Raw genomic sequence first — 55478 nt, 5'->3', positions numbered from 1 at the left:
AGAAAATCCTCTCGGCGAACATTCTCGGCGGCAGCTGTGCCCGGGTCTGTCCGACGGAAATCCTCTGCCAGCACGCCTGCGTGCGCAACAACGCCGAGGAATGCGCGCCGGTGTTGATCGGCCTACTGCAACGCTATGCCATCGACAACGCGCACTTTCGCGAGCATCCGTTCCAGCGCGCCGCCGCCACCGGCAAGCGCATTGCCGTGGTCGGCGCCGGCCCCGCCGGGTTGTCCTGCGCGCACCGCAGTGCCATGCACGGCCATGAAGTGGTGATCTTCGAAGCCCGGGAAAAAGCCGGTGGACTCAATGAATACGGGATCGCCAAGTACAAGCTGGTGGATGACTTCGCCCAGCACGAACTGGATTTCCTCCTGCAAATCGGCGGCATCGAAATCCGCCACGGGCACAAGCTCGGCGACAACCTGAGCCTCAGCGACCTGCACCAACAGTTCGACGCAGTGTTCCTCGGGCTCGGCCTGGCCGCCAGCAAACAACTGGGCCTGCCCCACGAGGACGCGCCGGGCCTGCTGGCCGCCACCGACTACATCCGCGAACTGCGCCAGAGCGATGACCTCAGCCAACTGCCCCTGGCCGAGCATTGCATCGTCCTCGGCGCAGGCAACACAGCCATCGACATGGCCGTGCAAATGGCTCGCCTGGGGGCCCGTGACGTCAACCTGGTGTACCGCCGGGGTCTGGAGGAGATGGGCGCGACCGACCACGAGCAAGACATCGCCAAGGCCAATCAGGTGCGGCTGATGACCTGGGCCCAACCCGAGGAAGTCTTGCTCGACGCCAAAGGCCAGGTGCGCGGCATGCGCTTCGCCCGCACCCGCCTGGATGAGGGGCGGTTGGTCAACACCGGCGAGACCTTCGAACTGGCCGCCGATGCGATCTTCAAGGCCATCGGCCAAAGCTTCGACGAGCACGCCCTGAGCGATCCGCTGGCCTGCCAACTGCAGCGCCAGGGCGGGCGAATCCAGGTGGACGAGCAGATGCGCACCAGCATTCCCGGGGTCTATGCCGGCGGCGATTGCACCAGCCTCGACCAGGACCTGACCGTGCAAGCGGTGCAGCACGGCAAGCTCGCCGCGCAAGCCATGCATGCCCAACTCATGCTCAACGTGGAGGCTGCGTAATGGCCGATCTCTCGATTGTCTTCGCCGGCATCAAGGCCCCCAACCCGTTCTGGTTGGCCTCCGCACCGCCCACAGATAAGGCCTACAACGTGGTCCGGGCCTTCGAGGCCGGCTGGGGCGGCGTGGTCTGGAAAACCCTGGGCGAGGACCCGGCGGCGGTCAACGTCTCGTCCCGCTATTCCGCGCACTTTGGCGCCAACCGTGAAGTCATGGGCATCAACAACATCGAGCTGATCACCGACCGCTCGCTGGAGATCAACCTGCGGGAAATCACCCAGGTCAAGAAAGACTGGCCAGATCGCGCCCTGATCGTCTCGCTGATGGTGCCCTGCGTCGAAGAGTCGTGGAAACACATCCTGCCGCTGGTGGAAGCCACCGGCGCCGACGGCATCGAGCTGAACTTCGGCTGCCCCCACGGCATGCCGGAGCGCGGCATGGGCGCGGCAGTGGGCCAGGTGCCGGAATACGTCGAGCAAGTCACCCGCTGGTGCAAGACCTATTGCTCGTTGCCGGTGATCGTCAAGCTCACGCCGAACATCACCGACATCCGTGTCGCCGCTCGTGCGGCCCATCGTGGCGGGGCCGATGCGGTGTCTCTGATCAATACCATCAACTCAATCACCAGCGTCGACCTCGACCGCATGGTCGCCCTGCCCATGGTTGGCACCCAGAGTACCCACGGCGGTTACTGCGGCTCGGCAGTCAAGCCGATTGCCTTGAACATGGTCGCCGAAATCGCCCGCGACCCGCAGACCCAGGGCCTGCCGATCTGTGGTATCGGTGGCATCGGCAGTTGGCGCGACGCCGCCGAATTCCTGGCCCTGGGCAGCGGCGCAGTGCAAGTGTGCACCGCAGCGATGCTGCATGGTTTTCGGATCGTCGAGGACATGAAGGACGGCCTGTCGCGCTGGATGGACAGCCAAGGTTACGCCAGCGTGCAGGACTTCGCCGGGCGCGCGGTGGGCAACACCACCGACTGGAAGTACCTGGACATCAACTACCAAGTGATCGCCCGGATCGACCAGCAAGCCTGCATCGGTTGCGGACGCTGCCACATCGCCTGCGAAGACACCTCGCACCAGGCCGTGGCCAGCCTCAAGCAGGCCGACGGCAGCCACAAGTACCAGGTGATCGACGACGAATGCGTGGGCTGCAACCTGTGCCAGATCACCTGCCCGGTGCAGGACTGCATCGAGATGGTGGCGGTCGATAACGGCAAACCCTTCCTCGACTGGAACCACGATCCGAGGAACCCGTATCACGTTGCCGGGTGAGATCAGCGGGGGGTTATCGCCCCCGCGACCTAGCAGATCTGCTAGCTAGACAACACTGAAGAAGTATCACAGGCTCAGACAAGCCCAACCAGCCACAGAGCCCCCTGCCCATGGCGCCTTCATCATTGAAGATACTGTCCCGGTATCAATACGACCCACTGGACCGTCTCATGGGCGTGGGACTCCTGGAACGCGCGAGCACACAGCGCTTCTATCAGGAGAACTATCTGGTGACCGAGCTGGACGGCCAGGGGCAACGATCGATCATTCGCCATGCAGCCCAGCCGTTGGCACAGCGACAAAGCATGGCCGGTGTCAGCGAAACAACGCTATTGGTAACCGATCGAGCACATTCCCTGCTGCAAACCTTGACCGACAACAACCCGCAGCAACTGGCCTACACGGCCTACGGACACCATCCGGCCGAAAGCGCTTTAAGCCATTTACTAGCGTTCAACGGTGAGTGTCCGGACTCAATAACCGGGCACTATTTGTTGGGACAGGGTAAACGTGCTTATAACCCTGTATTGATGCGATTTAACAGCCCGGACGACTTGAGTCCTTTTGGTGAAGGGGGGATTAATTCGTATGCTTATTGCGGAAATGACCCAATCAACTTTCACGATTCCACCGGTAATATGCCTCTGCATGTATTGCCGAACATTAGTCAGCGCGGGACGGTAATCGTCAAAAACCCAAATTACAGGGTACAAAAAACCGCAGGTTCCATAGCTCGGCCTAGCCTTGCAACGAATAATCCAATACTAGATAAAATACTGGATATACCGATCAGGAACAGCATCTCTCGGCTACAGAGTGAGGAGTTTACACACGAACTTCCTGTCACAAAAACCAATACACATAAAGAAAAAGCGCAATACTCCAAAGGTGGCATTTGGCGCAGGAAGCTTACCCGTAGCGCACAAAAATATGACAACTACAAACAAGCAAACACGCCGGGCTTTCAAACACGGGCCACTAAACACCAACAAAAAAGATGGGAAAAACTGACCCGTAAAATATCAGAACTTACTAGTCAAAGCGGGCCAACCCGCACACTCTGGAAATCTAACGCCGAACTTCGACTTACCGAGAAGCAAATAAAACAGCACAGCGTCGATACTTTTGAACAACAGGCTAGCGCCCAACAAATCAGGCAATAACTTATCCGTGCGCTACGGTTACTACGCATCACAACCTCAGCGCACAGCTCAAGGCTCCAACCCAATCCCCCGCAAGATCACACTCGTCACCGTCTGCACTGCCCGCTCGAACTGCATGTCCGACAGCGGATGGTGCTCGTTGAGAATGTTCACTTGGTGGTCGAAGTCGGCGTAGTGCTGGGTCGAGGCCCAGATCATGTACAGCAGGCTGGAAGGCTCGACCGGGAGGATGCGTTGGTCGTCGACCCACTGGCGGATTTTGGCTTCTTTCATCTTGGCCCAGTCGTACAGGCTGGCGTCCAGTGCCTGGCCCAGGGTCGGTGCGCCGTGGATGATTTCATTGGCCCAGACTTTCGAGCCATAGGGCCGGCTGCGCGAATGGTTCATCTTGGCGCGAATGTAGCTGCTCAGGACCACCCGCGGATCGTCGAACATCTCGAAGCACAGCGCGTCCTGCTTCCACACTTCCAGCAAGTCGAAGAGCACCGCGCTGTAGAGTTCGGTCTTGGTGCTGAAGTAGTAATGCAGGTTGGAGCGTGGCAGTTGCACTTCCCTGGCGATGTCCGCCATCGCGGTGCTGCCAAAGCCTTTTTCGGCGAAGACTTTTTCCGCGGCCAGGAGGATTTTCTCGACGTTGCTGCGACGGATCTCGATCTTGTGATTGCCCATGGGGGCTCCCTGTCAGCGGCATTGTCCAAGACTAGCATTGGCGACACACGAAACGAAACGTGTACGCCGAGGGCCGCCAATGATTACCGCTCAACCCAGCAACTGGCTCAACACCGCGCGCAACTTGCCGGGTTTCACCGGTTTGTTCAGCAGCGGCGCATCGAGTTTCTGCAAGGATTGCCGGCATTGGTCAGTGCGGTCGGCGGTGATGATCACTGCCGGGATCACCTGCTGGAAATGCTCGCGCAAATGCCGCACCACCTCACAGCCCACTACCCCGTGGTCCAGGTGATAGTCCGCCAGAATCAGCTCCGGAGCCTGGCCCATCAAGTTACTCAGCGCCGAGCTTTCATCGGTGGCCGTGACCACTTCGCAGCCCCACTGCCCGAGCAACGCGCTCATGCTCTGCAGGATGCTCACTTCGTTGTCCAGCACCAGCAACCGTCGTCCCGGCAGCGGATTGCCGGTGCCCGCCTGGGGCACCGCGAGGCTGATGGGCAGAGGGATGTCGTCGGAAATCGGCACATCGATGCTGAACATCGAACCGCGTCCTGGCAAGGAATGCACCTGGACCCGGTAATCGAGGATCTTGGCGATCCGTTCGACGATCGCCAGCCCAAGGCCGACGCCCTTGCGGTCGGCCGCGCGGCCGACATCCAGTTGATTGAATTCGAGGAAGATCGATTCCAGGCGATCTGCCGCAATCCCACGCCCGGTATCCCAGACCTCCAGGCGCAACAGTGCGCCCCGCCGGCGAGCGGCCAGCAGGATGCTGCCCTGCTCGGTGTAGCGGCAGGCGTTGCTGAGGAAGTTGCGCAGGATGCGGGTCATCAGTCGCAGGTCGGTACGGATCCCGAAGTCACCCATGCGCACCCGCAAATTCAGCCCGGCGGCTTCAGCCACCGACTGGAACTCCGAGACCAGCGGGCCGAGCAATTCGTCGAGCCGATACAGGGCGACGTCGGGTTTTACCGCTGCCTGATCCAGGCGCGAGATATCCAGCAAGTCAGTGAGCAAATCCTCGGCCCCTTCCAGGGCCTGGTGAGTGCGCTCCACCAACACCTGCTCGACCTCGGGCAGATGCCGCTCGCGCAGGGTCGAAACCAGCAGCCGCGCGGCGTTTAGCGGTTGCAGCAGGTCGTGACTGGCCGCGGCCAGGTACTTGTCCTTGCTGTGGTTGGCGGCCTGGGCGGCGTCCCGGGCATCACGCAGGGCTTGCTCGATCTGCTCGCGCTCGGCGATCTGCTGTTGCAGGTTGCGGTTGGCCTCGAGCAATTCGTCGGTGCGTGCGGTGACCCGTTGCTCCAGTTGGTCATTGAGCTGTTGCAGGCGCTCCTGGGCCAGCTTGCGTTCGGTGATGTCGGCGACAAACCCTTCCACCAAGCCCTCCTGATCGGGCTTGAGCAACAGGTTCATCAGCACGTCCAGTGCGCTGCCGTCCTTGCGCCGCAGTTGGGTTTCGTAGCCCAGCAGGCTGCGCTCGCGCTGCAGGATCTCGCGGATCTGCTCCAGCTCGCGGGCGCCGCCGACAAACAGCGTGTCGGCCAGGTCCGTCAGGGAGAACAGGACATCCTGCGGGTCTGTGTAGCCGAGCATCCGCGCCAACGCCGGGTTGGCCGCACGCATGCCTTCCAGCAAGCTGGCCTGGAACACACCGTGCACGGCGTTTTCAAACAGCCACTTGTAGCGATTGCGCTCGGCTTCCAGCTCTTGCAGGCGCGCCGCCAGTTCCGGGTAATGACTCTTGCGGGCCGAGTGGTTGCCTAGCCCCAGCAGCCCGGCCAGCGCCTGTTGCTGCTGCTCAGAGGGCTTCGCCATAGACGACCTCGACATCCCGCTGACTGGACTCGCGCGGATTGGTGAGGATGCACGGGTCATCCATCGCGTGTTGCGAGAGAAACGGGATGTCCGCCGTACTGACCCCATGCAGGCCCAGGGTTTCGTGGAAACCGATGGCGTGCTTGAGCGCGATCAGGTGCTCCACCAGGCGCCCGCAGATCTGCCGGTGATTGAGGCCACGGCAGTCGATGCCAAAGGTCTCGGCGATCACCTTGAAGCGCTCCGGCGCCGAGCTGTAGTTGAACGCCACCACGTGCTCCACCAGCACCGCGTTGCACAGCCCGTGCGGCAGGTCGAGAAAGCCGCCGAGGCTGTGGGACATGGCATGCACCGCGCCGAGGATCGCATTGGAGAACGCCAGCCCGGCCTGCATGCTGCCGAGCATGATTTTTTCCCGCAGGGCGATATCCGCCGGGTTGGCGATCATCTGCACCAGGTTGCCGTTGATCAGCCGCATCGCTTCCAGGGCGTGGGGGTCGGTCAGCGGCCCGTGCCCGGTGGACACGAAGGCTTCGATGGCATGCACCAACGCGTCGATGCCGGTACAGGCCGACAGGAACGGGTCCATGCTCAGGGTGGTTTCCGGGTCGATCAGCGACACGTCAGGCACCACCGCCTTGCTGACGATGGAAAACTTCATGCGCTCCTGCTGGTTGGAAATGATCACGAACTGCGACACGTCCGCCGAGGTGCCGGCAGTGGTCGGGATCAGGATCAGCGGCGGGCTGGGGACACGAATGGTGTCCACGCCTTCGAACTCGAGAATGCTGCGGCCGTGGGCGACCACAATGCCAATGCCTTTGCCGCAGTCCATCGGGCTGCCGCCACCGACCGCGACAATCACGTCGCAGTGATTTTCCCGGTACAGCTCGGCGCCGAGCATGACTTCTTCGACCCGCGGATTGGGCGACACGTCGCTGTAGAGGAAATAATCGATGCCCTGGGCCTGCAGGCTGGCCTCGACATCGGCCACCCAGCCGGCGGCAATCACCCCCGGGTCGCTGACCACCAGTACCTTGCGGGCACCAAAGGTCTTCGCATAGTTGCCGACGTTGTGCCGGCAACCGGCACCGAAGATGATTTCAGGGGAAACGAACTTACGCAGTTGGCTGAGACTCTGGCTCATTGGAAAGCCTGTTTTTTATTGTTTTGAAAGGTAACAGCCACACTAACCGATCCGGTGGTGAATGCAATCAGACCATTGGGTACCCCCAAGCCTGAACCAGACTTGGCTATCTATCCGCGATAAATCAACCGTGAAGCCTTTTCGTTGCGCAGCGTCAGCGCCTCCATGCCCGGCCCGGGTGCCTCGGCTTCTTTCCGGGCCTTGAGGATCACCCCGTGGTGCGCCGACTTGCTGCACACCGGATCAGCGTTGGCGGCGTCGCCGGTGAGCATGAACGCCTGGCAACGACAGCCGCCCAGGTCCTTGTGCTTTTCATCGCAAGAGCGGCACGGCTCCTTCATCCAGGCATCACCGCGAAAGCGGTTGAAGCCGAACGAGTCATTCCAGATGTGCTCGATGCTGTGCTCGCGCACATTGGGGAACGCCACGGGCAACTGCCGGGCGCTGTGACACGGCAGCGCGGTGCCGTCGGGGGTGATGTCGAGAAACAGGTTGGCCCAGCCGTTCATGCAGGTCTTGGGACGCTCCTCGTAGTAGTCCGGGGTGACGAAAATCAGTTTGCACGGATGGCCTTGCGCCTCAAGCCGCTTGCGGTACTCCTGGGTGATCGCTTCGGCGCGCTGCAACTGGTCGCGGGTCGGCAGCAGGCCCACCCGGTTGAGTTCGGCCCAGCCGTAGAACTGACAGGTGGCCAGCTCGACAAAGTCGGCCTCCAGCTCCAGGCACAGCTCGATGATCTGCTCGATGCGGTCGATGTTGTGCCGGTGCGTGACAAAATTCAGCACCATCGGGTAACCCTGGGCCTTGACTGCCCGGGCCATCGCCAACTTTTGCGCGAAGGCTTTGCGCGAGCCGGCGAGCATGTTGTTCACCGCTTCGTCGGCCGCCTGGAAGCTGATCTGGATATGGTCCAGCCCGGCCACTTTGAAATCCCGCACTTTGTGTTCGGTCAGGCCAATGCCCGAGGTGATCAGGTTGGTGTAGTAACCCATGTCCCGAGCGGCCTTGATCAACTCGGCGAGGTCCTGGCGCACCAGCGGTTCGCCACCGGAAAAGCCCAGTTGCGCGGCGCCCATGTCGCGGGCCTCGCGGAATACCCGAATCCACTCGGCGGTACTCAGTTCCTCGCCGTGCCGGGCAAAATCCAGCGGGTTGGAGCAATAGGGGCATTGCAACGGGCAGCGATAGGTCAGCTCCGCCAGCAACCACAGCGGTGGACCGGGTGGCGTTTCACTCAATCCAGAATTGCGCATGGGCCACCTCCAGGAACGCCAGGACATCCTCGTCGATCCCCGGCACCCCGGGGAAACTGGCGCTCAGTTGAGTAATGATCGCCGCCACACTGCGTTGGCCGTCCACCAGGCTGAGGATCTGCCCGGCGCTGGTATTGAGCTTGATCATGCCCTCGGGGTACAGCAGCACGTGACAGTCCTGGCGCGGTTCCCATTGCAGGCGAAAACCACGGCGCAGCACGGGTGCCTGTTCGTGTTTGATCAGGTTCACAAGGCGATCCCCCGGTGCCAGACATTGGCGCTGGTCACCGTGTGGTACGGCGGGCGCTCCAGTTCGTAGGCCAGGCTCATGGCATCGAGCATGCTCCACAGCACATCGAGCTTGAATTGCAGGATGTCGAGCATGCGTTGCTGGCCGGCGGCGGTGACGTAATGCGCCAAGGTAATCTGCAGCCCATGCTCGACGTCGCGACGGGCCTGCCCCAGGCGCGTGCGGAAATACTGGTAGCCGGCCGGGTCGATCCAGGGGTAATGCTGGGGCCAGGCGTCCAGGCGCGACTGGTGGATCTGCGGGGCGAACAGCTCGGTCAGCGAACTGCTCGCTGCCTCCTGCCAGCAGGCGCGCCGGGCGAAATTGACGTAGGCATCCACGGCAAACCGCACCCCCGGCAGCACCAACTCCTGGGACAGCACTTGTTCGCGGGTCAGCCCGACGGCTTCGCCGAGGCGCAACCAGGCCTCGATCCCGCCTTCGCTGCCCGGCGCCCCGTCGTGATCGAGCAAGCGTTGCAGCCACTGCCGCCGCACCTCGCGGTCCGGACAATTGGCCAGGATCGCTGCGTCCTTCAGCGGGATGTTCAACTGGTAGTAGAAGCGATTGGCGACCCAGCCCTGGATCTGCCGGCGAGTGGCACGCCCGGCGTACATGGTTTGGTGGAACGGGTGATGGATGTGGTAATAGGCGCCCTTGGCACGTAGGGCGGCTTCGAATTCGCTGGGGGTCATTGGCTGGTGAAACATTGTGCTTCTCCTGGCGGTTCGGTGAGGTCTGGGGGGCATCGCGGGCAAGCCCGCTCCCACAAGGGTCCGAGTCAACCTGCTGGCGAAAGGCCCTACAGTTCGATGTGCATGCCGTCGTAGGCCACTTCGATTCCGCGCCGCTCAAGCTCCGCCCGCTCGGCCGAGTCCGGGTCGAGGATCGGGTTGGTGTTGTTGATGTGAATCAGCACCTTGCGCTGGCGTGGAAAGCCCTCCAGCACCTCAAGCATGCCGCCCGGGCCGCTTTGCGCCAGGTGCCCCATCTCGCGGCCCAGGCTCTGGCCGACTTCGCACAGGCGCATCTCGTCATCGCGCCACAGCGTGCCATCGAGCAACAGGCAATCGGCGCGCTGCATCCAGCCGAGCAATTCGTCGTCGACCTGGCCCAGGCCCGGGGCATAGAACAACGACGCACCGCTGCGCCGGTCCTCGATGAACAGACCGATGGTGTCACCCGGCTGCGGGTTGCCACGATTCGGCGAATACGGTGGTGCGTTGCTGACCAACGGGATGGCCCGGAACTCAAGGTGTGCGCACGCAGCGATGCTGAACGGCGCGCGGTCCAGGCCGATGGGTGACCACTGCAGGCCGCCGTTCCAGTGGGCCAGCATGTCAAACAAGGGAAACCCGCTGCTCAGGTCCTGATGAACCCGTTCGGTGCACCACACGGTGTGCGGACAGCCTTCGCGCAGGCTCAACAGGCCGGTGCAGTGGTCGATCTGGCTGTCCATCAGGATGATTCCGTTAATCGCCGTATCCCGCAGCCGGCGCGCTGGTTGCAGCGCGGGGAAACTTTCCAGCTGCACGCGAATGTCTGGCGAAGCGTTGCACAGCACCCAGTCCACAGCGTTGTCACTCAAGGCAATCGAGGACTGCGTACGCCGTTGCGCACGCAGGCTGCCCGCGCGCACGCCAGCGCACTGGCGGCAATTGCAGTTCCACTGCGGAAAACCGCCACCGGCGGCGGAACCGAGGACACGGATGTGCATGGGCATTGCTCCAGAAGGCAGGCCCGGCCAACGCTATGGCTGGCCGGGTGGACAATCAACGGTTGGCGAAATACATCGTCACTTCGAAGCCAATGCGCAGATCGGTAAACGCGGGTTTAGTCCACATGGGTCATTCCTCTTCTTGTGCCGGGCGATTCCGGTACAGGCATTAATGCACGGGGCTTGAGGTGACCGAATGCTACTTTCGAAGGAGTTGGCGGGGTGATTTGGTAGGGGGGGTGCGATCGTCATGCACGCACAAACGTTGTAGGAGCGAGCTTGCTCGCGAAGGACGTGAAGACAGCGCGTACATACAGACAGAACGCGTCATCGTTGACGTCCATCGCGAGCAAGCTCGCTCCTACAGGGTGGTTGTCGTTAGTGCGAAGTTAGAAGAACCCCAGCGGATTGATGTCGTAGCTCACCAGCAGGTTCTTGGTCTGCTGGTAGTGGTCGAGCATCATCTTGTGGTTTTCCCGGCCGACCCCGGACTTCTTGTAGCCACCGAACGCGGCATGGGCCGGGTACAGGTGGTAACAGTTGGTCCACACGCGGCCAGCCTTGATCGCCCGGCCCATACGGTAGGCGCGGTTGATGTCGCGGGTCCACAGGCCGGCACCGAGACCGAACTCACTGTCGTTGGCAATCGCCAGGGCCTCGGCTTCGTCCTTGAAGGTGGTGACACCGACTACCGGGCCGAAGATTTCCTCCTGGAACACGCGCATCTTGTTGTGACCCTTGAGCAGGGTCGGCTGGATGTAATAGCCGCTGGACAGATCGCCCTCCAGACGCTCGGCCGCACCGCCAGCAAGCAGTTCGGCGCCCTCCTCCTGGGCAATCTGCAGGTACGAGAGGATCTTGTCGTATTGCTGCTCGGAAGCCTGGGCGCCGACCATGGTTTCGGTATCCAGCGGGTTGCCGCGCTTGATCTTGACGATCTTCTTCATCACCTGGGCCATGAACGGCTCGTAGATCGACTCCTGCACCAGCGCCCGGGACGGGCAGGTACAAACTTCGCCCTGGTTGAAGAACGCCAGCACCAGGCCTTCAGCGGCCTTCTCGATGAACGCAGGCTCGGCATTCATGATGTCTTCGAAGAAGATGTTCGGCGACTTGCCACCCAGCTCCACCGTGCTCGGAATAATGTTCTCGGCGGCGCAATGCATGATGTGCGCGCCCACCGGGGTCGAGCCGGTGAAGGCAATCTTGGCGATGCGCTTGCTGGTGGCCAGGGCTTCACCGGCTTCGCGACCAAAACCCTGGACGATGTTCAGCACGCCGGCGGGCAGCAGGTCGGCGATCAGTTCGGCGAAGACCATGATCGACAGCGGCGTCTGCTCGGCTGGCTTGAGCACGATGCAGTTACCGGCCGCCAGCGCCGGGGCGAGTTTCCAGGCGGCCATCAGCAGCGGGAAGTTCCACGGGATGATCTGCCCGACCACGCCCAGGGGTTCGTGGAAGTGGTAGGCGGTGGTCAGCTCGTTGATTTCTGCGGCACCGCCTTCCTGGGCGCGGATGCAACCGGCGAAGTAGCGGAAATGGTCGGCGGCCAGCGGTACGTCGGCGTTGAGCGTCTCGCGCACGGCCTTGCCGTTGTCCCAGGTTTCGGTGACCGCGAGGATTTCCAGGTTCTGCTCGATGCGGTCAGCAATTTTCAGCAGCACCAGGGAGCGATCCTGGGCCGACGTCTTGCCCCAGGCATCTGCCGCTGCATGGGCGGCATCCAGGGCGCGGTCGATGTCGGCGGCGCTGGAGCGCGGGAACTCGGCGATCACCTCGCCGGTGACCGGCGAGGTGTTGGTGAAGTACTGGCCATTGATCGGCGCAACAAATTCGCCGCCGATGAAATTGCCATAGCGCGGCTTGAAGGAAACAACAGCGCCTGGGGTACCGGGTTGTGCGTAGATCATGCTGGGCCTCTGTCTTGGTCAATGCCTGTCGGGCAAACAGGCGATGCACCGATAGTAGAGAGCCCCGCGTGCCAGACGTATGCGCCGTTGGCAGGGGGGCTCTCGTTATTTGGTACTGGGTTATGCGGTGAACTCCGGATCAATGCTTGGCGACGAGCTCCTTCGGCAACTTGAAGGTCCAGAGCATGCCGCCCTGGTTGAAGTCCTTGACCCGCTTGGCCACTTCGCCGCCCCACAGAGGTACGGCACCGCCCCAGCCCGAGAGCACCGAGACGTATTGTTCGCCGTCCATTTCCCAGGTCACGGGTGAGCCCAGGACCCCGGAGCCGGTCTGGAACTCCCAGACTTTTTCCCCGGTCTTGGCGTTGAACGCCTGCAGGAAGCCTTCCGGCGTACCGGTGAACACCAGGTTGCCCTTGGTGGTCAGCACCCCACCCCACAGTGGCGCGAAGTTCTTGTGGCGCCAGACTTCCTTGCCGGTTTTCGGATCAATTGCCCGCAGCACGCCGATGTAGTCTTCGTTCAGCGGCTTGATGGTGAAGCCGGCCCCGAGGAATGCCGCGCCTTTTTTGTAGGCGATGCCTTCGTTCCAGATGTCCATACCCCACTCGTTGGAGGGCACATAGAACAGCCCGGTGTCCTTGTTGTAGGCCATCGGCATCCAGTTCTTGGCCCCCAGGAACGCCGGCGCGACAAACACCGAGCTGCCCTTGGCCTCGCTGCCCGGAGCACCCGGTCGGCTGGCTTCGTTGTAGATCGGCCGGCCGTCTTTATCCAGGCCGGTGGCCCAGGTGATCTTGTCGACAAACGGGAAGCCACGGATGAACTTGCCGTTGGTGCGGTCCAGCACGTAGAAGAACCCGTTGCGGTCGGCGGTGGCAGCAGCCTTGATCTCTTTGCCGCCTTCGTTGTAGTTGAACGACACCAGTTCGTTCACCCCGTCATAGTCCCAACCATCGTGGGGCGTGCTCTGGAAGTGCCACTTGATGGTGCCGTCGTCCGGGTTGAGGGCCAGGCGCGACGAGGAGTAGAGGTTGTCGCCAGGACGCAGGTGCGAGTTCCACGGAGCCGGGTTGCCGGTGCCGAACAGCAGCAGGTTGGTTTCCGGGTCGTAGTAGCCGCCCAGCCACGGCGCGGCGCCACCGGTCTTCCACAGATCGCCCGGCCAGGTCTTGCCCGCTTCGCCACCGGAAATGCCGTTCTCGACCGCCTTGCCGTCCTTGTAGACGTAGCCCATGTGACCTTCGACCGTTGGCCGGCTCCACAGCAGTTCGCCGTTTTTCGGGTCGTAGGCTTCGATCTTGCCCACCACGCCGAACTCACCACCGGCGACCCCGGTGATCAGCTTGCCGTTGATCACCAGGGGCGCAGCGCTGATGGAGTAGCCTTCCTTGTGGTCGGCGACTTTTTTGCTCCAGACCACTTTGCCGGTGTCCTTGTTCAAGGCCACCAGCTTGGCGTCGAGGGTGCCGAAGAACACCAGGTCACCGTACAGCGCCACGCCGCGGTTGATCACGTCGCAGCAGGGGCGGATGTCATCGGGCAGGCGCGCATCGTATTGCCAAAGCTTCTTGCCAGTGCGCGCGTCCACCGCGAACACCCGCGAATAGGAGCCGGTCATGTACATCACGCCGTCCTTGATCATCGGCTGCGCTTGCTGGCCACGCTGTTTTTCGCCACCGAAGGAGAATGCCCAGACGGGGCGCAGGTCCTTGACGTTATTCACGTTGAGGGTGTCCAGCGGGCTGTAGCGCTGACCCTGGACGCCCAGACCGTTGGTGACGATCTGCTCCGGGTTTTTCGGGTCCTGGAGAATATCCTGGTCGCTGACGGCGGCCAGGGCCGTGCCGGACAGCAGCATGGCGCTGAGCAGTGCACACAGGACGAAGGGTTGGCGACGTGCGGGTTGGGTCATGGCGGCTACCTCTGCGGTTTTTGTTATACCCGGGAAATTTTCCCGGTCTGGAGCAGATTCTTCAGCGCCACGACCCTGGCAACAATTGCCCGCAGTGTGGAGATTGTTAGTTCCTTGGTAGGGGGTCGAGCCCGTAGCCGATGCGACGGGGTTACGGGGTGGAGTCAATCCGCTGCATCTGCTCGCGCTCATAGCGCGGATACAAATGACTGACGCTGCGGATCAATTCATAGCGGCTCAGGTTGATGGCGGCGAAGCGCTCGGGGATCGGGCTGCGGATCATCTCGCCCATGTCGCTGCCGTTGGCGGCACCGTCACGCAGCAGTTGGTCGAGCCAGGCCAGGTAGTCGCGCATCTGCTCGAACGGACGCGCATCGCTGGCCACCGGGCCGTGACCGGGCACCACTTGCGTCCAGGGCAAACCCTGCAGCGTGGCAATGTCGGCCAACCACACCGACAACCCCGGGCTGTTGGGCGTGGTCAGGGCTCGCTGATAAAACACCAGGTCACCGGCAAACAGCACGCCGGTTCGCTGGTCGAGAATAGCCAGATCTGCGCCGGTATGCCCACCCAGGCTCAGCAGTTGCAAATCGTGATTCCCAAAACTTTTCAGCCCCGGCGCCAGGGTCTGGGTTGGCAGCACCACTTCGGTGCCGCGCATCCAGTCGCCGACCATCCGGTACATGTTCTCGGCCATGGCGTCACCCTGCTGTTGCAGGAGCTCGGTGGTCCCGGGCAAGGCGCCAATGGGCACATCACTGAACGCCTGGTTGCCCAGCACGTGGTCAGGATGGTGATGGGTCAACAGCAGCTGGATCACCGGCTTGTCAGTGACCGTTGCGATCGCCTTGCGCAGGGCCTCGCCGTAGCGTTTGGAGGGCCCGCTGTCGATCACCACTACTCCTTGGCGGGTGACGATGAACGCGGTGTTGACGATATTGCCGCCGTTGGCCTTGGCAAAATTGTCGGTGCTGCCCTCCAGCAGCCAGGTGTCTTCGGCGATCTGTCGCGGGCTGAGCACATAGTCGAGATCCGCCAGGGCCGGCAGGCTCAGCGACAGGCACAACAACAGCATCCAGCGCATCAGGTACTCCTTGGGCTCAGGGCAGGGTTGCGGAAAATTGGTTGCCGCTGTTGTCACGCAGCAGCAGGCGCGTCTGCCCTGCCCCTTCGATATCGAAGGCCAGGCTGGGGTTTTCACTGACCGCAGGGAACAGCTCCAGGCGGGCCATGAGCTGGTCGTCCTGGTCACGCAGTTCAGCGTGGTTGAGGAAGAACTCCGGGATCCCGCCAACCATGCCGTTGTCCATCGGGTGGGCCACCTGCAGGCGCAAGCGGCTGAAGCTGTCCCGCGGATAACGGCCACCAAGCACTTCGCCAATGTGTTCTTCCCAGCCTGGCTGGGTGCGCACCACGCTCGGCGCCGTGCAGCCGCCACCCGCGGCGTCGATCAGGGTCGAGCCAACGTGCCACAGGCCGTCCCGGGTCTGCACCGCCGCGCGCAGGGGTGTGGCCTGCTCGATACGGATACGGATCGCCAGCCACGGCAGCACCCCGCCGAGCGGTTCGAAGTCGACGATCTTCGGCAACGGATTCAACTCGGCCCAGGCGAGGATTCTCACCACCTCGCCCTTGAATGCCCGGGCGTCGATTTCCAGTGGCACCTGGCGCGCATCCTCGGCAAACGGTGGCGCCAGCAGCTTGACCCGCTCATCGAACACGAACGGCGCATCGCCGAGCATCTGCTTGTGATAGAAGGCCCACATCACCGACGGCATCGGATCCTTCCCTGGATCGACCGGCGCGGCAACCGCCAACAACGGCAGCCAGCAGGCCAACAGACAACTCGCTCGCCAGTTCATCGCAGCTCCTATTGATACATCTCGGGCACGTCGTAGCGCAGGCCGTAATGGCTATACAGGGCTTGCACCGCACCCTCGCGGATCAAACCTTCCAGCGCCTCTTCGACGGCGTAGGCCAGTTGACGGTTGCTCTCGTGCACCGCCATGCCGATTTCCCAGCGTTGCTTGCCCATGTTCGGGTAGGCGTTCTCTGCCAGCGCCAACTGCGGGTCGGCGGCTTGGTGCAATTGCCAGTCGATCTCGCCGCGCATGGCCATGACCGCATCCACTTCTCCAGCCTGCATGGCGGCAAAGGCCTGCGGCACACCGGGATAGTGCCGGGTGTTTTTCGCCAGCATGCCGTTGAACACCGAGGTCAGGTAGAACGAGGGCACGCTGTCGACCTCGACCCCGATCGGCTGGTATTCGAACACCGCCACACTGGCCACCTTGTCCAGCCGGCGACGGTCAAAAGCCACCTGCCACTGTTCGCTCTGGTACGGCCCGAACATCACCACATGGCCGTTTTCCAGCTCGCCCAGCTCATTGCGTTTCTGCGCGAAGTCGCGGTCGTAGGGCACGCGCATCATCAGGTCGGCCAGTTGCTGGTTGTGCAACGCACTGGCACGCCAGATGTAATCGCGCAGGTCGTCGTCGAGCTTTTCCCCGGCCGGCGCCCAGATCAGTTGCAGCCGCACGCCCAGAGCCTTGGCCAATGCCTGGGCCAGCTCCACATCGACCCCACGGGGCTGCCCGGCTTCCTCGAAGCTGTAGGGGGCAAAGTCCTTGTACACCGCCACCTTCAACTCCCCGGCGGCGATCATCTCGTCATACGTCCGGACCTGGGCCTGCGCCGCTGGGCAACACAGCAGCAGCGCACTGATCAACACCGCGAGCAGGCGCATGGGCTCACTCCTCGACGTGCACGCTATCGAGGTAGGTGCGAACCGCCCACAGGGCTTCCTGGCTCAGGTAGTCGGCCATCTTCGGCATGTACACCCGACCGTCACGCACGGCACCGTGGCGCACGCGCTCGACGAACCATTCGTCCCCGGCATCGCCGGCGTCGAGCATGCGCAGGTCGGGGGCAATCCCCCCGGACTTGGCTTCCAGGCCATGGCAGGCGGCGCAGTTCTGGTTGTAGGCCGATGAACCGATGGCCACGGCCTTGTCGTGTTCCGGCGAAGTGCGGTATGGGTTCACTGCAGCCCAGCCATCGCCATCCAGCGTCACGCCGGCATCCTTGATCGGGGTCAGGCCCTGGGTCTCGACGGCTTGTGGCACCACGTTGCCGTGGGCCCAGGCCGAACCTGCACTGATAAAGCCGGCCAGCAGTCCGGCAACGAGCAAGGCGTTGCGTTTTGTTGTCATTGTTATGCCCTCAGGATTGCACGCAAAACCTCTTGGCAGAGGCTATGGCAGCCATCTTAGAAAGGCCTTGGCACAAGCCCCATGCTGCTTTGGTGGCCGCGCTCTACTCCCTTGGTAGTAGGGCTTGTGACGCACACCCAATTCATAGCCCGACCGGGAAGTCTTCCCGGCCACAGCGGGACTTTTTCCGTAGGCGCCACCGACACGGCGCAGCACCCTGTGCAGGCCAAAACCTCCACTGGGAACTGCAACCATGACAATAAGATCGCTACCCGCCCTTTCCCCCCTGACCCTCGCCGTGCAGGCCTTCCTGCTGGTGGGCGGCCTGTCCCTGGGCACCACCGGGTACGCTGCCACCGCCCCGACCAGCGCCAAGGTGAGCTGGGAAGACATTGCCAACGACCACCTGACCACCAAGGACGTGCTGCAATACGGCATGGGCACCAACGCCCAGCGCTGGAGCCCGCTGGCCCAGGTCAACGACCAGAACGTGTTCAAGCTCACCCCGGCCTGGTCCTACTCCTTCGGCGATGAAAAACAGCGCGGCCAGGAATCCCAGGCCATCGTCAGCGACGGCGTGGTGTACGTCACCGGTTCCTACTCCCGGGTCTTTGCCCTCGACGCCAAGACCGGCAAGCGCCTGTGGACCTACAACCATCGCCTGCCGGACAACATTCGTCCGTGCTGTGACGTGGTCAATCGTGGCGCGGCGATTTTCGGCGACAAGATCTACTTCGGCACCCTCGACGCGCGGCTGATCGCCCTCGACAAGAACACCGGCAAAGTCGTATGGAACAAGAAGTTTGGCGACCACGCCGCCGGCTACACCATGACCGGCGCCCCGGTGCTGATCAAGGACAAGACCAGCGGCAAGGTGCTGCTGATCCACGGCAGCTCTGGCGACGAATTCGGCGTGGTCGGCCAGTTGTTTGCCCGCGACCCGGACACCGGCGAAGAAGTCTGGATGCGGCCTTTCGTCGAAGGCCACATGGGCCGCCTGAACGGCAAGGACAGCACCCCCACCGGTGACGTCAAGGCACCGTCCTGGCCCAATGACCCGACTACCGAGACCGGCAAGGTCGAGGCCTGGAGCCATGGCGGCGGCGCCCCTTGGCAGAGCGCCAGTTTCGACCCGGAAAGCAACACCATCATCGTCGGTGCTGGCAACCCCGGGCCCTGGAACACCTGGGCGCGTACCTCCAAGGACGGTAACCCGCACGATTACGACAGCCTCTACACCTCAGGCCAGGTCGGGGTCGACCCGAGCACTGGCGAGGTCAAGTGGTTCTACCAGCACACCCCGAACGATGCCTGGGACTTCTCCGGCAACAACGAGCTGGTGCTGTTCGATTACAAGGACAAGGACGGCAAACTGGTCAAGGCCACCGGCCACGCCGACCGCAACGGCTTCTTCTACGTGGTCGACCGCAACAACGGCAAACTGCAGAACGCCTTCCCCTTCGTCGACAACATCACCTGGGCCAGCCACATCGACCTCAAGACCGGACGTCCGGTGGAGAACGAGGGCCAGCGCCCGGCCAAGCCCCTGCCAGGGGAAACCAAGGGCAAGCCGGTGGAAGTCTCGCCGCCGTTCCTCGGCGGCAAGAACTGGAACCCCATGGCCTACAGCCAGGACACCGGGCTGTTCTACATCCCGGGCAACCAGTGGAAAGAGGAATACTGGACCGAAGAGGTCAACTACAAGAAGGGCTCGGCCTACCTGGGCATGGGTTTTCGCATCAAGCGCATGTACGACGACCACGTCGGCACCCTGCGCGCCATGAACCCGACCACCGGCAAAGTGGTCTGGGAGCACAAGGAGGCCCTGCCGCTGTGGGCCGGCGTGCTGGCGACCAAGGGCAACCTGGTGTTCACCGGCACCGGCGACGGGTTCTTCAAGGCCTTCGATGCGAAAACCGGCAAGGAGCTGTGGAAGTTCCAGACCGGCAGCGGCATCGTCTCGCCGCCGATCACCTGGGAACAGGATGGCGAGCAGTACATCGGCGTGACCGTCGGTTACGGCGGTGCTGTGCCGTTGTGGGGTGGCGACATGGCCGAGCTGACCAAACCCGTGGCCCAGGGTGGCTCGTTCTGGGTGTTCAAGATCCCGAGCTGGGATAACCCGACCGCCAAACGCTGATCCTCGCTACTGACACATACTTTGTAGGAGCGAGTGCCCGCTCGCTCCTACAGGGAAATCGGCACCTCCGAGAACCTTGCGATGAACTATCTACCTCTGCTGCTTCTCCTGAGCCTCACCCCCGCCCACGCCGACGACGGTGACGACACCCCGCTGATCATCAACGGCTGCACCATCGCCGACCACAGCCAATGCCCCGGCGCCAATCTGCGTGGCGCCAACCTGAGCAATCAGGACTTGCGCAACATGAACCTCAGCGGCGCCGACCTGCGCGATGCAGATCTGCGCCACGCCCGCCTCGACCTGGCCAACCTGGAGAAGGCCCAACTGCAAGGCGCCAACCTGACCCGCGCCAACCTGCAACAAAGCAACCTGCGCCTGGCCGACTTCACCGGCGCGACACTGCTGGCGGTCCAGGGCTGGGGCCTGTTTGCCCAAGGCGCGCAATTCCAGGATGCCAACCTGGGCGGCGCCTACCTGCAATTCGCCCGCCTGTCCGGCGCCAAGCTGCACAACGCCAACCTGCGCGCCGCCGACCTGGAAATGACCTGGCTGAGCAAGGCCGACCTGCAAGGCGCCAACCTCAGCGACGCCAACCTGCAGGAAGCCAAGTTCGGCGAAAGCAACCTGGCCCAGGCCAACCTCAGCGGCTCGCGCCAGCATTACGGCAACTTTCAGGATGCGAACATGGAGGGGTGTATCGGCTGTCCAACAACCTGGGATAAATGACTGGCTTTACGCACGATCTACGAACACCTGGCTCGTGCCCTCAGTGGGATTTTTCGATAGCGGCAGATTTTACATACACCGACACAAGGAGCGAGCGCCCGCTTGCGGCTTGCTCGCGATGGCGGTGTGTCAGGCGACATCGATGTTGAATGCTCCGTCAGCTAGCCACCCGCACCACCCCCATATCAATCCCCAGGTGCACCAGTTCGGCATGAGAGCTGACCTGCAGCTTGCTCTTGAGCAAGGTCAGGTGGTTGGAAACAGTCTTGCTGCTGATGCTCAACTGCTCGGCAATCAGCCGTGCCGGGGTGCCTTTGGCGAGCATCACAAAGATCTCCAGTTCACGCTGGGTCATGCTCTGCAGGCGCGGATCGCTGGCGTCCTGTTGCGGGTGGCACGCCAACTGGGTAGCCAGGGGCTGCTCGATATAGGCGTGACCGGCGAGAATCCGGCGCACCGCCTCGATCAACACTTCAGGCGCCGAGCTTTTGGTCAGGTAGCCCGACGCCCCGGCATCGAGGGCCTGGCGCACCAGCGGCAATTCATCGTGCATGCTGAAAAACAGCACCCGCAGTTGCGGCAAGCGCTGGCGCAGGCGGCGGGTGGTTTCCAGGCCACTGATGCCCGGCAAGCCAAAATCCATGATCACCAGGTTCGGCAGCGCCTCCTGGACCCGGCTCAACGCCTCCTCGCCGGTGGCCGCTTCGCGCACTTCGATCGCCGGCAACAACGCCCGCAACAGGCTGGCGTAGCCTTGGCGGACTACCGCGTGATCATCGACCAGCAAAATGTTCATGACACCTCCAAAGGCATGCTCAAGGCCAGCGCCCAACCGGCGCCGGGCTGACTGATGATGCGCAGTTCGCCGCCCAGGCAACGGGCCCGTTCGAACATTGAATACAGGCCGACACCCGGTTGCTGTGGTTGCTGCGCACCACGACCGTTATCGCGCACCAGCACCCGCAATCGTCCGCCGCAATGATGCAGGCGCACCCGCACCTGACTGGCGCCAGCATGGCGGGCAATGTTGGTCAGGGCTTCTTGCAGCAGCCGATACAGATGGGTCTGGTGCGGTGCGGACAGCAGCGGCAGATCGGCGCTGACCCGCAACCGGCAATCGATGCCCTGCCGGGTCTGCCACTGCTGCACCAGCAAGCCCACGGCCGCGCTCAACGGCAGGTGCTGCAGGACTACCGGATAGAGATCCTGGACCAGGGCGCGAAAGCCCTGCTGCAGGTGTTCGCAGTTGTGCTCCAGCTCGCGCACCGTGCGCTCGATGGTCTGGGGCTGGTTCGCGACCAGGCGCAGCAGACAGGCCTGGGCGCGAATCCCCGCCAGGTACTGGCCAAGATCGTCGTGCAGGGTCTGGGCCAAATGGGTGCGCTCCTGCTCCTGCACGGCCAACAGGGTGCGGGTCAACCGGGCATTGTCGGCATGGGCCTGTTCCAGGGCCTCGGTCATGCGGTTGAACTGCTGGGCCAGTTGGCGCGCTTCCGCCAAGCCGGTACCGCGCAGACGGACCTTGAGCTGGCCAGCGCACACTTGCTGCAAGGCCCGCAGCAACTCATCGAGCAGGCTCATGCCACGGCGTACCGCCCAGCGAATACTGACCAGGCTGACGAGCAACGCCAGGGCGCACAGGCCGAGCAGTTGCTGCACCGAGTCCCAGACTTCATCGAGTTCGTCCCGCGGGTCCAGGGCAATTTGTACCCGCCGGCCGTCGTGCAGATCAAGCAGACGGGGGCTGTGCAGGCGCTCGGCAAACAGCAGTCGGGCGAGCCAGGCATCCATTCCTTTGTGCACCGGAGCCTGTGCCGCCTCCCCCGACTGCAACCAGCGTACCCGCACGTGACGCAGGCCCTCGGTCAGCCGGGGCTGCAGGCTGACCGGGTCGCGCGCCGCGCTTTCGCTCAAGTATTCGACCACCGCCTCTGCCGACTGCAGTTCCCGCTCGACATCTGCCAGCGCCTGATGCAGCAGCAAGCCCATGCACCCCAGGGTCACCAGGGCAAAAAAGCCGCAGACCCACAGGTTGATCCGCCACAGGGCCGACACGCCTAGCGCCCCGGTAGAGCGGGCATGACCCGCGCTGCGACCGGTTGCGGACCGTGCAGGCGGTCGACGCCGATCATGCTCAGGATCAGCAACAACGGCAGGAGCAGCGCCTTGAGAATTCGCATGATCAATCGCCTCCACTGAAATAGCCGTTATTGCCCATGCTAAAACCACGCCGCCTTGGCGCAGTTACTACCTTGGTACTGGCTGACTGGTACTTTCTGCATATTTCCCCCTGCTCGTGGGCTTCCTATGCTGGCGCTACCTGGAACGGAGTGCCCTATGCGCCAGCTTGCCCCCTACGCCCTGATCTACCTGCTGGCGATTGCCTGCGCCGCCGGCGTGGCGAGCCAAAGCCAGGCGGCGGACCCACCGTTGCCGGTGCAGATCGGTTACCTGGGCTATCGCCCCGACCCGGGTCCGCTGTTGTCCAACGTGATTGGCGAACCGACTGACGCCGGCCTGCGCGGCGCCGAACTGGCGATCACCGACAGCAACAGCACCGGGCGCTTTCTCAACCAGAGCTACCACTTGCTCAGCGCCAGCGTCGTCACCCCGCAAGCCCTGCTGGACGCCGCCAAGGCCCAGCATGAGCAAGGGCTGCGGCTGTTTGTGGTCAACGCCCCGGCGTCCAGCCTGCGCCAGCTGAGCGCGGCATTGCCCGACAGCCTGCTGTTCAATGCCGGGAGTCCGGATGACAGTTTGCGCAGCACCGACTGCCTGCCCAACGTGCTGCACAGTCTGCCGAGCCGGGCGATGCTCGCCGATGCCCTGGGGCAATTGCTGGTGCAACGCAAATGGCAGCGGGCCTTGCTGATCGTCGGCCCGACCGCAGACGACCAGGCTTATGCCGCCGCCCTGCGGCGCGCCGCCAAGCGCTTTGGCCTGCAACTGGTGGCAGAAAAGGCCTGGAGTTTCGACAACGACCAACGCCGCAGCGCCCAGGCCGACATGCCGCTGTTCACCCAGACCGCCGAGTATGACGTGGTGCTGGTGGCCGATGAGCGCGGCGATTTCGGCGAGTACGTGCCCTACCAGACCTGGTACCCGCGCCCGGTCGCCGGCACCCAGGGCCTGACTCCCGTGGGCTGGCACAAGACCGTGGAAACCTACGGCGCCGCGCAGCTGCAAAAACGCTTCGAGGCCCTGGCCGGGCGCTGGATGAACGACCGCGATTTCGCCGCCTGGATGGCCGTGCGCAGCATCGCCAGTGCGGTGAGCAAACTGCGCAACGCCGACCCCATGGCGATCCGCGAGCTGCAACTCAGCGACCAACTGCCACTGGACGGCTTCAAGGGCCGCAAGCTCAGCTATCGCCCCTGGAATGGCCAGTTACGCCAACCCATCCCCATCGTGCAGCCCCGGGCGCTGGTCAGCACTTCACCCCAGGAAGGTTTCCTGCACCCCTTCAACGAAATGGACAGCCTGGGTTACGACAAGCCCGAGGTCAGTTGCCGCTTTCCCTGAAATTGCCCACCCCACAACAACCAGAAGGTATCCGCCATGCGCCGCACCCTGCTCTCATGCGCCCTGTTGCTCGCCGCCGGGCACGCCGCGGCCAGCACCGCCTGGGTCTCCAACGAGAAGGACAACAGCCTGAGCCTGATCGACCTGCAGACCCTGCAAGTCACCGACACCCTGCCCGTCGGCCAGCGCCCTCGTGGCCTGTTGCTGTCCCACGACAATAAGCTGCTGTACATCTGCGCCAGTGATTCGGACCGGGTCCAGGTGATGGACGTGGCGACCCGCAAGATCATCAAGGAGCTGCCTTCCGGCAAGGACCCCGAGCAGTTCGCCCTGCACCCCAACAACCGCTGGCTGTACGTCTCCAACGAAGACGATGCGCTGGTGACGGTGATCGACACCGAGACCGCCAAGGTACTCGGGCAGATCAGCGTCGGCGTCGAACCCGAAGGCATGGCCGTCAGCCCCGATGGCAAGTGGGCGGTGAACACCAGTGAAACCACCAACATGCTGCACTGGATCGACACCAGCACCCAGACCCTGGCCGACAGCACCCTGGTGGACCAGCGCCCACGATTTGTCGAGTTCTCCCCGGATGGCCAGCAGCTCTGGGCCTCGGCGGAAATCGGCGGCACCGTGACCATTCTCGAGGTGGCCAGCCGCAAGGTACTCAAGACCCTGAACTTCCAGATCAAGGGCGTGCACCCGGACAAGGTCCAGCCGGTGGGGGTCAAGCTCAGCGCCGACGGCAAGTACGGGTTTGTCGCCCTCGGCCCGGCCAACCATGTGGCGGTGATCGACGCCAGGACCTTTGCAATCCTCGACTACCTGCTGGTGGGACGCCGCGTCTGGCAGATGGCGTTCACCCCGGATCAAAAACAGTTGCTGGCCACCAACGGCGTCAGCGGCGATGTCTCGGTGATCGATGTCGACAGCCTCAAGGTCATCAAGTCGGTGAAGGTCGGGCGTTACCCCTGGGGCGTGGTGGTCACGCCATGAATGCCCTGGACGTCAGCGACCTGAGCTTCGCCTACGGTGCCCGCCAGGCGCTGAACCGGGTCGGCTTCAGTCTGGCACCAGGGCGTTTTGCCGCGTTGCTGGGGCCCAACGGCGCAGGCAAGTCGACCTTGATTGCCCTGCTCACCCGACTCTATGACCTGCAGCGCGGCGAGATCCGGGTCGGCGGCCATTCATTGCGCGACCGCCCGCGTCCGGCGCTCAAGCAATTGGGCGTGGTATTTCAGCAAAGCACCCTGGACCTGGACCTCAGCGTCGAACAGAACCTGCGTTACCACGCGGCCCTGCATGGCCTGTCCCGGCGCCAGAGCAGCCAGCGGGTGGACGCCGAACTGGCGCGCCTGGGCCTGACCGAGCGCCGCAGTGAACGGGTGCGCGAACTCAACGGTGGCCACCGTCGCCGGGTAGAGATCGCCCGCGCCCTGCTACACCAACCGCGCCTGTTGCTGCTCGACGAAGCCAGCGTCGGCCTCGACCCGGCCAGCCGCCTGGCCCTCAACCAGCACCTGCGTAGCCTGTGCCACGAGCAACAGTTGAGCGTGCTGTGGACCACCCACCTGCTGGACGAGGTGTCGCCCAGCGACGACCTGCTGATTCTCCATCAGGGTCGCCTGGTGGCCAGCGGGCAGGCCGCGGACTTGAGCCTGGAACATGGCGGCGACCTCGGCACGGCCTTCAACCGCCTGACCGCCGTGGGAGCCACCCGATGAACGCCTACTGGCAATGCTTACGCGGGATCGTGCTGCGCGAATGGCTGCGGTTCGTGTTGCAGCGCACGCGCTTTCTCAGCGCCCTGGTACGCCCGCTGTTGTGGCTGCTGGTGTTTGCCGCCGGTTTTCGGGCGGCGCTGGGCATCGCAATCATCGAGCCCTACGACACCTACATCCCCTACGAGGTCTACATCATCCCCGGTCTTGCCTGCATGATCCTACTGTTCAACGGCATGCAGGGTTCGCTGTCGATGGTCTACGACCGGGAAATGGGCAGCATGCGCGTACTGCTCACCAGCCCGCTGCCCCGGACCTTCCTGCTGTGCAGCAAGTTGCTGGCGACCGCGCTGGTTTCGCTGTTGCAGGTGTATGCCTTCCTGGCGATTGCCTGGCTGTATGGGGTGCGCCCGCCGGTCGCGGGCCTGCTGCTCGCCCTGCCGGCGCTGTTGCTGGTGGCCTTGATGCTCAGCGCCCTGGGGTTGCTGCTGTCCAATGGGATCCGCCAGTTGGAGAACTTCGCCGGGGTGATGAATTTCGTGATCTTCCCGCTGTTTTTCCTGTCGTCGGCGCTGTATCCGCTGTGGAAAATGCGCGACTCCAGCGAGTGGCTGTACTGGCTGTGTGCGGTCAATCCGTTCAGCCATGCGGTGGAGCTGGTGCGGTTTGCCCTGTATGAGCGGTTCAACCCCCTGGCATTGGCGGTGTGCGCCGGGCTGACGCTGCTGTTCGGCCTGCTGGCGGTGCTGACGTTCAACCCGCAGCATGCAGCGTTGCGCAAGGCAGGTTAGGCGGTATTTGCCAGCAAAGGCGCAAAACTACTACTTTGGTACTGGTTTTCCTGTCTATCGTCGCATTCCCAAGGCACAACGTCTGGCATGTAATAGGTTCATAACGATAAGGACTGAACCGCTATGCTGCGTGCCTGCCATCGCCTGTTGCGCCCTCCTCTCACTGCCCTGTCGCTGTGCCTGCTGCTGGGCGTGGCCCACGCCGACAGCCCGCTGTTTTCCGCCCAGGGCTACCGCATCGGCCTGTACCGCAGCCCGACGCCCGACCAGGCGCCGGGCGCGAGTATTGTCGATACCGCCAGCCTGCAAACCCTGCTCGGCCAGACACCGCCTCCGCTGCTGATCGACGTCTACCGTCGGCAATGGCTGCATGAGCGTTTCATTGAAGACCAGCCCCACGAGAACCTGCCCGGCAGCCACTGGCTGGCCAACACCGGTGACGGCGATCTGAGCCCTGCCTGGCAGGCCTACTTTGCGCGTAACCTGCAAACATTGACCGCGGGCGATACCCGGCGTGCGCTGGTGTTTTACTGCCGCTCCGATTGCTGGCTGAGCTGGAACGCGGTAAAACGCGCCGCAGCCCTGGGCTATCAGTCGGTGTACTGGTACCGCGACGGCCTGGATGCCTGGCAGGCAGCAAACCTGCCCGTGACCCTGGCCCAACCGGAGCCCTTTCCCTGACGTTGCACCCTTGCGTGTTGTTGCCACACCATAATCAAAATAACGAGGTGAAAGGCTATGTACAAAATTCTGATTGCCGACGATCACCCACTGTTCCGCGAAGCCATTCATAACGTCATCAGCGATGGTTTTCCCGGCAGCGAGGTGATGGAAACCGCCGACCTGGACAGTGCCCTGGCCCTGACCCAGAGCCATGACGACCTGGACCTGATCCTGCTGGATCTGAACATGCCGGGCATGCACGGCCTCAATGGCCTGATCAACCTGCGCAACGAAGCGCCGACCATCCCGGTGGTAATCGTCTCCGCCGAACAGGACAAGCAGATCGTCCTGCAAGCCATTACCTATGGCGCGGTGGGTTTCATCACCAAGTCCTCGCCCAGGGCGCAGATGACCGAAGCCATCGAGCAGATTCTCAACGGCAACGTGTACCTGCCGCCCGATATCATCCGCACGCAAAAAAGCAGCAGCCAGCGGCGCATGAACGACACCCCGAGTTTCCCGCCGGAACTGCTCCAGGCTTTGACTCGCAAACAGTTGCTGGTACTCGAACGGATGACCAAGGGCGAATCGAACAAGCAGATTGCCTACACCCTGGAAATCGCCGAGACCACGGTCAAGGCCCACGTCTCGGCCATCCTGCGCAAGCTCAACGTGCACAACCGGGTGCAGGCGATCCTCAGTGCCGGGGACATCGATTTCGGCTCGTACCTGCGCCGCTGAGGCCCTTTGCGGGTTCGCGGTTGGGCCAACACCGACGGTACCTGACGCACCGCCAGCGCGAGCAGGCTCGCACCCACAAGGGTGGGAGCCGGGGTTCAGACGCTGATCGCGCCATCCACCAGGGTCTGGGCTTCTTGCACCAGTTGCTTGAGGTGATCGTCGCCAATGAAGCTCTCGGCATAGATCTTGTAGATGTCTTCGGTGCCTGAAGGACGGGCGGCGAACCAGCCGTTTTCGGTCATGACTTTCAAGCCACCGATGGCCTGGTCGTTGCCCGGCGCCTTGCTGAGGATGCTCTGGATCGCTTCGCCAGCCAGTTGGGTCGACTTGACCTGCTCCGGCGCCAGTTTGCCCAGCAGGGCTTTCTGTTCGGGGCTGGCCTTGGCGTCGACGCGCACGGCGAAGGGCTCGCCCAGCTCATCGGTCAGGGCACGGTAGGCCTGGCTCGGGTCGCGGCCAGTGCGGGCGGTCATTTCCGCGGCCAGCAACGCCGGGATCAGACCATCCTTGTCAGTGCTCCAGACGCCGCCATCCTTGCGCAGGAACGAAGCGCCCGCACTCTCTTCGCCACCAAAACCCAGGGAGCCGTCGAACAGCCCGTCAGCGAACCATTTGAAGCCCACCGGCACTTCGTACAGGCGTCGACCCAGGCGCTTGGCCACGCGATCGATCAGGCCGCTGCTGACCACGGTCTTGCCCACGCCCGCATCGGCACGCCACAACGGACGGTTCTGGAACAGGTAGTCGATGGCGACCGCCAGGTAGTTGTTCGGCGCCAGCAAACCACCGGAGGGGGTGACGATACCGTGGCGGTCATGGTCCGGGTCGCAGGCAAACGCGACGTCGAAGCGCTCCTTGAGGCCGATCAGGCCCTGCATGGCGTGGCTGGAGGACGGGTCCATGCGAATCTGCCCATCCCAGTCCACCGACATGAAGCGGAACGTCGGGTCGACCTCGGTGTTCACCACTTCGAGGTTCAAGCGGTAGTGCTCGGCGATAGCCGACCAGTAGCGCACTCCGGCGCCGCCCAGTGGGTCGACGCCCAGGCGCAGATTGGCCCCACGGATTGCGTCGAAGTCGATCACATTGATCAGGTCGGCGACATAGGTATTGAGGAAGTCATGGCGATGGGTGGTGCTGGCCTTGAGCGCCTGCTCGTAGCTGATGCGCTTGACCCCGGCCAACTGGTTGGCCAGCAGCTCGTTGGCCTTGGCTTCGATCCACTTGGTGATGTGGGTATCGGCCGGGCCACCGTTGGTAGGGTTGTACTTGTAGCCACCGCTTTGCGGCGGGTTGTGCGACGGCGTAATGACGATACCGTCGGCCAGGCCCGAAGTGCGGCCGCGGTTGTAGCACAGGATCGCGTGAGAAATGGCCGGGGTCGGGGTGTATTCGTCATTGGCGGCGATCATCACGGTCACGCCGTTGGCTGCCAGCACTTCCAGGGCGCTGGCACCGGCCGGCGTCGACAGCGCGTGGGTGTCGATACCGACGAACAATGGGCCGTCGATGCCTTGGGCCTGGCGATACAGGCAGATCGCCTGGCTGATCGCCAGGACGTGCCATTCGTTGAAACTCAGCTCGAACGAGCTGCCACGGTGCCCGGAGGTGCCGAACGCAACGCGCTGGGTCGCCACCGAGGCATCGGGCCGACCGGTGTAATAGGCTGTTACCAGTCGCGGGATATCGACCAAGAGCTCTGCTGGTGCCGGCTTGCCCGCAAAAGGACTGAGTGTCATGCAAAACCTCTGAAAAAGAGTGGTTCAAGAATAGGCAGGGAGTTTACTGGCAGTTTGACTATAGAGCGACGATATCTATCCGCGCCAGGTCAGGATTATTTGCCCCTCGACTACTCCATCAACTCCAGCCTCAGGGCATCGCCGAGCATCGCCATGGTCGTGTCCAGATCGTGCTGGCCATTGAACGCATGGCTCAGTCGCACATGCTGCGAATGCAGGCCATGCAGGCTGAACAGCTCCCCCGGGGCAATCACCACACTCTGCTTGAGCATGCGCTGGAACACTCGGCGCATATCGACCGGACGCAGCGAGCGGGCCCAGAGGGTCGCGCCACCCGCCGGCTCGACGAAGTCCAGCGCATCACCCAGGCGCTCCTGCAGCAGCTGCACCATGCGGCTTTTGCGTTCACTGAGCAGGCGACGCAATACCAGCAGGTGCTGGTCAATGCGACCACTGCTGTACAGCCGGGCAATGGCTTTCTGGCGGATCGGTGACAAGCGAAAGGAGCGCAGCAAAAAGGTCCGCTGCAGTTCAGCGCTGAGCGGGCGCGACAGCAGGTAGCCGTAAGGCGCCTCGGGCCCCATGAGCTTTTCGAAGGTCGAAAACACGATCAAGCGCTCGGGATCGAGCAGGTCGCGAAAGCGCAACTCGTTCGGCTCGTGCCCGAGCTCGCCGTAGACATCATTCTCCAGGACCCAGCAACCGTGCTCCTGCAACAGGTGCGCGATGTCCTGGCGGTTGGCGGCCGGCATCAGGCTGCCCCTGGGCATGCTTACGCCGGAGGACAGTAGCACCAGGCGCACTGTTTCGGTCGCCAACAGGTGTGCCAGCCATTGCGGGTCGAGCGAGCCATCCTCGCCGATCGGCAACTCGATAACCTGGACCCCGGCCGCCTGCAACAAGCGCAGGATCACCCAGTCACAGGGCGACTCCACCAGCACGGTGGCGCCCTTGAGCGCCAGCACCGCAATCAGGATCTCCAGCACGCCACGCAAATCGGCACCAATGTAGACATCGTCAGCGTGCCAGCAACGGATCGGTGATGTGGTGTAGCGCGCTGCCAACGCGGTACGCAGTTCCAGTTCGCCACAGGGTTGGGAATGCGGTTGCTGCTGGCGCGGATATTGGCGCACCAGTTCGCGCTCCAGCAGCAGTAACGGACTGTCCAGCGACTGCAGCAGGGCCGGCTCGTCGGTGCTCATCACCAACATGCCCGGGCGCCTGGCACTCACGTAGAGAGTTTCCAACAGGTCATTGCCGCCGCAGAACGCCGCGTTCAGCGACACCGGCAAGGCGTAGTACCCGGACTTGGCCACCGAGTACACCCGCCCTTCCTTCTCCAAAAGCGAGTAGGCGTACTGGATAGTCGAAATCGACACGCTCAGGCGCTCGGCCAGTTGCCGCAGTGACGGCAGCTTGATTGGCGTCTCGGCCTCCATTTCATTGATCAGGCAGGTCAGGTAGCGGTACACCGCCTGATAGGCAAAGTCGCTCTCTCTCTGCTCTTTCATGGACGCAGGCCAATCGCAGCAAGGGTCAGGGGCCGAGCCTGGGGCAGACACGCCTGGCCGCTGGTGTCGCGGCCCATGTAGTTCGAATCAGTCAAACCAGGCTCCTCAAGGTCGCGCTGACAGAGCATTGAGCGCGTGCACCAAGGCCCCGCCACTGGAGTCCGCAACGCCGGCCTCCAGCACGGAACGCCGGCGATATAGCGTGCGCATCAGGTTGATCGGCAAGCCGCTGACATCCACCATCCAGTGCATCACCTGCTCCGGCGCGGCCTCGCCCTGCAATGCCTTGTGCAGCTCGCCAATAGCTACCAGCATGCCGGGATGGCAACGCCGCAGAAATCGCTCCAGACCCGCGCCCTGGCCGACAAAGGGCGCGAACAACAGGCACACCAGTTGCGCTTCGCACAGCCCCAGGTTCTGCTGGAGTTCGGCGTTGGCCTCGATGCGCCGCTCGGCCAATGCCGGGGGATTGTCGTAAAGCGCCGAGGCCTGCTGGCAAACGGGCTCTGGTAGGCCTCTTTTACGCATGAGCAACAACCCGCGCTGCACGTACTGGGCAAATCCGCGCTCATACGGCTGGCCCTCCAGGTAGCTGGCCTGCAATCCACGACAATGGGCCGACAGCAGCGCGCTGGCGTAGTCGTTTTCCCGCAGGGCGACATCCGCTTCCTCCGCCTGCAGGCCGAGGAATTCGTTGAGCAACAGCCAGCGCTCTTGCGCGTTGCCCGTCACCAGGTCCTGGATATCGATAAAGGTGGTCCCGCGCCGCGCGTCAAAACCCGCCTGGGGTCGCCAGGCCACGGTTTGTTGCTCGGCATACAGCTCGCGGTAGCAATCGTTGTCCAGTTGTTCGAGGCTGCTCAGCAGGCCATCCATGCTCAGAGCCGGTTCTGCCAGCGTCGGCAAGCTGGCGCGCTGGGCTGCTCGCGCCAACCCGGCCAGGAACTGCCGCTGCTGACGTGCCGTTGCTCCGCCCACCAGCGCATCCACGCCACCCTGCCAGCGGCTCATCTGCCCATAAAATTCGCCGGTGGCCAGGTAGCCGTCATCACAGGCTTCATAAGGACTCCCCGGCTCTCGCGAATGGCCGAGCAACAACAGGCTGGTGCGATTCCATTCTTGGCCGGCGTCGGACAGCGCAGGTAAATGACTAAAGGGCAATACCTCACGGTTATCGACCATCAGCACCTCGACGCGCGGGTCATCGTAGACAAACAGCGCTGCATAGCTGCGCTGAATACTGTCCATGATCGCCGGCGTCGTCGAGCCCATGCGCAGGGTTGCCACCCGCAGGTGGAAGGTCGCTGGCGACCGGGCGGCGATGCTCAACTGCGCGGCACGCAGCAACGCCAGCGAGTAGCAGCTGTCCTGGCTACCGGAGTGGGCCAGCAGGACTTTGAAATGCTCGATTCTTTCCGGGCCGCCAGCCGCTACCAGTAAACGCTGGATCAAAAGTTGCAGTGCGGTGCGCTCTGCCCGGGAGAAGAAACTCAGCAGACGAGTCAGTACTTGGTGATAGACATTGTTCATCGCTGAATCATGCATGGTGCTCATCGTTATTTACCTGAAATTCAATAAGTCGGTATCAAAAGAACATCGCTCAACCGCTGTGGCAGTGATCAATCTCGATTGATTAGTGCGAGGTGTAATTATCGGCGATCAATGGTGGCATTTTGACTTCAGCAACTATTTGACACTATTGCCCTAACAGATTCAGCACGCCGGAAAGTTCGCCTGCGTGCGCCTGAATCAGGGGCTTTCAGGCAAATACGGCAAGGCCTAGGACAATTCCGACAACTTCCCACAGACAATGAGTACGCAAAACCAAGAAGCCATAACCCGGCAAAAAATACGCAACTAGTAGTTAGCTGCGCTACTTGCCAAACACCAACGCCCGGCGTGGGCGAGCAATGCGCCCGCCACTCGACACTGTTAATAGCGCTGACTAAAACAAAAGGCTCAGCCATGACTCATTCCTTGAGATGAAAGTGATCATTCAATTATCAGGGCTTGGATATTGATTAGAAGATACAGATCACAGACAAAAACCAGTTCAGTTGCTGAACAGGCTGTTTATCAGGGGAGTGGGTACGGCGTTTACCTGGGGCCATAACGCAACAGCCCGCTTTCGCGGGCTGTTTGTTGAGCGGATCTCAGGAGGGCTCGACCAGAATCGCCACTCGCTCGCGACACGGACACTCGTCCATATAGCGATGCGCCTCGACGAACTCGGCGAACGGGAAGACCCGGGTCTTGAGCGGCAGCAACACGCGGTCGGCGGTCAATTGGTTGATTTCGCGCAGTGCCCGTTGCAGCGCGGCCTGGTCCTGGACAATCCCCAGCTCCGGCTTGCCGGTGAAGTTACCGATGCAGTGCACGAAAAACTGAATGTTCTTCTGAAACGCTGCGCAGGCCGGAAATGGCGTCTGGTTGCCGCCTTGCAGGCCATACAGCACCAAACTGCCCCGTGGCGCCAGGACGTCGCCCAGCAGCGACATCTGTGGGCCGCCCAGGCCGTCGAACACCACATCCACGCCACGATTGTCGGTGAGCTTGTTGATCTGCATGAGCAGGTCCTGCTCTTCGGTGACAATCACCTTCTCGGCACCCAGCGACAGCAGGTACTCGCGCTCTTCGGCAGTCTTGGTCGCGGCAATTACCCGCACACCCAAAGCCTTGCCCAGTTGCACAAAGGACGGGCCGGCGCAGTGGCTGGCGTCTGTCACCAGGGCAAATTGCCCGGGTTTGACCCGTGCCAGATCGGCGTAGGCAAAATAGGCGATCAGCAAGGGCGTGTAATGCACCGCCGCCTCGATCGGGCTCAGGACATCGGGATAACGGGTCAGCGCCGAACGCGGCAGCACGATCTGCTCGCCGTACACCGGGTAGTCATTGGGGCTTTCCGCCGGGAAGCTGGCCACCTTGTCGCCAACTACCAGGTCATCCACGCCTTCACCGAGGGCCGTGACCACGCCCGCCATCTCATGCCCCAGCCCGGACGGCAGCCGTGCATGGGACGATGCCAGGTTCTGCCGCCAGAGGATGTCATACCAGCTGACGCCTATCGCCTCGACACGCACCTGTACTTCACCGGGTGCCGGCAGAGCAGCCGCATGCTCTTCGCATTTGAGCACCTCGGCTGGACCAAACTTGTGAAAACGGATCGTGCGGGACATCGCAAACCTCGTCAAAGTAACCTCTAATGCCATGAACTTTATCCGGGCTTTGTGGCCAAGACCATCAGTGGCTATTAATAGTCGACATGCCTGTCATTGATTCCGCAGCTCCGGAAATCCGTCAATCAATCTAGAAAACCGAACCAGCATTGTGGGAAAAATGAATTACTCGGTGCAGAGTAACAGCCTTTCCCCGTAAGATTCATGCCGGTCATTGTTCTCATATGGCCGCTCTCGTCAAGCTTGCTGACTCTGCCAGGACTCCAGATGAATCGTAATGACCTGCGTCGTGTCGACCTGAACCTGTTGATCGTGTTTGAAACCCTGATGCACGAACGCAGCGTAACCCGTGCCGCCGAGAAGCTGTTCCTCGGCCAACCGGCCATCAGCGCGGCCCTTTCGCGCCTGCGGGGGCTGTTCGACGACCCTCTGTTCGTGCGCACCGGACGCAGCATGGAACCGACCGCCCGCGCGGTGGAAATCTTCGCCCTGCTCTCCCCTGCCCTGGACTCGATCTCCACGGCCGTGAGCCGCGCAGCCGAGTTTGACCCTGCTACCAGCACCACGGTATTTCGCATCGGCCTGTCGGATGACGTCGAATTTGCCCTGTTGCCCATGCTGCTCAAGCGCCTGCGCGCCGAGGCACCGGGCATTGTCCTGGTGGTGCGCCGGGTCAACTACCTGTTGATGCCGAATCTGCTGGCCTCAGGAGAAATTTCCATTGGCGTCAGCTACACCACCGACCTGCCGGCCAATGCCAAGCGCAAAGTGCTGCGCCGCAGCCAGCCCAAGCTGCTGCGCGCCGACACCGTGCCCGGTGCACTGAGCCTGGACGACTTCTGCGCCCGCCCCCATGCGCTGGTGTCGTTTGCCGGCGACCTCAGTGGCTTCGTCGATGAAGAGCTGGAGAAACAAGGTCGCAAACGCCACGTGGTGCTCGCCGTACCGCAGTTCAACGGCCTGGGCACCCTGCTGGCCGGCACCGACATTCTCGCCACCGTACCGGACTACACCGCCGAAGCCCTGACCGCCGCCGGCGGCCTGCGCGCCGAAAACCCACCGCTACCGACCCGCACCTTCGAGCTGCACATGGCCTGGCGCGGGTCTCAGGACAATGATCCGGGGGAGCGCTGGTTGCGGTCGCGGATTCAGATGTTTTTCGGGGATCCGGATAGTCTTTAGGCGTTGTCGGGCAGGCTGTTCATCTGATCTTTTATTGATGAGAACAGCGCCGACCGCACTCTCTGCGAATCGATAGACCGGCCTGAGACTTTAAGCGGAGCGGTGAACATGCAGCCGATGAAAATTGGAGTGCCTCTCAGATATCACTGCCAACCCCGAAGATTGTCAGTTCAAGATCAAGCTCGAACACATCGCCACGATCATTACGCAGCTGCGTCGCCAGCGCAAAATGGCTAAGACTCGGCGCGGCTGGGTGGAGTGCAACGACGGCAGCGTTGCCGTCGCGATGCGCCTGCTGGTTCTGTTGCCGGGCCGCGCCGGCAAACTGGTGCAGATGCGCTGGGAGGACGTCGACTTCAATTCAGCACAATGATCTTTGACACCAACTCCGCGCTGTTCTTGGCCTGCAGCTTTTTCATCAGCCGGGCCCGATGGACTTCGACAGTGCGGTGGGAAATGTTCAATTTACGGCCGATTTCCTTGCAGGTCAGGCCGTTGACAATGTGCGCCGAGATTTCCCGTTCTCGCGGCGTCAAGTTGACCGTCGCGTGAAACACGCGGTCCATACGCTCGAAATGCCAGACCATCAACTGAAACGGATCATCCGGCGTCAGCGTGTAGCCATTGGCCCTGGCCCAGAACACTTCACCACTGTGATGCTGCATGAAGCGCTCATCGGAATAGGAGCCGTTCTTGCTGTGCTGTAGCCAGCTCAGGCTGCGTTCGCCTATGGCCTTGTAGTCGGCTTGGGAGGGATAGAGCTTGAGGATCAACTCGCCGATCAACTCGTCGCGCTGGAACCCGAACAACTCAAGAAATGCCACGTTGAGATCAAGCATGCTGCGGTTGCCGGTGATCACTTGGGGAGCCGGCGACACTTGAAACGCCAGCCGTTCAAGGTCTTCCAGTGGATCTTTCATCGTGCAGTCCTGCTGCTTTTTATGGGTATGAGCCCAGTATCGGTCAGTTCGGCTACTCACTCCTATACGTAGTTGCACGAAGTAGCGATCAGACTTTGCGGTGGGCCATTGTAGGGAACGCCTGCAATCGCAAAGGAAAAACAATAATGGCTAACCACACCGTTTCCATCGTCGCCGTCGGACACAGCCGTTTCGGTCGACTGAATGATTTGACCCTCGAAGATCTGATCGTGCAAGTCACCCACGAAGCGCTCGCCGATGCGGCCGTCGATGCATCTGAGATCGACGCAATTTTCCTCGGACACTTCAATTCGGGCATGGTCCCTGACGGTTTTCCGGCTTCCCTGGTGCTGCAAGCGGACCCTGCGCTTCGCTTCAAACCAGCCACCCGTTGCGAAAACGCCTGCGCTTCAGGCTCAGCCGCCATTCAGGCCGGGATCAATGCGATTCTCTCGGGCTCGGCAGACTTGGTATTGGTGGTTGGCGCTGAAAAAATGACCGCCAACAGCACTGCACAGGTGACCAAGGCCCTGGCCGGTGCGGGCTACCAGAATGATATCGAGGAATCCGGCTTCAGCTTCCCGCAGTTGTTTGGCCTGGCGGCGCAGCACTATCAACAGCGTTACCATAGCCCGCTAATGTCGATGGCGAGGATTGCCGCAAAGAACCATGCCAACGCATTGAGCAATCCCCTGGCACAGATGCATAAGGCGATGAGTTTCGAGCACTGCAACACGGTGTCCGAGAGCAACCCGTACATCGCCGAGCCGCTGCGCCTGACCGATTGCTCGCTGATCACCGATGGTGCCGCCGCCATCGTGTTGGCCTCGGCCAAGCGCGCCAAGCAGTTTCGTCGCGAAGTGCTGATTCGTTCGATGTCCCAGGTCAACGACTTCCTACCCATTTCCCAACGCGATCTGTTGGCCTTCGAAGGTCCGCAGCGAGCAATTCAGAACGCGTTGCGCAGCGCGGATGTGCCGTTGACCGAGATCAATTTCGCCGAGGTCCACGACTGTTTCACTATCGCCGAATTGCTGATCTACGAAGCCATGGGGCTGGCGCCGAGAGGCCAAGGCCATCGCGCGCTGGATGACGGCATCGTGCAGGCCGGCGGGCGACTTCCGGTCAACCTGTCCGGCGGGCTCAAGGCCAAGGGTCATCCCGTGGGCGCCACGGGCGTGTCGATGCACGCCATGGCCTTCCGACAACTGACCGGACAGGCCATCGGTATCGCTGTACCCGATGCCGAATTCGGACTGCTGTTCAACATGGGCGGAATGGCCGTGGCCAACTACGCCTCGGTGCTTCAGGCACGGAGAGCATAGCCATGAACATTGCCAATTGGCTGAATGACGCGGCCCATCGCTGGCCGATGCGTCCTGCGTTGTTCGAAGGTGATCGACAAGTGGCCGATTACCAGCAATTCTCCAAAAACGTGCAGCGGCGGGCCATGACGCTCAGCGAGCAACACGGCATTCAGCCCGGCGACCGCGTCGCCCTCTTCATGAAAAACTGCTGTCAATACCTGGAACTGCTGTACGCCATCTGGTGGGTCGGCGCGGTTGCGGTGCCGATCAACTGCAAACTGCATCGCAACGAAGCCGGCTGGATCGCCGACAACGCGCAAGCGCGGCTGATCTTTACCGACGACGGCACGCTGTTTGACCAGGCCCAGTTACCTGAAGGGTGCAGGGAATGGGTTGGGTTGAACGACATGTTCGAATTCTCGATTGAGTTGCTGCCGACCAACACTCCGGTCCCACGGCATGCCGATGATCTGGCCTGGTTGTTCTATACCTCGGGGACCACCGGGCGCTCGAAGGGCGTGATGTTATCCCACGGTAACTTGATGGCGATGTCGCTGTGTTACCCGATCGATGTCGACCCGGTGCACGAAGGTGATTCGGTGGTGTACGCCGCACCTATGTCCCACGGCGCCGGACTGTACAACTTCATCCATGTGCGTTGCGGCGCACGGCATGTGGTGCCAGTGTCTCGCGGATTCAAAGCGGTCGAGTTGTTTGAACTGGCCACTTCACTTGGCAATGTGACGCTATTCGCCGCGCCGACCATGGTCAAGCGCATGGTCGAGCAGGCACGCCAGCAAGGGTATGCCGGTGAAGGCCTGAAAACCATCGTCTACGGTGGCGCGCCGATGTACCTGGCGGACTTGCAGAATGCCGTGGACACCTTTGGCCCTCGGCTGGTGCAGATTTACGGCCAGGGTGAAAGCCCGATGACGGTCAGCGCCCTGCCCCGGGAACTGATCGCTGATCGCAACCATACGGATTGGGCACGCCTGGCATCGTCAGTGGGACGGGCGCAATCGTGCATCGAGATTCGCATCGTCGGCGCTACGCGCGAAACCCTTGGCACCGGACAGCCCGGAGAAATCGCAGTGCGCGGGGCAACGGTGATGCACGGTTACTGGCGCAACGACGCCTCGACGCGCGAGGTCCTGGTGGATGGTTGGCTGTTCACTGGCGACATCGGCTACCTCGACGCGCAGGGTTATCTGACCCTGACTGACCGTTCCAAGGACGTGATCATCACCGGCGGCAGCAACGTGTATCCGCGTGAGGTGGAAGAGGTGCTGGCAGCACATCCGGGCGTATTCGAAGTGTGCGTGGTGGGCGAGCCGGATGCGGATTGGGGCGAGTCGGTAGTGGCGTTCGTGGTCGCCCGTGACCAGAGCAGCCTGGATGAAGGTCAGCTCAACCACTGGTTTACCGAGCGCATGGCGTCGTTCAAGAAGCCGAAGAAATACCTGTTTCGCACCGAGCTGCCAAAAAACAGCTACGGAAAAATCCTCAAAACCGACCTGCGCCAATGGCTCAAGGAGGCCGCGAGCGTTGCTACATCCCAGTGAAACGCCTGTTTTCCATCAATAGAAATTTCCATCAATAAAAACAAGACAGGAATACGACGATGGCTACTCAACAACACAATCTCGCCCGGCAGCGCCGTCGCGCGTTTATCGGTGCGACGTCCGGGCACCTCATCGAATGGTATGACTACGGCGTGTATGGTTTTCTGGCGGTGTACATCGGCCAGGCGTTTTTCGTGTCGGATGACCCCGCCACCAGTTTGCTCAGCAGCTTTGCCGCGTTCGCGTTGAGCTTCTTCATTCGGCCGTTGGGCGGCCTGTTTTTCGGCCCGCTGGCCGACAAGATCGGCCGTCGCAAAACCCTGATTACCGTACTGTTCATGATGGCTGGCTCGACCTGTTTGCTGGGTTTGCTGCCCACTTACGCTTCCATCGGCATCGCGGCCCCTATCCTGCTGGTGCTGATCCGCTGCGTGCAGGGTTTCTCGGCCGGAGGCGAAATTGGCACCATCACCAGCTTCATTTCCGAGTACGCGGGCCCTGGTCGACGCGGGTTCTCCACTTGCTGGCTGATGGTGACGGCCGTGCTGGGGCTGGTGCTGGGCGGTGCTGTCGCCAACGGGATGACCTGGGTGCTCGGCGCCGAAACGATGCAGGCCGGAGGCTGGCGCATTCCGTTCCTGATCGCGGGCCCCATGGGCCTGATTTCGATGTACATCCGCCTCAAGCTGGAAGACAGCCCGGAATTTCTGGCGCTGCAAAAGGCCGGGGAAACGTCGAAGGCACCCTTGCGTGAAGTCTGGCAGTGGAAGCGGGCAATTACCTTGGTGTTTTTCATCATCACCTTGCACAGTTCAATCTTTTACCTGGTGCTGACGTTCGCCTCGACCTACATGTCGCGCATCCTGAAATTCGACAGCGGCACCACATTGTTTTACGTGTTCATCGCCAGCCTGTCGGCGGCCCTCGTGATGCCGCTGGGGGGAGCGTTCACCGACAAGTACGGGCGTAAACCATTCCTGATGGTAGTCGGGGTGTTGGCGACGCTGGCGATGTACTGGTTCTTCAAATCCGCGCCGGACGCGACGCCGGCGACGTTTTTCCTTCCGTTGATGGCGGTGGCGATCACCTTCGGGCTGTACGCCTCGTCGACCTACGCAACCATGAGCGAACTGTTGCCAACGCGTATCCGCTCGACCGGCATCGCGGTGGCCTACAACGTTCCGGTGGCCGTATTCGGCGGCAGCGCGCCGTTTATTTCAACGTGGTTGATCCAGCAAACCGGCGACATTACCTCACCGTGGTATTTCTACATTGGCACTGGTGTGATGTCGTTGATTGCCCTGACGGCGCTGCGCAAAGAAGATTTTGTAGCCGGCTCGGGGGTGGTGCAAGCACGTTCGAAGGCTTGCGAGGGTGCACAGGATTTTGTGTAGCTGGCGGGGGCGATTCGGGCTCCGCTTAAAACGAATAACGGCCCCCAACAGAAAATCCAGGTGCACCTGAGTGGGTATGTCGAGTATCGAATACATCAGGCAACGGCGTGACTTGCATTACCCGTAGCCCAGGGAATGGGCGTCCTTGCCGTCGCCGAAGGAAGCAGACTGCTAACGGCGTCAAGGCGACTGATCTGCTGCGCCGACAGTTCGACCGACAGTGCACCCAGGTTGTCGGTCAACTGGGTAACTGACCGAGGGCCGATGATGGGAACCGAACCATGTGTACCCGCCCAGGCGATTGCGACCTGCCCTGGGCTGACACCAAGTTCGTCAGCGACCGCGATCACTGTATCGAGCACCTTAGTGCGATGCTCGCTGTTCTCCGGCTGAAAAACCTTGCCATCCAACGCCTCGGCACGTCCCTTCTCCCCGTTGCGATACTTGCCGGTCAGCATGCCCCCGCCCAGTGGGGACCAGGTGACGATTCCGAGCCCCAGCGCATGAGAGGCTGGAAACAGATCAGCCTCAGGTTCACGCCGAACCAAGCTGTGCTCGAACTGCGCTGCGGCGATCGGCACTGCATGGGTGAGTTCGGCGAGGGTGACTGCCCGCGACAGCCGCCATGCTGGGAAGTTGGAGAGACCGGCGTAAAGAATCTTGCCCGCCCGCGCGAGATCCTCGAACCCTCGAACGATTTCTTCGGCAGGTGTGACATCATCCGGCCAATGCGCCCAGTAGAGGTCTATGCGATCAGTGCGCAGACGTTTCAAGCTTGCCTCCACCGAGGCCACCATCGCCTTGCGACTGTTGCCGGTGACAAGCCGGTTAGCGTCTGGTTGTGCACCCGTGGAGTATTTGGTCGCGAGTACGAAGTTCTCGCGCCGCCCCTCCAGCAGGGTGCCGAGCAGCTCTTCTGATTGCCCAAACTGGTAAACGTCTGCGCCATCGATAAAGTTGCCGCCCGCTTCGACGTACGCGTTGAAAATCGCCTTGCTGGTATCCTGATCGGCGCCATGGCCCCAGCCAGTACCGAAGTTACCCGTACCAAGAGCTACCTGTGAAACCTGCAAGCCCGTCTTGCCGAATGATAGGTATTTCATGTTTTCTCCGTTAATCACATCAGGTGCCTTTCAGCGCGCCGCCGGTGCCGATCGGCGTCCGGATCGGGTCCAAACATCGATCTCAGCCTCGGCCACCAGCGCTCATCGAAGGGGTTTTGGGGTGATCGAAGATCAGGCATGTCGTGGTGGCGTGCGCGTATAGCCTTCCATCAGGGCCGACGATCCGCCCCTCGGCCGTGGCGACCTGGCTCCCGACATGAATCACCTTGCCCTCAGCACGCACCAACGGCACCGCATCGGTCAAGGCACGCACCACATTAAGCTTCAGTTCAAGCGTGGTATAGCCTTTGCCTACCGCCAGCGTTGTATGCACGGCGCAGCCCACCGCAGAGTCCAGTAGCGTTGCGAACCAGCCACCGTGCACGGTGCCCATAGGGTTGTAATGCCTGCGCCCGGGCCGACCCTGGAAGACAGCCACGCCGGGCTCCATGTACATCGGCAAAAAGTCGAGAGTGTCTCCGATAGGTGGAGGGGGCAACTCCCCGGCAAAGATCGCCTCGAAGACTTCCATCCCCGTGAGGCCCAAAGCCTGCCCTCTGGGCATCGCATCAGGTGCCTGAAGACGATCACGGACGGCCTGCTCCTCCTCAATCCATTGCGCAACAACCTGATCGACATCCATCAGTGGCTCCTTGTTGGTATACTTGTATATGCAATAGTTGTAGGTACAATATACCGCATGAATAAACCGATCAAGCCACAAGGATGCACCAACCTTAAGCTTCGCCAGCTCACACGCATGGTGACGCGCCACTACGACCACTATGTCGCAGAGACCGGGTTGAAAAACACGCAGTACGCGCTGCTATCGCATGTCGTCAAGCTAGGGCCAATTCGTCCCGGTGATCTGGCAAAGCGCATGCAGATGGATGCTTCGACATTGACCAGGAACCTTCAGCCTTTGGCGGCCCAAGGCTTGCTGAAGGTCGGTGCAGGCGATGATTCGCGCAGCCGTCTTGTCGACGCAACCGAGGCTGGACACGCGAAGCGAGCTGAAGCACAGCGCGCCTGGAAGCTCGCGCAAACAGCACTCAACGAACTGTTGGGCATCGAGCGCGTCGCCGCATTGCACGATCTTCTGGATGCCTGCATCGAATGCCTTGGCGACGACGCGGATGACACCGCAGGGGACTGATTTTTTCGGCCGCGTACTTGAACCTGAAAGCCCTTGAAAATAAAGAAGCCAACGGATTCAAATCCATGACGACAACTTTTGCCCACTCTTCAAGCCAGGTGGCCGATGTCAAAACTACATCCTTTGCCTATCGACAGGTTGGCCTCCAAGGCGACGCTACCCACGTTGTTTTTATACAGCCGGCAGCGGAGGTGACGCATGGAGGCTAAAGGCACATTGGCGGTTATCAGCGAGCAATCTCGACCCTTGAGCCAGCCACTGACCGGGAGAGTTGTGGCGTTGCTTGCAGGATTAGCGGCTATCAGCATGCTGTCCACGAACATCATCCTGCCGGCGTTCCCCGTCATCGGTGAAGACTTGGGGGTAGACGCTCGCGAGCTTGGCCTGACGCTGTCCAGCTTTTTCATCGCCTTCGCCCTGGGTCAGTTGGTGGTCGGGCCACTGGCTGACCGCTACGGGCGCAAGAAGCTGGTGCTGGGTGGACTCGCGATCTTCGTGGTGGGCACCGTCATTGGAGGCCTCGCCACCACGCTCGATACGCTAATTGCAGGGCGCGTGATCCAGGCATTGGGCGTGTGCTCCGCCTCTGTGTTGTCGCGCGCAATTGCGCGGGATCTGTTTGAGGGAGAGGCGCTCGCTCGTGCCTTGTCGCTGACCATGATTGCCACCGCCGCAGCGCCAGGTTTTTCCCCCCTGGCTGGGAGCGTGCTGTCGGTCACGCTTGGATGGCGGGCAATTTTTATCCTGGTAGGGCTAGCGGCCATAGCGCTCGCCTTTTGCTACGTTCGCGGCCTTGGTGAAACCCACCCAGCCGACCGACGCTCGCCGCATTCAGCCAAGAGCGTAATGCAAGCCTATTGGCGGTTGACGCTGGACAAGCGCTTCATCCTGCCAGCCCTTTCGATGAGCCTGCTGATGAGCGGACTGTTCGCGTCGTTCGCCGCCGCCCCCGCTATTTTGATGAAAGGGATCGGCCTGACGTCGTTGCAGACAGGCCTGTACTTCGCCTGCACGGTATTCGTTGTGTTTGCTGCTGGCATGGCGGCACCGCGCCTGGCGCACCGTTACGGCCCGAGACTCATTACCACACTCGGTATTGCCTGTGCCGTGACAGGCGCAGGGCTACTCCTCGCAGGCCCGTCCGATCCGAGCCTTGGGTGGTATGCCCTTTCAATGGTCACGTTTCTTTGGGGCATGGGCCTGGCCAATCCACTGGGCACAGCCATCACCATGGGTCCTTTCGGCAAGGAAGCCGGGATGGCTTCCGCCCTGCTGGGCTTTTGTTCCATGGGGGCGGCTGCACTGACTACCTGGCTGGTATCGGTATTAACATTTGCGCCGGTCACGGCACTGGGCGGTGTGCAGACGACCGCCTGCCTGATCGCGCTTGCGCTGTTCCTTCTACGGGGCAGTCTCGCGAAATAACCGCGAAGTTGCTGAGGCCTTAGCGAAGGCGACCATTAAGCGTTAAGCTCCACTCGCTTCGAGTAAGGCGCCGGCGCTGCAGCATTCACGATAGCGAGCATGGGCAGCTCTAAAGTTGGCGCTGCTTAGTCGTAGGCGAACTGGTCAATCAACCCCAGACGTGGCACGTGGGTGTTTGGCCGTATTAGTGCGCCGGGAGCGATGACTGCATTTGCCCCAATTTTGCAGCCGTCTCCGACTAAGGCACCGAATTTATTCACTCCTGTCTCGATCACATTGCCTTCATGGCGGATTTTGATATCCGCACCCTCCAATTCGTTACGGTAATTGGCAATGATTGCACCTGCTTCAATATTTACACCCTCGCCAATCAACGAGTCGCCGACAAAGTTGAAATGTGCCAACTTGCTTCCACCAAGCATGAAGCTGCTTTTCATTTCGCAGCTTGGGCCAACAATGCAATTGCTGCCGAGGTAAACGCCTCCACGTAGGTAAGCGCCCGCCGCTACAAATGATCCTTCGCCGATGATGATCGCGCCTTTCAGCACCGCCCCTTGCTCGACAACGGCACTCTCGTGGATGGCACAGTTTCCATGGCGTCGATAACCCGCGCCAAGGCCTGCCAGCAAGGCCAAAACCTGGTTTTCGCAGTCTTGAGACACCATCCAGGCGGCGGGGGTACCAAGCCCAGCAAGGGCCAACGAGCAATAAACGTACTGATCTCAAGTAGCTTCATAGAAATTCTTCCGGTACAGGTAAGGTTCTGGTATCCAGGCTGCTGACAACTGGCTTTGTAACCACCAAAATCATCGCATTTGGCATAAAAATCATGCCCTGAGTTGGTCAGTGATAAACGGCGCGTACTCCGCTCCACCAGTCGAACTCCGAGCCGTGTTTCGAGCGCGGCGAGGTGACGACTGGCAGCGGCATTGGAAATTTCCAGCTTTTCAGCCGCGCGACTCAGCGTTCCCAGTTCAGCCGTGTATACGAAAAGCTCGAGCTCAGTAAATCGATCCATCCTTAGGCATCCATACAAAAAAGGGGAAGATTATTTCTGTGGTGAAAGAAAGACTTTCATTTTTAGTATTTTATTCCACCGTCTGTGGCTTTAGCGTATCGCTATAGTTTCGGCAACAGGCATCTGCCAGCCAACAGCTGATGTTCCCTAGGGAGTAGGTCACCTCAGGTCTCTCCTGACTCAAATAAAAAAGGAGGCATCTCCATGCGAAACCTAGATGAGCAGACGATCACACAAGCTGTCCTCACTCGAAATGCCGGGACCGAGAATCAGCGCCTGCATGAGATCGTAACTTCACTCGTTCAGCACCTCCACGCATTTGCGCGGGAGACTAATTTGACCGAGGAGGAATGGGAAAAGGGTATCGAGTTTCTGACCGCAATCGGTCATATCACGACCGAAAAACGACAGGAATTCATCCTCCTGTCGGATACGCTGGGCCTGTCGACGTTGGTTATCGCCCAGAATCACAAGAAGCCGGAAGGCTGCACTGAAGCCACGGTTTTCGGCCCCTTCCATGTCGCCAACGCCCCTCGTTACGACTTGGGCGAAGACATAAGTGGTGGGCTTCCAGGCTCGCCCTGGTTTGTGAAGGGCACCGTCACGGCCAAAGATGGCACCCCCATCCCACATGCGACCATCGAAGTCTGGCAAGCCGACGCCGCCGGCTTCTACGACGTTCAGAAGCCAGATATGGGGGACTACCACGGACGGGCGATTATCCAGGCCGACGCCAATGGGCATTACCACTTCCGCACGATCGTCCCTGAGTGCTACCCCATTCCACATGATGGCCCGGTTGGCAAGATGCTGGAGGCGTTAAATCGGCATCCATGGCGCCCTGCCCACCTGCACTTCATGATCACTGCCCCTGGATATCAGCGTCTAGTCACCCACGTGTTCCGAGAGGGTGGCGACTATCTGGATTCGGATGCGGTATTCGGTGTCCGTTCGTCCCTGATTGCAGACTGGGTTCGCCATGAGAGTGGAATCGATCCGTACGGGAACTCGATCGACTCGCTTTATTACACCCTGGATTTTGACTTCATCCTGCACAACGCTTAGCGCACATACATTTCTTGTCTACCAGGCTTGCAGTGTGCAGGCCATAGCAAGATCGATTATGCCTGCGATGTGGTGTTGTATTCGGAGTTTGATTCCATGGAAGCGCTGCAGGGTTAACTGAGAGCGATCCACCGGTTTTCCCCGTTCCTTTAAAGCAAACTTTTGACGCCTGAAGCAGGCTCGGGGCAGCTACCGCAAGAAGCTTTCCAACTTTTGCCAAGACGGAAATTGAGGGTGTTGAGCAAGCCTGTGCGGCTTCAGAAAAAGGCTAAATTTCAAAACAGCGGAGCCCCCTGTGGGAGTGAGCTTGCTCGCGATGACATCAGCACAGCAAACATACTTGGTGGCTGACCCACCGCTATCGCGAGCAAGCTCGCTCCCACAGGGATTGCGGCGCTCCGGACTGCCCAGCCGTCGCAAAGACCACTGAACCTATCAGTTCTGCTAGTACCCAACTGCGGCCGACCGACCGATACTCAATCGCCCTCCCTTTGAGAATCTGGAGCGACCGCCATGGAATCCACACAACCCATTCTGCGTTGCCGCTACAGCTACGACCCTCTGGATCGCCTGATCAGCCAGCTTCAACCGGAAGCCCCCGCTCACCAGCGTTTTTACTGCAAAAGCCGCCTGGCCACTGAAATACAGGGGGCGATTGGATTCAGTGTCTTTCAGAATAGCGACCTCCTGCTGGCGCAACACAAGAACCAGGGCGGTTCCGTTAAAAGCACGTTGCTGGCGACTGACCTGCAACGCTCAGTGCTGCATGCCGTCACAGCCGATCAACAGCAACACCCCATCGCCTACTCGCCTTACGGCCATCACCAGGCCGAAAGCGGATTGACCAGCCTGCTGGGCTTTAACGGCGAACGGCCGGACGCGGTGACTGGGCATTATTTATTGGGGAATGGGTATAGGGCGTTTAATCCGGTGTTGATGCGATTTAACAGCCCGGACAGTTTGAGTCCATTTGGGAAGGGAGGGACAAATTCGTATGCGTATTGCTTGGGCGACCCAATTAACAAATACGATTCCAGCGGACGATTCCCAGGTAAACGTTTGGCCGGAGCTTTAATGTCGACGAGTCCCGCAAAGCGTATACTCAAGGTATCTCCAGCCTACAAAAACGGCCCTGACACCATATTTGAAACAGTAAAAAAAACCACAACCCACACCACAAAAAAACAATGGGTAACAATGGAACGCGACGGAGAACAATGGAGAACAGTAACAACACCTAAATACACAAAGCTAAACAACAACGGAGAGGAATGGTATACGAAAACAACATCACACAACGATCAGGACAAAGAACTATATTATAAATATGCAAGCAGTGATGGAGACTTCATAAATATCCAAACCGCAATTTCCGGGAGGAACAATTACAGCTTTATGAGAGCAACACCAAACCTACAGGAACTAGCCTACCAAAAAACACCGGGACAACAATTGCAGAGTCTTTACAATAATTTTTCAATGCCAAAAATTGATATTGAATTTGAAAAAAACCTCCAAATAACAACACAACTGAACTTCCACTCTGAAGTTATCCGAACACAAACGGATGCCCGCCGCGCGTACTGGTTTAACGAACGGCGAAGTCAACTATAACCATCGCCAAATGAACTCTATCAAAGGTCCATTGTAAGCGTCCGCCCAACACCCCACCGCGTCGTCCGCGAAAGGCAAAGATCTGGCCGCAGAAGGGATCGGCTTCTAGCTGAGTTTGTACCAATGCTGCCAATCCGTCGAAGCCACGGCGCATGTCGGTGACGCCGGCGGCGATCCAGATACGGGTTCCAGCGGGAGGTGAAATCATCGCAGCAACTGCTGCAAGGTGAGGTGCAAGGTCTGCGGGTCAGGTGTGCCGGTGATGCGCAGCTTGGCTTTTCCGACTTCTATAAGGATCTCGGAATGGGATTCTTGCGGCAGCGGCGCTGCGGACGGCAAGTCGATGGGTGCTTTGATCACCTCGACTGGCAAGAATGTTGCGCTCTAGCTGACCGGGCCGAATGCGCCGTCCTGGTATTGCTGCCGCCAGCGAAAAACCATGTTGGCATTGACGTCGTGCTCGCGAGCGATCATCGACACTGAAGTGCCGGATTGATATGAAGCTTCGACGACCTTGCGTTTGAATACGGTTGGGAAGTTCGAGCGGCGACCGGGGCGACGAGCGGGAGCTATATCCAAGATAGTGTCCACTAAAAAATGGTGTCCACTATCTTGGCTAATTTGGAGAACGGTCAGGAAAGGGTGCTGATTGGACGGTTACTGAGTATCAGCTTGTGCTGGCGGTCAATGCTCAATGATATGAACGCGGTTGGTTTTACTGGGATGCACATTCGACGGTGCCAAACACAAGGTATTACGCCCCTGCCCCTTGGCTTGATAAAGCGCTGCATCCGCACGCTCAAGCAGGCTTGCCATGCTGTCATCTTCATTTGGCACCACGCAGCACACCCCCACACTGATGCGCAATGAGATGGTTGCCTCACCGAACCGCGCCGGTGACTCAGCCACCGAAGCGCGCAACTCGCCCAGAACCGCCACAGCGTTTTCGGGGCACCCGCATGCCCAAACCAATCAGGCTGATACTCGAGCCGATGATCAACAGCATGCGCGCACGCCCTTGAGCGGGGACGTAGCGGCGCGTCCAGTAGATGATCAGGCCGCACTGCACCATCAACACCAGCGTGGCGGCGAGCATTCGCGGCTCCAGGGTGTCGATCAGACTCGCCATCAATACCAACATCAATGCCGCCGGCGCGAAGATCCGCCACCAGGCGACGGGCAACTCGACGATCCGAAATACACTGGCCCCGTAGAAAGCCAGGGCTACCGCCAGCAATGTGTTCGCCGCCCCGTAGGTCAACCACAACGGGGCATGGCCGTAAAAGGTGTATCCAACGTAAGCCAGGGCATGTGCTAGCAAACCAAAGCCAATGGTCAGCAAGCCGTCACGCTGGTTGAACTGGCCGACCAATATCAGACAAAACGCCATGATCGTAGCTACTAAGGCGACACAGGCAAAAAGCGTGGGGGTATGGGCAATCATGAAGTCTCACCAGGCGATATCAGGAGCAGCTCTGATCGAGTCTAGTTGAGTAGCCGGTCAGTTTGTCGAGCACATCGATCATCAGCGTCAGAGCGCCTGTTCTACCAGCATTCAGATGCTCAAGAGTTCGGTGACGGGCAGTCGATTGGTGGTCTTCATTTCACGCAGGGAAAGGTTTGAGCGAATACTTGAAACGCCAGGGAGCTTCCTCAGGACTTTTTCGACAAAGCGGCTGTAGCTATCCAAGTCCCGTGCAACCACCTCAAGTAGAAAGTCCGCCTCGCCCGTGGTGTTGTGACAACTCAATACCTGTGGGGCCGACTGGATAATCTTTTCAAACAATGCGGTGGCTTCTTCGCTGTGATCAGTGCACGAGATCTGCACAAAAGCGGTAAGGCCTAGCCCTAGTTTCTTGCGGCTGAGTATGGCTTGGTATCCCTCGATAACGCCGCACTCTTCAAGCCGCCTCTGCTTGCGCCAACAGGACGCTTCGCTGAGGGAGAGTTGCTCGGCCAGCTTGACATTCGACAGCTTACCGTCTCGCTGCAGACGTTCTGATATTGCAAGGTCCGCCTTATCAAGTTGCTCAAGCATGAAATAACTCCTCATATTCAGATCGATAAATGAAGGTTAATTTCAGATCTTGCACTCCGTCAATTGCAACTTGAAGGGTAATTTCAAGGCGTTTATTCATAATGGAGATGCCTGGTTCGTGATGCTTCGAAGCGCGTCGAGGGTGAAAAACAACACCAGGCCGAATGACTCAGCACGGGTAGCCGGTTGAGTCCGCATCTGTCGCATCGCCCAACCCAACATAGGGAATTTGAATGAAAGCAGTCGTCTACGAAGCGTTTTCCAAGCCGCCGCGCCTGATGAACGTGGCAGATCCGTCTCCGGAACGGCATGGTGTGGTTATCCAGGTTCTTGGCACAGGTGTATGCCGCAGCGACTGGCATGGCTGGAAAGGTCATGACCCCGACATTGAACTGCCGCATGTGCCGGGTCATGAGCTCGCGGGCATCGTGGCCGAGGTGGGAAAAGACGTCACGCGATGGAAGGTCGGCGACCGTGTGACCGTGCCGTTCGTGGGCGGGTGTGGTGCTTGCGCAGAGTGCAACAGCGGCAATCAGCAGGTGTGCCACAAGCAGTTCCAACCTGGCTTCACTCATTGGGGTTCTTTTGCCGAGTACGTCGGCATCCATCAGGCCGATCTGAACCTGGTCTCATTGCCTGAGAGCATGGAATTCGCTACCGCCGCAAGCCTGGGTTGTCGCTTCGCCACCTCGTTCCGTGCAGTCGTTGACCAAGGCAAAGTCAGCGCCGGCCAGTGGGTAGCGGTTCATGGTTGCGGAGGAGTCGGCCTGTCTGCGGTGATGATCGCCCACGCCATCGGCGCGAACGTGATCGCCATCGATATTTGCGAGGAAAAACTCGAACTGGCACGCGCGCTAGGCGCTGTCGCCACCCTCAATGCCCAGTGCGTCGCGGACGTCACCGAAGCCGTGCTGGAAATCACCCAGGGTGGTGCCCACGTCTCGCTGGACGCCTTGGGTCACCCCACCACCTGCTTCAACTCCATCAACAACCTGCGCCGTCGCGGCAAACACGTCCAGGTGGGGCTGATGCTCGCTGATCACGCCACGCCGGCGGTCCCCATGAGCAAGGTGATTGCGCACGAACTGGAGATCTACGGCAGCCACGGCATGCAAGCGCATCGTTATGACGCCATGCTCGAGATGATCACCTCAGGCAAGCTGGCGCCTGAAAAACTCGTGGGTAAAACCATCAGCCTGGAGCAGTCTATCGACGCGTTGACCAATATGGATCGGTTCGAGACGGCTGGTGTAACCGTCATAACCGAGTTTTAACCCGCGACGCCAGCCGAAGCCGCGCTGCAGAGCGCGGCTTTCCCCTACTCTGTCTCCACCTCATTGAGCGACAACGAAGCAAACATTTGCGCGCGGCACACCTCCAGGATCTCATCCGCCAGGGCGGAGTCATCCGGGCAGGCACGCGACAAAACAATCGCACCGACCGCACGGGACAGCAGGTCGATCATCTTCTTTCTCCCCTCATCCGCAGCGGCATCCGGCCTCGTCGGGTATTTCTCCCCCAGTGTCTGCAGGGTGTGCTCGATCCCTTCGGCAAACGTCGCTTTCAAATCATCCGTTTGACGCGCCGCGTCGCCACACAACGCCGCCATGGTGCAACCCGTGCCGCGTCCATCGCGATGTTCGCGGGTCACATAGACGTCGATGAAGCCCGCAACATCGAGCGTTTCAGCAGCCGCCAGGGATTTGGAAAGGCTGCAGGCCGAGGCTTCGGCCATCAGGTCGGCTTTCGAAGCGAAATGCTTGTAGAACCCGCCGTGGGTGAAGCCGGCGGCCGCCATGAGATCTGCCACACCGACGCCGTCGAAGCCGCGTTGACGAAACAGCTCGGAGGCCGTTTCAACGATGTGCTCCCGATTGGCCTGCGCCTGGGCCTTGGTCACTCTCACGTGCAATACCTCATGTGCATTGGGAAGTCATGCCCGCAATGATACATAGATGTTGGTCATAATCAAAACCATTGACAGTTTAGATTTCGATCATCATCCTAATTGCACACACCACCGACCTCCATCAACGGGCACGGAAGACATACCAGATGAGCGACCAGAATCTGTTCACCCCCTACACCCTCGGCACCCTTACGCTGTCGAACCGTATCGTCCTCGCGCCACTGACCCGCAACCGCGCAGGCGCAGGCTTGGTGCCAAGCCAGTTCGCGGCCACCTATTACAGCCAGCGCGCGAGCGCAGGCCTGCTGATCAGCGAAGCGACGCAGATCTCCCAGCAAGGCCAGGGCTATCAGGACACCCCCGGGATCTACACGCAGGCGCAAATAGAGGGCTGGCGTGAAGTGACCACTGCCGTCCACGCCAAGGGCGGAAAAATCTTCCTGCAACTTTGGCATGTCGGCCGCGTGTCGCACGTTGACCTACAGGAAAACGGCGCCGCCCCCGTGGCCCCTTCGGCAGTGCGCGCCGCGACAAAAGTATTCGTCAACAACCGCTTTGAAGACGTCAGCGAGCCGCGCGCACTGGACATCAACGAACTACCGGGGATCGTCGCCGACTTTCGCCAGGCCGCGGCAAACGCTGTAGCCGCCGGGTTCGATGGCGTAGAGATTCACGGCGCCAACGGCTATCTGCTGGATCAGTTCCTCAAGGACAGCGCCAACGTGCGCACCGATACCTACGGCGGTTCGATCGAAAATCGTGCGCGCCTGTTGCTCGAGGTGACGGCCGCCGTCGTCGATGAAATCGGCAGGGATCGTACTGGCGTGCGCTTGTCGCCGGTGTCGCCAGCCAATGGCGTTTCCAGCAGCGATCCGCAGGCGCAATTCGATTACGTCGTCGATCAACTCGCCGCCCTCGGCGTGGTGTACCTGCATGTGGTCGAAGGCGCGACCGGTGGCCCGCGTGATGTGGCGCCCTTCGATTTCGGCGCCCTGCGCCGGCGTTTCAAAGACACCTACATCGCCAACAATGGTTATGACCTGGACCTGGCGACTTCGCAAGTCGCCGCAGACCAGGCCGATCTGATCGCGTTCGGGCGCCCGTTCATTGGCAATCCGGACCTGGTGGAACGCCTGCGCAGTGGCGCGCCATTGTCCGCCTTCAATCCCGCAACCCTCTATGGCGGCGGCTCGGCGGGCTACATCGACTACCCGACATTGGCTGAATCTAGCGCCAGCGCAAGCTGAGCATCAGTGATCGCGCTTGCTGTCATCACCCATCCTGCAAGAGATATGACCCCATGAGCACTCGTCCTACTGTTCTTATCACCGGCGCCTCCACCGGCATTGGCGCCGTCTACGCCGAACGTTTCGCCGAACGCGGCCACGACCTGGTATTGGTCGCCCGCGACCAGGCTCGCATGGATGCACTGGCAGCCCGGTTGCGCAGCACACACCAGGTCGCCATCGATGTCATTCCAGCGGACTTGACCCAACTCGGCGACCTGACAACCGTGGAGTCCCGACTGCGCGACGACGCCCGTATCGGCATCCTCGTCAATAATGCCGGCGCGGCGCTGTCCGGCCAGTTCATCGAGCAAAGCACCGAGAGCATTGCGCAACTGGTCGCCCTCAACACCACGGCCCTGGTGCGACTCGCCAGCGCCATCGCCCCGCGCCTGGCCAAGACCGGCGATGGTGCAATCATCAACATCGGTTCGGTGGTGGGCCTTGCGCCAGAGTTCGGCATGACGGTCTACGGTGCGACCAAGGCGTTTGCGCTGTTCCTCTCCCAGGGCCTGAGCCTGGAACTTTCGCCTCGGGGCGTCTATGTGCAGGCCGTGTTGCCGGCCGCTACCCGCACGGAGATCTGGGATCGTTCCGGCGTCGACATCAACACCTTGAATGAAATCATGGAAGTCGGCGACCTGGTGGATGCCGCACTGGTCGGTTTTGATCGGCGTGAGCCGGTGACTATCCCGCCGCTGCAGGAAGCTGAGCGCTGGGATGGCCTGCAGACCGCACGCCAGGGCCTGCTGCAGCAGATCCGCCAGTCTGCGGTTGCCCAGCGCTACCAAAACCCGGCGTGATTGTTTTGTAGCGAACGGCAACGCCGCAAACCCTGCGCCCACCCTTATTGCAATCGACAAGAGCCACACAACGATGAAGGCATTTTTAATTGATCGCTATGGCAAGCACACCGGGCGCATTGGCGAAGCGCCCGCCCCCACGGTGGGCGCCGAGGATGTGTTGATCGAGGTGCACGCCAGCAGCGTCAACGTGCTGGACTCGAAGATCCGCAAAGGCGAATTCAAACTGATCCTGCCCTATGCATTACCGCTGATATTGGGCAATGACCTGGCGGGCGTGGTGGTGGAGGTTGGCTCGCAAGTGACGCGTTTCAAACCGGGAGACCAAGTCTATGCTCGCCCGCCCGAAGCGCGGATCGGGACGTTCGCTCAATTGATCGCGGTTAACCAAAACGCGATCGCCCTGAAACCTGCCAATACCAACATGGCACAGGCTGCGTCCATCCCCTTGGTCGCGCTGACGGCCTGGCAGGTGCTGGTGGAAACCGCGCAATTGAAAAAGGGCCAGAAAGTGCTGATCCACGCTGGCTCCGGCGGTGTCGGCAGCCTCGCCATCCAACTGGCCAAACACCTCGGCGCCTTTGTCGCGACCACCACCAGCACCAGCAATGTCGAATGGGTGAAGGCGCTGGGGGCCGATGTGGTGATCGACTACAGCCAGCAGAACTTCGAAAGTGTCTTGCACGACTATGACCTGGTGTTGAACAGCCTCGGCGCCGACGTACTGGAGAAATCACTCAAGGTCCTCAAGCCCGGTGGCCAACTCATTTCCATCTCCGGGCCACCCACTGCGCAGTTCGCTCAGGAGCAAGGGTTGTCCTGGCCACTGCAACAAATCATGCGCCTGCTGAGCCTGGGTATTCGGCGCAAGGCACGCAAGCAGAACGTCAGTTACGGGTTCGTGTTCATGCGGGCCAATGGCGCCCAACTGCAACACATTACCGAGCTGGTTGAGGCCGGAATCATCAAGCCTGTGGTTGACCGCTGTTTCGACTTTGAATCCACGGCCGAGGCCTTGCAGTACGTCGAGCTGGGACGCGCCAAGGGTAAGGTGGTAGTTATCCTCAAATGAACAAGGTGCCTAGCGATGAATCGACCGCAGACACTGCGCAGCCTTTGCCGCTTCAACCGTCATCGCCCGTGGTGACGCCGCCAGAGTTGCGCAAGCAGCAGCCCGTTGAACCGCCTGTAATCGTTTGGCGCCGCTTGATGCTTGAGCAGTAGGATGCCCCTCAAGACTTGGGCTTTCCTGACACTAGCGTAGGTATCTTCACAACTGTGGTGCGACTTTCCATCTGTGGAGAGAGAGACCTGCTTGGGTCTTGAGCTCTGGGCCTCTGGGGTGTTGGATTAGACCGCGTACATATCCATTTTTGCGGTAACGGCCTCCTATGGTTCCGCTTTTACAGCGGCTCACTTTTGGAGGAGCCCAAAAGTAAGCAAAAGGCTCTTGC

General features: G+C 61.0%; 54 protein-coding genes and 3 pseudogenes (1 of these 57 running past the window's edge). 24 read left to right on the top strand and 33 right to left on the bottom strand.

Annotated features, from left to right (window positions below):
• The 3 genes from ACIOVD_RS15475 to ACIOVD_RS15465 form a co-directional block, all read left to right on the top strand.
• Positions 1-1142: the 3' portion of an NAD(P)-dependent oxidoreductase gene (locus ACIOVD_RS15475; protein ID WP_401128836.1), read on the top strand. The gene continues 226 nt to the left of window position 1, outside the view; only the last 1142 of its 1368 coding nucleotides appear in the window; its start codon lies off the left edge, out of view; its stop codon occupies positions 1140-1142.
• Complete coding sequence (gene preA / locus ACIOVD_RS15470; protein ID WP_095168849.1) at positions 1142-2416, top strand: NAD-dependent dihydropyrimidine dehydrogenase subunit PreA; 1275 nt, start codon at positions 1142-1144, stop codon at positions 2414-2416. Before ACIOVD_RS15475 ends, preA begins: the two co-directional genes overlap by 1 nt.
• Positions 2417-2646: 230 nt before the next feature.
• The gene (locus ACIOVD_RS15465; protein ID WP_401128833.1) at positions 2647-3579 is read left to right on the top strand and encodes an RHS repeat-associated core domain-containing protein; all 933 of its coding nucleotides are present in this window, start codon (positions 2647-2649) and stop codon (positions 3577-3579) included.
• A gap of 48 nt (positions 3580-3627) precedes the next feature.
• Here ACIOVD_RS15465 and ACIOVD_RS15460 read toward each other — a convergent pair whose 3' ends face one another.
• From ACIOVD_RS15460 to pedF, 14 genes are all read right to left on the bottom strand, one after another.
• Complete coding sequence (locus ACIOVD_RS15460) at positions 3628-4248, bottom strand: TetR/AcrR family transcriptional regulator (protein WP_401128830.1); 621 nt, start codon at positions 4246-4248, stop codon at positions 3628-3630.
• Between the two features lie 90 nt (positions 4249-4338).
• The gene (locus ACIOVD_RS15455; RefSeq protein ID WP_095168853.1) at positions 4339-6066 is read right to left on the bottom strand and encodes a NahK/ErcS family hybrid sensor histidine kinase/response regulator; all 1728 of its coding nucleotides are present in this window, start codon (positions 6064-6066) and stop codon (positions 4339-4341) included.
• Positions 6050-7213 (bottom strand): alcohol dehydrogenase-like regulatory protein ErcA, encoded by a 1164-nt coding sequence (gene ercA, locus ACIOVD_RS15450; RefSeq protein WP_095168854.1) that lies wholly within the window; start codon positions 7211-7213, stop codon positions 6050-6052. The genes ACIOVD_RS15455 and ercA overlap by 17 nt, the downstream gene beginning before the upstream one ends.
• Positions 7214-7323: 110 nt before the next feature.
• Positions 7324-8466 (bottom strand): pyrroloquinoline quinone biosynthesis protein PqqE, encoded by a 1143-nt coding sequence (gene pqqE, locus ACIOVD_RS15445; RefSeq protein WP_401128826.1) that lies wholly within the window; start codon positions 8464-8466, stop codon positions 7324-7326.
• Complete coding sequence (gene pqqD, locus ACIOVD_RS15440; RefSeq protein WP_095168856.1) at positions 8444-8716, bottom strand: pyrroloquinoline quinone biosynthesis peptide chaperone PqqD; 273 nt, start codon at positions 8714-8716, stop codon at positions 8444-8446. The genes pqqE and pqqD overlap by 23 nt, the downstream gene beginning before the upstream one ends.
• On the bottom strand, positions 8713-9465 hold the full coding sequence (pqqC, locus tag ACIOVD_RS15435; RefSeq protein WP_401128822.1) for a pyrroloquinoline-quinone synthase PqqC: 753 nt from the start codon (positions 9463-9465) through the stop codon (positions 8713-8715). Before pqqC ends, pqqD begins: the two co-directional genes overlap by 4 nt.
• A 92-nt stretch (positions 9466-9557) precedes the next feature.
• Positions 9558-10472 carry a pyrroloquinoline quinone biosynthesis protein PqqB gene (gene pqqB / locus ACIOVD_RS15430; RefSeq protein WP_401128819.1) on the bottom strand — a complete coding sequence of 305 codons (915 nt, stop codon included), beginning with the start codon at positions 10470-10472 and terminating at the stop codon, positions 9558-9560.
• 55 nt (positions 10473-10527) lie between these two features.
• The gene (gene pqqA / locus ACIOVD_RS15425) at positions 10528-10599 is read right to left on the bottom strand and encodes a pyrroloquinoline quinone precursor peptide PqqA (protein ID WP_003253598.1); all 72 of its coding nucleotides are present in this window, start codon (positions 10597-10599) and stop codon (positions 10528-10530) included.
• A 262-nt stretch (positions 10600-10861) separates the two neighbouring features.
• Positions 10862-12382 (bottom strand): aldehyde dehydrogenase family protein, encoded by a 1521-nt coding sequence (locus tag ACIOVD_RS15420; RefSeq protein ID WP_095168859.1) that lies wholly within the window; start codon positions 12380-12382, stop codon positions 10862-10864.
• Between the two features lie 139 nt (positions 12383-12521).
• Positions 12522-14297 carry a PQQ-dependent methanol/ethanol family dehydrogenase gene (locus ACIOVD_RS15415; protein ID WP_401128815.1) on the bottom strand — a complete coding sequence of 592 codons (1776 nt, stop codon included), beginning with the start codon at positions 14295-14297 and terminating at the stop codon, positions 12522-12524.
• 151 nt (positions 14298-14448) lie between these two features.
• Positions 14449-15381 carry a quinoprotein relay system zinc metallohydrolase 1 gene (locus ACIOVD_RS15410; RefSeq protein ID WP_095168861.1) on the bottom strand — a complete coding sequence of 311 codons (933 nt, stop codon included), beginning with the start codon at positions 15379-15381 and terminating at the stop codon, positions 14449-14451.
• Positions 15382-15397: 16 nt separating this feature from the next.
• Positions 15398-16159 carry a quinoprotein dehydrogenase-associated SoxYZ-like carrier gene (locus tag ACIOVD_RS15405; protein ID WP_401128811.1) on the bottom strand — a complete coding sequence of 254 codons (762 nt, stop codon included), beginning with the start codon at positions 16157-16159 and terminating at the stop codon, positions 15398-15400.
• An 8-nt stretch (positions 16160-16167) separates the two neighbouring features.
• A complete protein-coding gene (locus ACIOVD_RS15400; RefSeq protein WP_159995749.1) occupies positions 16168-17043 on the bottom strand; it encodes an ABC transporter substrate-binding protein in 876 nt (291 codons plus the stop codon).
• Between the two features lie 4 nt (positions 17044-17047).
• A complete protein-coding gene (gene pedF, locus ACIOVD_RS15395) occupies positions 17048-17509 on the bottom strand; it encodes a cytochrome c-550 PedF (protein WP_095168864.1) in 462 nt (153 codons plus the stop codon).
• A gap of 253 nt (positions 17510-17762) precedes the next feature.
• Between pedF and exaA the strand changes: the two genes are divergently transcribed.
• Entirely contained in the window at positions 17763-19649 is a 1887-nt protein-coding gene (gene exaA, locus ACIOVD_RS15390) for a quinoprotein ethanol dehydrogenase (RefSeq protein WP_320334453.1), read from the top strand.
• Between the two features lie 81 nt (positions 19650-19730).
• Entirely contained in the window at positions 19731-20378 is a 648-nt protein-coding gene (locus ACIOVD_RS15385) for a pentapeptide repeat-containing protein (RefSeq protein WP_401128806.1), read from the top strand.
• 157 nt (positions 20379-20535) lie between these two features.
• Here ACIOVD_RS15385 and ACIOVD_RS15380 read toward each other — a convergent pair whose 3' ends face one another.
• The 3 genes from ACIOVD_RS15380 to ACIOVD_RS15370 are packed head-to-tail and all read right to left on the bottom strand — an operon-like array spanning position 20536 to position 22558.
• Positions 20536-21174, bottom strand: a complete 639-nt coding sequence (locus ACIOVD_RS15380; RefSeq protein WP_159995743.1) for a response regulator transcription factor — start codon at positions 21172-21174, stop codon at positions 20536-20538.
• Entirely contained in the window at positions 21171-22433 is a 1263-nt protein-coding gene (locus ACIOVD_RS15375; RefSeq protein ID WP_401128802.1) for a histidine kinase, read from the bottom strand. The genes ACIOVD_RS15380 and ACIOVD_RS15375 overlap by 4 nt, the downstream gene beginning before the upstream one ends.
• Before the next feature lie 2 nt (positions 22434-22435).
• A complete protein-coding gene (locus tag ACIOVD_RS15370; RefSeq protein ID WP_256585469.1) occupies positions 22436-22558 on the bottom strand; it encodes a hypothetical protein in 123 nt (40 codons plus the stop codon).
• 157 nt (positions 22559-22715) lie between these two features.
• On the opposite strand from ACIOVD_RS15370, the gene ACIOVD_RS15365 reads away from it, so the two are divergent.
• From ACIOVD_RS15365 to ACIOVD_RS15340, 6 genes are all read left to right on the top strand, one after another.
• A complete protein-coding gene (locus ACIOVD_RS15365) occupies positions 22716-23900 on the top strand; it encodes an ABC transporter substrate-binding protein (RefSeq protein WP_401128799.1) in 1185 nt (394 codons plus the stop codon).
• A 36-nt stretch (positions 23901-23936) separates the two neighbouring features.
• Positions 23937-24896, top strand: a complete 960-nt coding sequence (locus ACIOVD_RS15360) for a YVTN family beta-propeller repeat protein (protein ID WP_159995737.1) — start codon at positions 23937-23939, stop codon at positions 24894-24896.
• Positions 24893-25624, top strand: a complete 732-nt coding sequence (locus ACIOVD_RS15355; protein WP_401128796.1) for an ABC transporter ATP-binding protein — start codon at positions 24893-24895, stop codon at positions 25622-25624. The genes ACIOVD_RS15360 and ACIOVD_RS15355 overlap by 4 nt, the downstream gene beginning before the upstream one ends.
• On the top strand, positions 25621-26412 hold the full coding sequence (locus ACIOVD_RS15350; RefSeq protein ID WP_095168872.1) for an ABC transporter permease: 792 nt from the start codon (positions 25621-25623) through the stop codon (positions 26410-26412). Before ACIOVD_RS15355 ends, ACIOVD_RS15350 begins: the two co-directional genes overlap by 4 nt.
• 123 nt (positions 26413-26535) lie before the next feature.
• Positions 26536-27093 carry a PQQ-dependent catabolism-associated CXXCW motif protein gene (locus ACIOVD_RS15345; protein WP_159995731.1) on the top strand — a complete coding sequence of 186 codons (558 nt, stop codon included), beginning with the start codon at positions 26536-26538 and terminating at the stop codon, positions 27091-27093.
• 57 nt (positions 27094-27150) lie between these two features.
• Positions 27151-27816: a response regulator transcription factor gene (locus ACIOVD_RS15340; protein ID WP_095168874.1), complete on the top strand. Its 666-nt coding sequence runs from the start codon at positions 27151-27153 to the stop codon at positions 27814-27816.
• 95 nt (positions 27817-27911) lie between these two features.
• Here ACIOVD_RS15340 and pgm read toward each other — a convergent pair whose 3' ends face one another.
• The 4 genes from pgm to ACIOVD_RS15320 form a co-directional block, all read right to left on the bottom strand.
• The gene (pgm, locus tag ACIOVD_RS15335; protein ID WP_095168875.1) at positions 27912-29555 is read right to left on the bottom strand and encodes a phosphoglucomutase (alpha-D-glucose-1,6-bisphosphate-dependent); all 1644 of its coding nucleotides are present in this window, start codon (positions 29553-29555) and stop codon (positions 27912-27914) included.
• A gap of 110 nt (positions 29556-29665) precedes the next feature.
• Positions 29666-31066 (bottom strand): PLP-dependent aminotransferase family protein, encoded by a 1401-nt coding sequence (locus ACIOVD_RS15330; protein WP_095168876.1) that lies wholly within the window; start codon positions 31064-31066, stop codon positions 29666-29668.
• 105 nt (positions 31067-31171) lie between these two features.
• Positions 31172-32620: a hypothetical protein gene (locus ACIOVD_RS15325; protein WP_401128790.1), complete on the bottom strand. Its 1449-nt coding sequence runs from the start codon at positions 32618-32620 to the stop codon at positions 31172-31174.
• Between the two features lie 599 nt (positions 32621-33219).
• Complete coding sequence (locus tag ACIOVD_RS15320; RefSeq protein ID WP_159995725.1) at positions 33220-34242, bottom strand: zinc-dependent alcohol dehydrogenase family protein; 1023 nt, start codon at positions 34240-34242, stop codon at positions 33220-33222.
• Between the two features lie 267 nt (positions 34243-34509).
• On the opposite strand from ACIOVD_RS15320, the gene ACIOVD_RS15315 reads away from it, so the two are divergent.
• Positions 34510-35424: a LysR family transcriptional regulator gene (locus tag ACIOVD_RS15315; protein ID WP_166591581.1), complete on the top strand. Its 915-nt coding sequence runs from the start codon at positions 34510-34512 to the stop codon at positions 35422-35424.
• Positions 35425-35596: 172 nt separating this feature from the next.
• A pseudogene (locus ACIOVD_RS15310) lies at positions 35597-35791 on the top strand (integrase); the annotation flags it as partial.
• Here the strand turns inward: ACIOVD_RS15310 and ACIOVD_RS15305 are convergent.
• Positions 35781-36344 carry a LuxR C-terminal-related transcriptional regulator gene (locus tag ACIOVD_RS15305; RefSeq protein WP_095168880.1) on the bottom strand — a complete coding sequence of 188 codons (564 nt, stop codon included), beginning with the start codon at positions 36342-36344 and terminating at the stop codon, positions 35781-35783. The pseudogene ACIOVD_RS15310 and the gene ACIOVD_RS15305 overlap by 11 nt on opposite strands.
• Positions 36345-36490: 146 nt before the next feature.
• Here ACIOVD_RS15305 and ACIOVD_RS15300 point away from each other — a divergent pair, with 146 nt between their 5' ends.
• Genes ACIOVD_RS15300 through ACIOVD_RS15290 form a run of 3 tightly spaced genes read left to right on the top strand, consistent with a single transcriptional unit; the run spans position 36491 to position 40607 of the window.
• Positions 36491-37669, top strand: coding sequence for an acetyl-CoA acetyltransferase (locus tag ACIOVD_RS15300; protein ID WP_401128786.1), 1179 nt, complete (start codon positions 36491-36493; stop codon positions 37667-37669).
• Positions 37670-37671: 2 nt separating this feature from the next.
• Positions 37672-39213, top strand: a complete 1542-nt coding sequence (locus ACIOVD_RS15295; RefSeq protein WP_401128783.1) for a class I adenylate-forming enzyme family protein — start codon at positions 37672-37674, stop codon at positions 39211-39213.
• 59 nt (positions 39214-39272) lie between these two features.
• Complete coding sequence (locus ACIOVD_RS15290; RefSeq protein ID WP_159995695.1) at positions 39273-40607, top strand: MFS transporter; 1335 nt, start codon at positions 39273-39275, stop codon at positions 40605-40607.
• 95 nt (positions 40608-40702) lie between these two features.
• Here the strand turns inward: ACIOVD_RS15290 and ACIOVD_RS15285 are convergent, their stop codons facing one another.
• Both ACIOVD_RS15285 and ACIOVD_RS15280 read right to left on the bottom strand, forming a co-directional pair.
• Complete coding sequence (locus ACIOVD_RS15285) at positions 40703-41710, bottom strand: aldo/keto reductase (RefSeq protein ID WP_401128780.1); 1008 nt, start codon at positions 41708-41710, stop codon at positions 40703-40705.
• A gap of 82 nt (positions 41711-41792) precedes the next feature.
• Positions 41793-42353, bottom strand: a complete 561-nt coding sequence (locus tag ACIOVD_RS15280; RefSeq protein ID WP_401128778.1) for a PaaI family thioesterase — start codon at positions 42351-42353, stop codon at positions 41793-41795.
• Between the two features lie 57 nt (positions 42354-42410).
• Here ACIOVD_RS15280 and ACIOVD_RS15275 point away from each other — a divergent pair, with 57 nt between their 5' ends.
• A complete protein-coding gene (locus ACIOVD_RS15275; protein ID WP_095168886.1) occupies positions 42411-42866 on the top strand; it encodes a MarR family winged helix-turn-helix transcriptional regulator in 456 nt (151 codons plus the stop codon).
• A gap of 198 nt (positions 42867-43064) precedes the next feature.
• Entirely contained in the window at positions 43065-44291 is a 1227-nt protein-coding gene (locus ACIOVD_RS15270; protein ID WP_401128775.1) for a multidrug effflux MFS transporter, read from the top strand.
• 125 nt (positions 44292-44416) lie between these two features.
• On the opposite strand, the pseudogene ACIOVD_RS15265 reads toward ACIOVD_RS15270, so the two are convergent.
• A pseudogene (locus ACIOVD_RS15265) lies at positions 44417-45027 on the bottom strand (transferase).
• Between the two features lie 108 nt (positions 45028-45135).
• Positions 45136-45309 (bottom strand): annotated as a pseudogene (locus ACIOVD_RS15260) (LysR family transcriptional regulator); the annotation flags it as partial.
• 204 nt (positions 45310-45513) lie between these two features.
• Between ACIOVD_RS15260 and ACIOVD_RS15255 the strand changes: the two are divergent.
• Positions 45514-46374, top strand: a complete 861-nt coding sequence (locus tag ACIOVD_RS15255) for an intradiol ring-cleavage dioxygenase (RefSeq protein ID WP_401128772.1) — start codon at positions 45514-45516, stop codon at positions 46372-46374.
• A gap of 513 nt (positions 46375-46887) precedes the next feature.
• Positions 46888-47988, top strand: a complete 1101-nt coding sequence (locus ACIOVD_RS15250) for an RHS repeat-associated core domain-containing protein (protein WP_401128769.1) — start codon at positions 46888-46890, stop codon at positions 47986-47988.
• On the opposite strand, the gene tnpB is transcribed toward ACIOVD_RS15250, so the two are convergent.
• The 6 genes from tnpB to ACIOVD_RS15220 all read right to left on the bottom strand — a co-directional run bounded on the left by tnpB (position 47963) and on the right by ACIOVD_RS15220 (position 50026).
• Entirely contained in the window at positions 47963-48196 is a 234-nt protein-coding gene (gene tnpB, locus ACIOVD_RS15245) for an IS66 family insertion sequence element accessory protein TnpB (protein WP_401128766.1), read from the bottom strand. The two genes, ACIOVD_RS15250 and tnpB, sit on opposite strands and share 26 nt — an antisense overlap.
• Positions 48193-48348, bottom strand: a complete 156-nt coding sequence (locus ACIOVD_RS15240) for a hypothetical protein (protein ID WP_401128763.1) — start codon at positions 48346-48348, stop codon at positions 48193-48195. Before ACIOVD_RS15240 ends, tnpB begins: the two co-directional genes overlap by 4 nt.
• Positions 48349-48372: 24 nt before the next feature.
• Positions 48373-48567: a transposase gene (locus tag ACIOVD_RS15235; RefSeq protein WP_401128760.1), complete on the bottom strand. Its 195-nt coding sequence runs from the start codon at positions 48565-48567 to the stop codon at positions 48373-48375.
• 105 nt (positions 48568-48672) lie between these two features.
• Complete coding sequence (locus ACIOVD_RS15230) at positions 48673-48897, bottom strand: GGDEF domain-containing protein (RefSeq protein ID WP_401128758.1); 225 nt, start codon at positions 48895-48897, stop codon at positions 48673-48675.
• On the bottom strand, positions 48890-49432 hold the full coding sequence (locus tag ACIOVD_RS15225; RefSeq protein ID WP_401128755.1) for a hypothetical protein: 543 nt from the start codon (positions 49430-49432) through the stop codon (positions 48890-48892). Before ACIOVD_RS15225 ends, ACIOVD_RS15230 begins: the two co-directional genes overlap by 8 nt.
• A gap of 111 nt (positions 49433-49543) precedes the next feature.
• The gene (locus tag ACIOVD_RS15220) at positions 49544-50026 is read right to left on the bottom strand and encodes an Lrp/AsnC family transcriptional regulator (RefSeq protein ID WP_095168889.1); all 483 of its coding nucleotides are present in this window, start codon (positions 50024-50026) and stop codon (positions 49544-49546) included.
• Between the two features lie 233 nt (positions 50027-50259).
• Between ACIOVD_RS15220 and ACIOVD_RS15215 the strand changes: the two genes are divergently transcribed.
• Complete coding sequence (locus tag ACIOVD_RS15215; protein ID WP_401128752.1) at positions 50260-51300, top strand: zinc-dependent alcohol dehydrogenase family protein; 1041 nt, start codon at positions 50260-50262, stop codon at positions 51298-51300.
• A 44-nt stretch (positions 51301-51344) separates the two neighbouring features.
• Here the strand turns inward: ACIOVD_RS15215 and ACIOVD_RS15210 are convergent, their stop codons facing one another.
• On the bottom strand, positions 51345-51932 hold the full coding sequence (locus tag ACIOVD_RS15210) for a TetR family transcriptional regulator (protein ID WP_177440653.1): 588 nt from the start codon (positions 51930-51932) through the stop codon (positions 51345-51347).
• Between the two features lie 149 nt (positions 51933-52081).
• On the opposite strand from ACIOVD_RS15210, the gene ACIOVD_RS15205 reads away from it, so the two are divergent.
• From ACIOVD_RS15205 to ACIOVD_RS15195, 3 genes are all read left to right on the top strand, one after another.
• Positions 52082-53182: an alkene reductase gene (locus tag ACIOVD_RS15205; protein WP_401128749.1), complete on the top strand. Its 1101-nt coding sequence runs from the start codon at positions 52082-52084 to the stop codon at positions 53180-53182.
• A 53-nt stretch (positions 53183-53235) separates the two neighbouring features.
• Positions 53236-54024: an SDR family NAD(P)-dependent oxidoreductase gene (locus ACIOVD_RS15200; protein WP_401128746.1), complete on the top strand. Its 789-nt coding sequence runs from the start codon at positions 53236-53238 to the stop codon at positions 54022-54024.
• A gap of 73 nt (positions 54025-54097) precedes the next feature.
• The gene (locus tag ACIOVD_RS15195) at positions 54098-55096 is read left to right on the top strand and encodes an NADP-dependent oxidoreductase (RefSeq protein ID WP_401128743.1); all 999 of its coding nucleotides are present in this window, start codon (positions 54098-54100) and stop codon (positions 55094-55096) included.
• The last annotated feature ends 382 nt before the right edge of the window (positions 55097-55478 follow it).

The organism is Pseudomonas sp. NPDC087626 (assembly GCF_044743405.1).
In the GTDB taxonomy this organism is placed as follows: Bacteria; Pseudomonadota; Gammaproteobacteria; order Pseudomonadales; family Pseudomonadaceae; genus Aquipseudomonas.
The sequence above is the reverse complement of the archived record's forward strand: the minus strand, read 5'-3'. Positions and strand labels throughout refer to the sequence as shown.

What these genes read in the sequence shown, in the direction of transcription:
- preA (WP_095168849.1), top strand. Translation starts at nt 1,142, where the DNA reads ATGGCCGATCTCTCGATTGTCTTCGCCGGCATCAAGGCCCCCAACCCG.
- ACIOVD_RS15460 (WP_401128830.1), bottom strand. Translation starts at nt 4,248, where the DNA reads ATGGGCAATCACAAGATCGAGATCCGTCGCAGCAACGTCGAGAAAATC.
- ACIOVD_RS15455 (WP_095168853.1), bottom strand. Translation starts at nt 6,066, where the DNA reads ATGGCGAAGCCCTCTGAGCAGCAGCAACAGGCGCTGGCCGGGCTGCTG.
- ercA (WP_095168854.1), bottom strand. Translation starts at nt 7,213, where the DNA reads ATGAGCCAGAGTCTCAGCCAACTGCGTAAGTTCGTTTCCCCTGAAATC.
- pqqE (WP_401128826.1), bottom strand. Translation starts at nt 8,466, where the DNA reads ATGCGCAATTCTGGATTGAGTGAAACGCCACCCGGTCCACCGCTGTGG.
- pqqC (WP_401128822.1), bottom strand. Translation starts at nt 9,465, where the DNA reads ATGTTTCACCAGCCAATGACCCCCAGCGAATTCGAAGCCGCCCTACGT.
- pqqB (WP_401128819.1), bottom strand. Translation starts at nt 10,472, where the DNA reads ATGCACATCCGTGTCCTCGGTTCCGCCGCCGGTGGCGGTTTTCCGCAG.
- ACIOVD_RS15420 (WP_095168859.1), bottom strand. Translation starts at nt 12,382, where the DNA reads ATGATCTACGCACAACCCGGTACCCCAGGCGCTGTTGTTTCCTTCAAG.
- ACIOVD_RS15415 (WP_401128815.1), bottom strand. Translation starts at nt 14,297, where the DNA reads ATGACCCAACCCGCACGTCGCCAACCCTTCGTCCTGTGTGCACTGCTC.
- ACIOVD_RS15410 (WP_095168861.1), bottom strand. Translation starts at nt 15,381, where the DNA reads ATGCGCTGGATGCTGTTGTTGTGCCTGTCGCTGAGCCTGCCGGCCCTG.
- ACIOVD_RS15405 (WP_401128811.1), bottom strand. Translation starts at nt 16,159, where the DNA reads ATGAACTGGCGAGCGAGTTGTCTGTTGGCCTGCTGGCTGCCGTTGTTG.
- ACIOVD_RS15400 (WP_159995749.1), bottom strand. Translation starts at nt 17,043, where the DNA reads ATGCGCCTGCTCGCGGTGTTGATCAGTGCGCTGCTGCTGTGTTGCCCA.
- pedF (WP_095168864.1), bottom strand. Translation starts at nt 17,509, where the DNA reads ATGACAACAAAACGCAACGCCTTGCTCGTTGCCGGACTGCTGGCCGGC.
- exaA (WP_320334453.1), top strand. Translation starts at nt 17,763, where the DNA reads ATGACAATAAGATCGCTACCCGCCCTTTCCCCCCTGACCCTCGCCGTG.
- ACIOVD_RS15385 (WP_401128806.1), top strand. Translation starts at nt 19,731, where the DNA reads ATGAACTATCTACCTCTGCTGCTTCTCCTGAGCCTCACCCCCGCCCAC.
- ACIOVD_RS15380 (WP_159995743.1), bottom strand. Translation starts at nt 21,174, where the DNA reads ATGAACATTTTGCTGGTCGATGATCACGCGGTAGTCCGCCAAGGCTAC.
- ACIOVD_RS15370 (WP_256585469.1), bottom strand. Translation starts at nt 22,558, where the DNA reads ATGCGAATTCTCAAGGCGCTGCTCCTGCCGTTGTTGCTGATCCTGAGC.
- ACIOVD_RS15365 (WP_401128799.1), top strand. Translation starts at nt 22,716, where the DNA reads ATGCGCCAGCTTGCCCCCTACGCCCTGATCTACCTGCTGGCGATTGCC.
- ACIOVD_RS15360 (WP_159995737.1), top strand. Translation starts at nt 23,937, where the DNA reads ATGCGCCGCACCCTGCTCTCATGCGCCCTGTTGCTCGCCGCCGGGCAC.
- ACIOVD_RS15355 (WP_401128796.1), top strand. Translation starts at nt 24,893, where the DNA reads ATGAATGCCCTGGACGTCAGCGACCTGAGCTTCGCCTACGGTGCCCGC.
- ACIOVD_RS15350 (WP_095168872.1), top strand. Translation starts at nt 25,621, where the DNA reads ATGAACGCCTACTGGCAATGCTTACGCGGGATCGTGCTGCGCGAATGG.
- ACIOVD_RS15345 (WP_159995731.1), top strand. Translation starts at nt 26,536, where the DNA reads ATGCTGCGTGCCTGCCATCGCCTGTTGCGCCCTCCTCTCACTGCCCTG.
- ACIOVD_RS15340 (WP_095168874.1), top strand. Translation starts at nt 27,151, where the DNA reads ATGTACAAAATTCTGATTGCCGACGATCACCCACTGTTCCGCGAAGCC.
- pgm (WP_095168875.1), bottom strand. Translation starts at nt 29,555, where the DNA reads ATGACACTCAGTCCTTTTGCGGGCAAGCCGGCACCAGCAGAGCTCTTG.
- ACIOVD_RS15330 (WP_095168876.1), bottom strand. Translation starts at nt 31,066, where the DNA reads ATGAAAGAGCAGAGAGAGAGCGACTTTGCCTATCAGGCGGTGTACCGC.
- ACIOVD_RS15325 (WP_401128790.1), bottom strand. Translation starts at nt 32,620, where the DNA reads ATGAGCACCATGCATGATTCAGCGATGAACAATGTCTATCACCAAGTA.
- ACIOVD_RS15320 (WP_159995725.1), bottom strand. Translation starts at nt 34,242, where the DNA reads ATGTCCCGCACGATCCGTTTTCACAAGTTTGGTCCAGCCGAGGTGCTC.
- ACIOVD_RS15315 (WP_166591581.1), top strand. Translation starts at nt 34,510, where the DNA reads ATGAATCGTAATGACCTGCGTCGTGTCGACCTGAACCTGTTGATCGTG.
- ACIOVD_RS15305 (WP_095168880.1), bottom strand. Translation starts at nt 36,344, where the DNA reads ATGAAAGATCCACTGGAAGACCTTGAACGGCTGGCGTTTCAAGTGTCG.
- ACIOVD_RS15300 (WP_401128786.1), top strand. Translation starts at nt 36,491, where the DNA reads ATGGCTAACCACACCGTTTCCATCGTCGCCGTCGGACACAGCCGTTTC.
- ACIOVD_RS15295 (WP_401128783.1), top strand. Translation starts at nt 37,672, where the DNA reads ATGAACATTGCCAATTGGCTGAATGACGCGGCCCATCGCTGGCCGATG.
- ACIOVD_RS15290 (WP_159995695.1), top strand. Translation starts at nt 39,273, where the DNA reads ATGGCTACTCAACAACACAATCTCGCCCGGCAGCGCCGTCGCGCGTTT.
- ACIOVD_RS15285 (WP_401128780.1), bottom strand. Translation starts at nt 41,710, where the DNA reads ATGAAATACCTATCATTCGGCAAGACGGGCTTGCAGGTTTCACAGGTA.
- ACIOVD_RS15280 (WP_401128778.1), bottom strand. Translation starts at nt 42,353, where the DNA reads ATGGATGTCGATCAGGTTGTTGCGCAATGGATTGAGGAGGAGCAGGCC.
- ACIOVD_RS15275 (WP_095168886.1), top strand. Translation starts at nt 42,411, where the DNA reads ATGAATAAACCGATCAAGCCACAAGGATGCACCAACCTTAAGCTTCGC.
- ACIOVD_RS15270 (WP_401128775.1), top strand. Translation starts at nt 43,065, where the DNA reads ATGGAGGCTAAAGGCACATTGGCGGTTATCAGCGAGCAATCTCGACCC.
- ACIOVD_RS15255 (WP_401128772.1), top strand. Translation starts at nt 45,514, where the DNA reads ATGCGAAACCTAGATGAGCAGACGATCACACAAGCTGTCCTCACTCGA.
- ACIOVD_RS15250 (WP_401128769.1), top strand. Translation starts at nt 46,888, where the DNA reads ATGGAATCCACACAACCCATTCTGCGTTGCCGCTACAGCTACGACCCT.
- tnpB (WP_401128766.1), bottom strand. Translation starts at nt 48,196, where the DNA reads ATGATTTCACCTCCCGCTGGAACCCGTATCTGGATCGCCGCCGGCGTC.
- ACIOVD_RS15225 (WP_401128755.1), bottom strand. Translation starts at nt 49,432, where the DNA reads ATGATTGCCCATACCCCCACGCTTTTTGCCTGTGTCGCCTTAGTAGCT.
- ACIOVD_RS15220 (WP_095168889.1), bottom strand. Translation starts at nt 50,026, where the DNA reads ATGCTTGAGCAACTTGATAAGGCGGACCTTGCAATATCAGAACGTCTG.
- ACIOVD_RS15215 (WP_401128752.1), top strand. Translation starts at nt 50,260, where the DNA reads ATGAAAGCAGTCGTCTACGAAGCGTTTTCCAAGCCGCCGCGCCTGATG.
- ACIOVD_RS15205 (WP_401128749.1), top strand. Translation starts at nt 52,082, where the DNA reads ATGAGCGACCAGAATCTGTTCACCCCCTACACCCTCGGCACCCTTACG.
- ACIOVD_RS15200 (WP_401128746.1), top strand. Translation starts at nt 53,236, where the DNA reads ATGAGCACTCGTCCTACTGTTCTTATCACCGGCGCCTCCACCGGCATT.
- ACIOVD_RS15195 (WP_401128743.1), top strand. Translation starts at nt 54,098, where the DNA reads ATGAAGGCATTTTTAATTGATCGCTATGGCAAGCACACCGGGCGCATT.